The sequence below is a fragment of the Streptomyces sp. SAJ15 genome (assembly GCF_007595705.1).
In the GTDB taxonomy this organism is placed as follows: Bacteria; Actinomycetota; Actinomycetes; order Streptomycetales; family Streptomycetaceae; genus Streptomyces.
This window is the reverse complement of record NZ_NISY01000002.1, coordinates 971,290-1,028,960: the sequence shown is the minus strand read 5'-3', so window position 1 is coordinate 1,028,960 and position 57,671 is coordinate 971,290. Positions and strand designations below refer to the sequence as shown.

Sequence of the window (57,671 nt, the reverse complement as noted above, 5' to 3'; positions counted from 1 at the left end):
AGCCGGGCCGGCTCGCGGAGCAGGGCGCGCCGCTCGGCCGGGTCGGCAGCGCCGAGTGGAACTTCCTCACCGACGAGGTGGCCTGGTCCGAGGAGCTGTGCCGGATGTTCGGCCGCTCCCCCGAGGAGGGCGGGCTCACCCTCGACGAGCTCCCCGGCTCGCTGCACCCCGACGACCAGCCCCTCCTCACCGACCTGGTCACCGGCTGCCTGGTGGACGGCAAGCCCATCGACGGCGAGTTCCGGATCGTGCGCCCCGACGGGCTGGTGCGCATGGTGCACATGGTGGGCGAGCCCGTGCTCGACGCCGACGACAGCACCGCCTCCATGTGGGCCGTGCTGCGGGACGTCAGCGAACTGCGCCGGAGCCAGCGGGCGTTGCGCGAGACCCGTGACTCGCTGCAGCGCCAGCGGCACCTCGTGCGCACCGAGCACCGGCTTGCGGTCGAGCCGCGGGAGGCCGTGCTCCCGCCGTGGCGCGGCTCCCTGCGGTTCCCGCACGACGACGCCCCCGCGCTGGACCTCGCCGCCCACTACCTCCCGTCCGCCACCGGCGCCCTGATCAGCGGCGACTGGTATGACGCGCTGCACCTGCCCGACGGGCGGACCCTGCTCTCCGTCGGCGACCTCACCGGCCACGGCGCGGCCGAGACGACCGGCATGGCGATGCTGCTGGGGGCGCTGCGCGGGATGGCGATGGCCGGCGTCGAGCCGGGCGCCCTGATGGGCCACCTCAACCGGCTGCTGGACTCCTCCCAGACCGCCCTCGGCAGCGCCCTCTGCGGGGCCTACGAGGCGACGACGCGCACCTTCACCTGGGCTCAGGCGGGACGCCCCGCCCCGCTGCTCTTCCGCGGCGGGACGGGACGTGCCCTACGGCCACCGGAGGGCGTGCTGCTCAGTGCCGCCTCCGGTGCCGTCTACGCCCAGACCAGCGAGCAGCTGGAACCGGGCGACCTGCTGGTGCTGCGCACCGACGGGCTCACGCCCCGCGGTGCGGATCGGAACGCGGACGCGGGCGCCGAGCGGCTGCTGGAGCTCGCGCCACGGCTCACCGCGGCACGGAGTGCCCAGGAGTGCGTCCGCGCGGTGGCGGAGGCGTTCGGCGACGAGGAGCGCGAGGACGACGCATGCGTGTTGATCGCCAGGGTGACCTCATAGCCGTCACCACGCAGCGGTCACCTCGCAGCCGCCACCTCATGACCGCCCACCGCGGACCGTGGTGACACCGTGCCGTCGTGACCCCGTGCCGGGGACACGGTGGCCGGGGACATCGTGACCCCGCGAACCATCTCCCAAGCCGTCACCCGAGCCGTCACCCGAGCCGGGACCGATCCCCTCACCGCGACGGATCCCGCCACCATGGCTGACGCCCTGAGGTGCCGGACTCCTACGGCGTGGTGGATCAACGGCGTGGTTGACCCCGCGTCGACGTGGTCGATGTGGTCGATGTGAGAGACCCGTTACCCGACGTCCCGGCGCCAGCGCCGGGACGTGGGCTACACGGACGCGCTACCGCCCTTGTTGACCCCCTTGGACGGCATGGCCTGCGAGATCTCCTCACGCAGCTCCCTGATCCGCTCGTTGCCGGCGTACTGGCCGGTGAGTCGGTACATCTCCCGTAGCCGGTCCCACGTCCGGTGCGAGGAGTTGTCCCGGATCGAGAGGAGGGCCATCCGCGCGTAGGTGTCGGCCTGCTCCGGGTCGTCGTCGATGAAGCACGCCGAGGCGATGGAGATGTGGTCGAAGATGGTGGACCGCTGACGGCCCTTCTCCCGCATGTCCAGGGCCTCCTTGGCGTGCCGCTGGGCGATGACCGCGGAGCCGGGCTCGTGCTCCGCCAGGGTGCGGTAGACCAGCCCCTGCATGCCGTGCAGATCGGCCTCGTTGAACAGCTGCATCCAGCTCGGCGGGGGCACGTCGCCGCGGTCGGACACGAACAGCTCCTCCGCCTCGCCCAGGGTGCGACGCACCGCCTGGCCGTGGCCCATGGACGCCTGCGCCCACGCCTCGATGGTGCAGAACATGGCGCGGGTGCGCGGCAGTGTCTCCTCGCCCGCGCCGGACTTCGCCAGCTGCATCAGGTCCAGGGCCTCCTGGGGACGGCCCAGATGGACCATCTGCCGGGCGCAGCGGGACAGCGCCTCGCTGGCCCGCGGCCGGTCGCCGCCCTCGCGGGCCGCGTGCGCGGCGATGATGAAGTACTTCTGGGCGGTCGGCTCCAGGCCCACGTCGTGGGACATCCAGCCCGCCAGCACGGCGAGGTTGGCCGCCACCCCCCACAGCCTGCGCTGCAGGTGCTCGGGGTGGCGGTAGGAGAGCATGCCGCCCACCTCGTTGAGCTGGCCCACGACGGCCTTGCGCTGGAGTCCGCCGCCGCGCTGGGCGTCCCAGGCGCGGAAGATCTCGACGGAGTTCTCCAGCGCGACGACCTCGTCGGAGCCGACGGGCGCCGCCTCGTAGCGGTCGTAGCCGGCCTGGTCGAGGGAGAGGGGGTCGGTGGTCCGTGGGGCGTCGGTGGCGAGGTTGGGGTCGGTGCGCAGCCAGTCCTGCATGGCGTTGCTGATGGCGGATCCTGCGGCGAGCGCGGCGCCCGCGCCCACCAAGCCGCGTCGGTTGAACATAAGGTCCATTCCCGTGAATTCGGTGAGGACCGCGGCGATACGATCCGACGCGTAGGGCAGCCCGTCGCCGGACTTACCCCGCCCCACGCGCCCATGTCGCCCGAAGCCGAGATCCTCGATGGTCACGACACGACCGAGACGCTCGGTGAACAGGGCTGCCAAGACCTTCGGCACGGGGTCGCGCGGCGTCTCGCCGGTGTCGATCCAGCGCCGGACCCGAGAGGTGTCGGTCGCCAGCTGCGGATGGCCCATGGCCGCCGCCTTCCGGTTCACGAGCCTCGCGAGTTCACCCTTGGACCATCCGGCGAGGCCGAACAGGTCCGCAAGTCGGGTGTTGGGTTCCCTCGTCACGTCAAGCCCCCAGGTTCCTCGGCTGTCTTGACACTAACGGGGTCCCGGCAGCCACCGCGAGCATTCGCCAGGGTTCGCCAGGGTTCGCCAGATGGTGTGCCACCCGCCGGTGGGTGTGGTGTAGGAACGCGCCATCCCGGCCCGGCGGACGGACCGCATTCCCCAGGGTGCGGCCGCGCCCACCGGGGCCGGGACGGCGCAGGCGATTCGTCGGAACACGAAGGGATCTGTATTGCCCATGTACGCAGCATCGTCCTCCGTGTCCGCCCCATCCCGGCCGTACCGCCAGCACCCCGGCGGCGGGCCGTATCTCGACCCCACCCACGGCGGACGGGCGCGGCGGGCCCAGGGCCTCATCCCTCAACCGCTCAGCGGGAGACTCGACTTGTCCGGCCCTCAAGGCGCGCAACTGCGCACAGCGATCGCGGCCGTGCATCGGATCTGCCCCGAGTTCAACCCCGTTCAGGTGCTGCGACGCACCGGACGGTCCGTACTGTTGATCGGCACGACCGGACGGATCACCGCGGTCGCCAAGTGCCTGCTGGACCACTCGCCCGCCTGGGCGGTCAGGTTCCAGCAGGAAATAGCGACATACCGCACGTTCGTCCGGCACCGCCCGCCGGTGCGGGTGCCACGACTGATCGCTGCGGATCCGGACAACTGCACGCTGGTCATCGAGCGGATGCCGGGCCGGGTCGCGGCGCTCCAGCGGCATCCGGTGGAGACGCCACCGCGGACGGACGTCCGCGCGGCACTCGGCGCGATCCGCCGGGTCAACCTCTGGCGGCCGCCGGCCGGCCGCTTCGAGGCTCCGCTCGACTACGCCGCCCGGCTGGCCCGCTACCACGAACTGGGGCTGCTGACCGACCGGGACATGGGGGACCTGCAGAAGCTGCTGCACGGGCTGGCGCACGCGCCCGGGCGGCAGAGCCCCTGGGAGTTCTGTCACGGCGACGCCCTGTTAAACAACATCCTGCTCTCCCCCGCGGGAGCGGCACTGGTCGACTGGGACCACGCGGGCTGGTACCTCCCGGGGTACGACCTGGCGACCCTGTGGACGGTGCTCGGGGACGCTCCGGGGGCGCGGCGGGAGATCAGCAGCCTGGCGCAGGCCGGGGGCCCGGCGTCGCGGGACGCCTTCCTGGTCAACCTGATGCTGGTGTTGACCCGGGAGATCCGCACCTATGAGAGCGCGGTGCACCGCACGATGACCGACCCGGCCCCCGCGGCCGGCGTCGGGGCCGGCGAGGAGCAGCGGCTGTTGCTGCGCCGGCTGCACGACGACTGCGCGATGGCGCGCCGCGCCGTGCGGGCGGCGGTCGGCACCCGCTGAGCCTGCCCGGCCCGTCCGCTTCCCCAGGGGCGCGTCACCGGTTCGCGCCGGCCGAGGGCCGGGGCCGGACCACCGCTCCCGACGGGTTCACCGGTCTGGACCGGTGACGCGCCGCAGGCCCGAGGGCTCGCACCGGAAGGAACCCGGTGCGAGCCCTCGACGCGTTCTCACCGGGCGTACGCATGTCGTTGACGGAACGTTCGGCAGCGGCTACCTCTAAGGTCGTTCGGCCCCGCACGCCCCGCCCCCACGCTCGGCCTGTCCTGAAGGAGGCTGCATTGCGAGGATCCGTTCCGGCCCGAACATCCACCTCGGGCGGCCGTCGCCGTGGCTCCCGGCCGCGCGCCATGGGGGCCGTCGCCTCCGTCGCGCTGCTGACGGGCCTGATCTCCGCGCCGTCCGCCACTCCGGCCGCGTCCGCCACCCCCCGCGCCACCCCCGACACGCTCCAGGAGGCGTTCGCCGCGGCCGCGGAGGAGTACCGCGTCCCGCAGAGCGTGCTGCTGGGCGTGGCGTATCTGGAGTCCCGCTGGGACGGCCACCGGGGGGCGCCCAGCGTCACCGGCGGATACGGCCCGATGCACCTCACGGACGCGCGCACCGCCCTCGCCGACACCCCGCACCACAGCCATGGCACCGAGGACCCGCGCGGGGACGCGGCCCGCCCGGCGAGACCGCCCGCGGCCGACGTGCCGCCGCCCGGGGAACTCCCGCCCCGGCTGCGCACCCTGGACCGCGCGGCGCGGCTGACCGGGCTGCCCGCCGAGGCGCTGCGCCGGGACGAGACGGCCAATGTGCGCGGCGGCGCGGCGCTGCTCGCCGACACCCAGCGCGAGTTGGGGCTGCCGCTGAGCCGGGACCCGGCCGACTGGTACGGGGCGGTGGCGGGCTACTCCGGCGCCGACGACGCCGCCACCGCGGCGGTCTTCGCGGACGACGTGTTCGCGGTGATCCGCGCGGGCGAGCGGCGCACCACCGAGGCGGGCGAGCGGATGGTGCTGGAGGCCGTGCCCGCGGTGGACCCGCGGCGGGATCAGCTGTCCGCGCTCGACCTGCGGGTGCCGCGCCGGGACCCGCACACCGAGTGTCCGCTCAGCGTGGCGTGCGAGTGGATCCCGGCGCCGTACCAGGAGTTCGGCGACGGCGACTACGGCAACCACGACAAGGGCGACCGCCCGGTCTCCCAGCAGGTGGACTACATCATCGTCCATGACACCGAGGGCTCCTGGGACACCGCCATCCGCCTGGTCCAGGACCCCACCTACGTGTCCTGGCACTACACGCTGCGCTCGGCGGATGGGCATGTGGCCCAGCACGTGCCGACCAGGGACGTCCCCTGGCACGCGGGCAACTGGTATGTGAACGCCAAGTCGGTGGGGCTGGAGCACGAGGGCTTCCTGGCCGCGCCGGACGCCTGGTACACGGAGGCGATGTACCGCTCGTCGGCCCGGCTGGTGCGCTATCTGGCCCGGAAGTACGACATCCCGCTGGACCGTCAGCACATCCTGGGCCACGACAACGTCCCCGGCACGCTGGCCACGACCATCCGCGGCATGCACACCGACCCCGGCCCCTACTGGGACTGGCAGCACTACTTCACCCTGCTGGGCACCCCGTTCCAGCGCACCGCGGGCCGCTGGGGCGGGCTGGTCACCATCCGTCCCGACTACGCGAGTCACCAGCCGGTCTACACGGGGTGCCAGAAGCCGGGGGTGCCGTGCACGGCGCACGGGTCGGGGGCGGTGCGGCTGCACACCGCGCCCAGCGCGGACGCCCCGCTGGTGAAGGACGTCGGACTGCGCCCCGACGGTGGCGCCTCGACGACCGGGGTCAACGACACCGGCGCCCGCGCCTCCACCGGGCAGCGGTACGCGGTCGCGGACCGCTCGGGCGAGTGGACGGCGGTGTGGTACCTGGGGCAGAAGGCGTGGTTCCACAACCCGCCGCGGCGGCCGACGGCGGTGGACGCCCGCGGGCTGGTGGTGACGCCCACGGAGGGCCGGGCCGAGGTGCCCGTCTACGGGCGGGCCTACCCGGAGCCGGCCGCCTATCCGAAGGGGGTGCCCGTGCAGCCGGTCTCGCCGCTGCCGTACAAGCTGCTGGCGGGCCAGTCCTACGCGTTGGGGCTGCGCACCCAGGGTGAGTACCTCTGGGCGACCACCTTCGACCCGGCCGGGCACGCGGTGGTCCGCGGCCAGGAGACGTACTACCAGATCCAGTTCGGGCACCGGGTGGCGTTCGTCAAGGCGGCCGATGTGGACGTGCGCCGCTCGGACCGCTAGCGCTCCTCCCCGGGCCGGGTCCGCGCGCTCGGCGGACCCGGGCCGGGGTCCGGTCGGGCTCAGCCCTGCTGGAACATCTCCGCGGGCAGCGGCTTGAGCAGCCGGTAGAGGTCGTCGGTGATCGGCCGGTCCCAGCTGGCGATGGTGACGAGCACGCCGTCGCTGCGGTCGAACTGGGCGCAGGAGATGCGGCTCTCGGAGAGCTTGACGCGGCGCACGATGAGCAGGTTGTCCTCGTGCATCACCGGGGTGTCCTCGACGTCCAGCACCTGGACCGGTTCGTCGTTGCCGAGCGCCGCCAGCAGCTGGGTGACCTCGAACGGCACCTGTCCCTCGGCCAGCTCGCGGACCGGCGAGCCCTCCGGCAGATTGCCGATGATCATCGCGGGGCCGCGCCCGCCGAACAGGTCGTAGCGCAGGAACACGCCCTGGCAGCTGCCGTCCGGGGCGGGCAGCAGGCCGGCGCCCAGATCGCCGGGCCAGTCGCCCGGGTCCATGGCCAGGACGTCGAAGTCCGGGCCGGTGGGTGTGGCGGCGCTGCGGCGGCGGAGGAACGACATGCGGACCATGGTACGTGGCCGAGGCCGCCCTCCGCGCCCGAGGGAGGCCGGGATGACGCCCCCGTGACGACCGGGGCGCGCGGTGCGGCCGGCCCGGCGACGGACGGCCGCGCGCCGGCCGGTACTCGCGGGGCTCCGGGACGTCGGAGCCTCCTCCGGAGGCGGGTGGGCCGGCCGGGCCGCCCGGGTGCGCGGGCGCCGGGCGAGGCCCGCCGGGACTCCCGGAGGGCGGCCGGCTCTCTCGCACGCGCGCGGCCGCTGTGCGCGGCGGAGACCGAGGGCTTCTCCCGTCTGCTCGGACCCCATGTGCGGGGGCAGCCTCCCGCCGTCCCGCCGGGCCGGGCGGCGGGACCCGTCGCCGTGGCGCCCCGAGGCGACCGAGCGGCCCTGGTGACGTCCGCGCCACGGTCGATGCGGGGCTGCGGAGGATGTGCGACCGCCACCGCGCGGGCGCGGCCGGCCACGACGGGCCGTGGGCGTTCGGCGGCCCGTCGCGGCACGTCCCGCGGGGCGCTCAGCGCCCTCCGGGTGCGTCGTCGGGCGGTTGGGGGCCGGTGCCGATGGCCCTGGCGAGGCCGGGGCGGTCGGTGCCGACCTTGCGGAAGACGGTGGACAGCAGCCGGGCGACCTCGCGCTCGGCCAGGCCGAGCTCGTCCGCGATCCGGGCGTCGGTGCAGCCCGCGGCGGCCCGCTCGGCGACGGCCTGCTCCTGCCGGGTCAGGGTGCCGGTGGCGTCGACCCGCAGCCGCAGCGAGCGCAGCCCGATCGCCGAGAGCTCGTCGCGGGCCCGCGCGGCGAGGGTGTCGGCGCCGCACTGGAGGGCGCCGCGCAGCCCGCGGTGCAGCCGGTCGCCGGCCTCCTGGGGCAGGCCGATGCGGCGGAGCGCGGCGCCGTGGTCGACGAGGGCGTGTGCCAGGTCGTAGGCGGCGGGCGACCGCTCCAGATGGCTGACGGCCTCGGCGAGGAGCGTGATCCGCTCGCTCCCGGTGGCCACGGAGGCGGCGGCGTGCAGCGCCTGTCCGGTCGCGGAGGGCGTGCCGAACTGGCGGGCCCGGCGGACGGCGTCGGCCGCGGTCTCCACGGCCCCGGCCGGGTCGGTGAGCGCCAGGGCGCGGGCGAGCTGCGGCTGCCAGGGGCAGAAGGCGGGGTTGCGCCAGCCTCGCGCGTCGAGACGGCGGCCGGCCGCGGTGAGCTGCTGCCGGGCCTCCCGGTGCAGTCCGGTGGCGAGCAGCAGTTCGCCGTGGGCGGCCTGGACGTCGGGGTACACGACGGCCTTGGGCACGCTCCGCCCGTAGTCGTACTCGAGGGCCACCCGTTGGGCGTCCTCGGTGCGTCCCTGGCCGATGAGGGTGAGCACCAGGGTCCCGACGGCGGCCCACTCGGCGGGCGTGGAGGCTCCGACGCGCGCGGAGATCCGCAGACCCTCGCGGACCAGCTCCTCGGCCTCGCCCAGGCGGCCGCGCCGGTAGCGGACGTAGCCGAGCAGGGTGAGTCCGAAGGACAGGTGGGAGCCGCGCCAGCCCTTGCGCTCGCACTCGGCGATGCCCTGGTGGAACAGCTCCTCGGCGCGGCCGGGCTGGTCGCAGTACATGAAGGTGAGGGCGACGAGGACGGGCACCTCGAAGCCCCAGTTGTCGTCGGTCCAGTCGAGTCCGTCGCCGAGGGCGGCCTCCGCGTACCGCAGTGCGGAGTCGGCGCTCTCGCCGCGCACGACCGCGTCCCAGGCGCGGAGTCCCAGCAGGTACCGCTCGGCCAGGCCGCGGCCGCTGAGGTGTTCGACCAGTCGGGCGAGCCGCCGGGAGCGGGCCGGGGAGTCCGCCTCGTCGGCCCGGAAGGCGTTCCACATGAACTGTTCGGCCTGCATGCGCAGTCGGGTGCGGGCGCTGGTGGCGGCCCGGGCCTCGTCGGCGACGATGCGCGCGGCCTCCTCCATGTGGCCGCTGTGCCCGTACGCCTGCGCGAGGCGGACGGTGATGGCCTCGCGCAGGGCGGGGTCGAGGACCGGCTCCTCCAGCGCGGCCTTCAGGTAGTTGACGGTGATGGCCGGCTCGGTGAGCAGCGCCGAGCAGCCCAGTTCGAAGAGGACGGCGGCGCGATCCTCCATGGCCGGCGGTTCGCGCAGGGCGCGGGCGAGGCAGCGGCGGGCCGCGTCCGGGGCGCCGGCCCGGAGGTACTCGCGGGCCGCCTCGCGCAGCTGCTGGACGACCCACGGATCGGCCTCGGGGTGCATCTCCAGCACGTGCCGTCCGGCGGCCGCGGCACCCAGTCCCGCGCCGATGGCGGCCGTGGCGGCCTGACCGTGCATCGCGACGCGCAGGCTGCCGGGGATGGCGCGGTAGACCGCGGTGGCGACCAGGGGATGGAAGAACTCCAGCCGCTCTTCGAAGGGCTTGCCGGTTCCGGGCGCGGCGGGCGCGAGGATGCGCGCGTCGCGCAGCCGGGCGACGAGGTCCGGGGTGTCCCCGCCGCTGATCGCGGCGACGGCGGTGGCCAGGGTCGGCGTGGCCTCCGCGCCGAGGACGGCGACGGCCCAGGCCAGGCGTACCGCGGAGGTGCCGAGCCGCTCCAGCCGCTCGATGAGGCCGCTGTCCTTGGCCATGGAGACCATCTGGCGCAGCTCCGCGGCGCTCGCCGAGCCGGGCTTCAGCTCGCGGTCGTAGACCTTGGCGGCGAGCTCGACGACTTCGAAGGGGTTGCCGCCGGTGACCGCCCAGCACTCGCGGCAGAACGCCTCGTCGGCCTCGTCGCCGATGGCGTCGCGGACGATGCGGCCGACGGCGCCGGGCGTCAGCGGGGCGAGCAGGTGGGGTCGGGAGCCCTGGCGTTCGGCGAGCCTGCGGAAGGCGGCGGCGTCGGCGGAGAGGTCCTCCGGGCGGTAGCCGACGACCAGCAGCATGGGCAGGTCCTCGGCGCGGGGTGCGAAGCCGGTGAGCCAGTCCAGGGACTCGGTGTCGGCCCAGTGGGCGTCGTCGAGGATCATCACGACCGGGGCGCGCTGCACCGCGAAGCGGGTCACGAGCCAGTCCAGGCCGTCGCGCACGCCCTGCGGGTCCGGCGCGCCACCGTCCTTGGGCACCACCAGCCCCACGGCGGGGGCGACGATGTCGTACCAGCTGCCGAGGATGGCGCGGTGCTGCTCCTCGGTGGCGGCGGCGAGCACGGGCTGGACGAGCTGGCGCACGACGTGGAAGGCCAGCCCCTGCTCCTGCTCTCCGCCGCGGGCGGTCAGCACCGTGCAGCCGCGTGCGACGGCGCTGCGGCGGACCTCGGCGAGCAGCGCGGTCTTGCCGACGCCGGCCGGTCCGGCGAAGGCGATCACTCCGCCCGCGCGCCGTCCCGAGGCGTCGTCGGAGGCGCCGCACAGACTGGTCAACGCGCGTTCCATCGCGTCGATCTCCGCTTCGCGCTCCACTAAGCTCCGGCCCGGCCGGATCCTGTTCCCCATGCCCTCGGTCACCTCTCAGCCCCTTCCACAGGTAACGCTGAGCGTAGTGGCACTGGACTCTCCGTAGCAGCCGAAGGGGGAACTTCGCCAGGCATGGGCCAATGGCACGCGCCACTTCGACATTCGCCCTATCGGCCACTTCACTGATCACGGAGGATTGCTGAAACGAGTCCGGAGGGGGCGTCAGCTCGCCGGTCTCGTACGGCAGATGGTGCGGGTGGGGACGGTGGAACATGACGGAAACCAGTACGGTGCGGCCTCGCGCCCGGCGGCGAACGCTCGCCGAGCGCGCCGCGCTCTTCGACATACCGGTCTCCACGGCGGTCAGCCCCGATGCCGAGGCCGCCAGGCGGCACACGATCCGGTGGCTGCGGCGGTACGGGGTGTTCGACAAGGCCGCGGCGGCGGAGTACGACGCGCTGCGCCTGGACCGGCTGTCGGCGCTGTTCTACCCGCGGGCCAGGGGTGCCGCGCTGGATCTGGCCAACGACCTCAACGGCTGGTTCTTCGTCTTCGACGACCAGTTCGACGGCGAGCTGGGGTGCTGCCCGGACGCCGTCTCCCGGCTGGTGGACAGCGTGGTGCGGGTGACCGGGGAGCCGCCCGGCCGGGGCCTTGACGGCGGCGCCAACCCGCTCGTGGACAGCTTCCGCGACCTGTGGCGGCGCATCAACTCCGGGATGTCGCAGGGGTGGCGGGACCGCTTCCGGAGCCACTGGCTCGGCTACCTACTCGCCCACAAGCGGGAGGCGCGGGACCGCCGCGCCCAGTCGCCGCGCTCCCTGCGCTCGCTGCTGGCCGTCAAGCGGCACTCCGTGGGCGTCCAGCCCTGTCTCGATCTGCATGAACGGTTCGCCGGCTACACGCTGCCGTCCGCGCTGCACACCGGCTGGCCGCTCGCCGAGATGCGGGAGGCCACCGACGACGTGGTGATCTTCATCAACGACATCGTCTCACTGGACAAGGAGTTGGCCGCCGGGGACGTGCACAACAGCGTGATCCTGCTGCACGAGCGGGACGGCGGTCCCCTGGAGGAGTCCGTGCGGCGGGTGGCCGATCTCGCCAACGCCCGCTACCACCGCTTCCAGCACCTGTCCGAGCGGCTCCCGGCCACGCTGGCGGCGTCCGGCGCCTCGACGCGACTGCTGCGCCACACCGCCGCCTACACGGACGGGATGCGGCAGCTGATGAGCGGCAGCCTGGCCTGGTCGCTGGAGACCTCGCGGTACGACGAGCGGGGTGTCGCGGCCGTCGGCGGCGGACGACAGCGTCCCTGGAGCGACCTGACGGGACATCAGGCGACGCACCGTCCCTAGGCGGTCTCGTCTGGATCAGCAGCACAGCCGTCGGCCACGCACAGCCGTCGGCCACGGACGCGGAGACGGCCCGGCGCCATCCCGAAGGGGCGGCGCCGGGCCGTCTCGCACCTGTGCGTCCGCGGGGCGGGAAGGCTCAGGTGAGGTCGAACTCGCCGTCACGGGCGCCGAGCACGAAGGCGCGCCACTCGGCGGGGGTGAAGATCAGCGCCGGGCCCTCCGGCTCGCGTCGGTCGCGCATGGCGATATAGCCCTCGACGAAGGCGATCTGGACGTCGCCGACCCCCTGGCTGCTGGACCGCCACTCGGCTTCCCTGAGGTCGAGTTGGGGCTTCTGCTCGCTGTTCAGCCGGTCTTCCGTGGTGGTGTCGGCCACGTCCGTGCTCCTCCCGGTCGTTCGTCCGGCGCCCACCCTAGCGAGGGCGGGCGGTGGGGCACAGGCCACGGAAGAGGGACATGGGAGAGGGACGGAAGGCGCGGTTGTCGTCCCGCGCGGGTCAGGTGGCGGGTGGTTCGGCCCCGACCAGCCACATCGCGAAGAACTGGGAGCCGCCGCCGTACGCGTGCCCGAGCGCTCGCCGCGCGCCCTCGATCTGGTGTTCCCCCGCCTGGCCGCGCACCTGGAGCGCCGCCTCCGCGAAGCGGAGCATCCCCGAGGCGCCGATGGGGTTGCTGGACAGCACCCCGCCGGAGGGGTTGACGGGGAGGTCGCCGTCGAGCGCGGTGGCACCGGACTCGACCAGCTTCCAGCCCGCACCCTCCGCCGCGAAACCCAGGTTCTCCAGCCACATCGGCTCGTACCAGCTGAACGGCACGTAGAGCTCCGCCACGTCGATCTCGCGGCGCGGGTCGGTGACGCCCGCCTGCCGGTAGACGTCGGCCGCGCAGTCCCGCCCGGCGCGCGGCGAGACGAAGTCCTTGCCCGCGAACAGGGTGGGCTCGCTGCGCATCGCGCCGCCGTGCAGCCAGGCGGGCGGGTGCGGCGCGCGGGCCGCGCCCGCGCGGTCGGTGAGCACCATGGCGCAGGCGCCGTCGGACGACGGGCAGGTCTCGGAGTAGCGGATCGGGTCCCACAGCATCGGCGAGGACCGCACCCGCTCCAGGGTGAGGCCGTCCTCGTGCAGGTGCGCGTACGGGTTCCTCAGGGCGTTGCGGCGGTCCTTGTAGGCGACGAGCGCACCGATGCCCGGGGGCGCCCCGGTGCGCCGGATGTAGGCCCGTACGTGGGGGGCGAAGAAGCCTCCGGCGCCGGCGAGCAGGGGCTGTTGGAAGGGGACGGGCAGCGACAGCGCCCACATCGCGTTGGACTCGGACTGCTTCTCGAAGGCCGCGGTCAGCACGGTGCGGTGGACACGGGCGGCGACCAGGTCGGCCGCCACCAGCGCGGTGGAACCGCCGACCGAGCCGGCGGTGTGCACCCGGAGCATCGGCTTGCCGACCGCGCCGAGGGCGTCGGCGAGGTAGAGCTCGGGCATCATCACGCCCTCGAAGAAGTCGGGGGCCTTGCCGATGACGACGGCGTCGACGTCGGCCCAGGCGAGCTGGGCGTCCTCCAGCGCCCGCGCGGCCGCCTCGCGGACCAGCCCGGCCAGGGAGACGTCGCGGCGCGCGGCGGCGTGCCTGGTCTGTCCGATCCCGACGACGGCCACCGGTTCCTCAGACATCCGGCTCCCCTTCCAGGACCGCCACCAGGTTCTGTTGCAGACAGGGGCCGGAGGTCGCGTGGGCCAACGCCCGACGGGAACGGCCGCGATGGATGCGCGCGGCCGCCTCCCCCAGCCGGATCAGGCCCGCCGCCATCGGCGGATCGGCCGCCGCCGGGCCCGACGGGTTGACCGCGACGGCACCGTCCAGCCGCAGCGCGCGGCGCAGGATCGGCTCCTGCGCCGGATGGGGCGCGTGCAGCTCGGCGGTGTCGACGGGCGGCGCGTCGAAGACCCCCGCCCGCGCGGCCGCCAGCCGGGTGGACGGGGAGTCGGCGAGGTCCCGTACGCCGAGACCGTGTGGCTCGATGCGGTGGTCGATGCCGCGGATCCAGGCGGGCCGCGCGCACAGCCGGCGCGCGGTGTCCTCGACGGCGAGCACCACGGCGGCGGCGCCGTCGACGGGCCCCGGGCCGCGGGGGCCGCTCCCGCCCGCGGGGACGGGCGCCACAGGGGCGCCGGAGTCGAGCAGCGCGCGTTCCTGGAGCGCGGCGAGGGAGGCCGGGTCGGGCCAGAGCGGGGCGAGGTGGTAGGGGTCGAGCTGGCGGGTGAGGACCGCGTCCAGGTCCCCGGCGGAGGGCTTGCCCCAGGCGTAGACCAGGGCCGTGTCGGCGCGGCCGGTGCGGATCTTGACCCACGCCTCGTACAGCGCCCAGGCCCCGTCCGTCTCCACATGGGACTCGGCGATCGGCGGCCAGGCGCCGACCCCGTCCAGCGCCAGTGTGAAGGAGAAGGCCCGGCCGGCGAGGTAGTCGCTCGACCCGGAGCAGGTGAAGCCGATCTCGCCGGCCCTGAGCCCGGTGCGCTCCAGGACCTCGCGCAACACCGGCAGCAGCAGCTCCACCTCGGTCAGCCCGGCCGTGGGGCGGGCCGGGTCGCTCCGCGCGAAGGCCACGACCGCCACCCGCCGGGTCACAGCAGCTCCCGGTAGGTGTCGTAGGGGGCGTCGGGCTCGCCGGTGGGCCGGTAGTGGTCCGGGTGGCGGCCGTCGCCGATCCACACCGGCTCCACCCGCAGCCCCATCCGGACCCGGTCGTACGGGATGCCGGCGACACGCCCGTGCAGGGCCAGGTCCGCCCCGTCGAGGGCGATGTGCGCGTACACGTACGGCACCTCGATGGCGAGCCCTCGGGCCTTGATGTTGACGACGCAGAAGGTGGTGACCGTGCCGCGCGGGCCCACCTCCACCGGCTCGTCGGTGGCCACTCCGCAGGTGGGGCAGGCGCCGCGCGGGGGGACGTAGACCTTCCGGCAGGCCGGGCAGCGCTCGCCCACCGTCCGGCGGTCGGCCAGCGCGGCGAGATGGCGGCCGTGCGCGCGGCCCGGCGTGTAGGTGTAGTCGAGGCGGGCCGGGGCGGCGAGGCTGGTGACGGGGTCGGCGAACACCCCGTCGTGCGGACGGGCCCGGGGCACGGTGCCCGTGGGGTCCGTCGCGTCCGCCGGCTCCGTCGCATCCGTTCGGTCCGCCGCGCCTTCCCCGGCCTCCTCCCCGTCGTACGTCTCGAAGCAGGCGATGTCCGTGATCGCGCCGGTGCGCTCGGCGGCCCAGCGGACGCGGACCCGCAGCCCGGTGCGCACGGCGGCGACGCCGGGCACGTCGAGGGCGTGCAGCAACGCGCTGTCCGCGCCGTCGAGGCGCACCAGCACCCAGGCGAAGGGGGTGCCGAGCGGCTGGCCCCGGCGCGGGGTGGGGTTCCAGGCCCAGCAGGTGACGGTGCCGGTGGTGCCGACCTCGACCAGTTCGTGGAGGTCCACGGCGGTGTCCGGGTCGTACTCCAGCGGCGGCACCAGCACCCGCCCGTCGGGCCTGCGGACGCCCAGGACGACGCGCTCGCGCAGCCCCGTGAGGAAGGCGCCCTGCACCGGGCCCAGGGAGCGGGTGAAGGGGAACTCCACGGTCAGGGGGGCGCTGAGGAGCTCGGACACGGTCCCTCCTTGGGGCATCGTCCTGGCGTCGTCAGGCGCGCCGGTAGACGGGCGGACGCTTCTCGGCGAAGGCCCGGGCGCCTTCCTTCGCGTCGTCGGTGGCGAAGACCGGCCGACCGCGTTCCAGTTCGAACCGCAGGCCCTCGGTCTCGGTCAGCTCCGCGGTCTCGTAGACGGAGTCCTTGACCGCCTCGACGGCGAGCGGGCCGTTGGCGTTGACCAGTTCGGCGAGGCCCAGGGCCATCTCCAGGGCGGTGCCGTCGGGGACGACGCGGCCGATGAGCCCGATCCGCTCGGCCTCGGCGGCGGTGTAGGGCCGTCCGGTCAGCAGCATCTCCAGGGCGTGCGTGCGCGGGATCTGACGGGGCAGCCGGACCGTGGAGCCGCCGATGGGGAACAGCCCGCGGCGGACCTCGTAGAGCCCGAAGGTGGCGCCTCGACCGGCCACCCGGATGTCGGTGCCCTGGAGGAGCTCGGTGCCGCCGGCGACGCAGGGCCCCTCGACGGCGGCGATCACCGGCTTGCGCGGGCGGTGGTGCCGCAGCAGCGCCTTCCAGTGCAGGTCGGGGTCGGCGCGCAGGCGCTCCCGGTAGGGGTCGGCGGCGGCCGAGCCGCCGCCCGCGAGCGCCTTGAGGTCCATACCGGAGCAGAACGCCCCGCCGGCGCCGGTGAGCACCACCGACCGTACGGAGTCGTCGGCGTCGGCGGCGAGCCAGCCGTCGTAGAGCCCGACCAGCATCGGCAGCGAGAGCGCGTTCCTGGCCTCGGGGCGGTCGAGGGTGAGCACCAGGGTGGCGCCGACGCGCCGCACGGTCAGGTGTTCGGTGGGTGCCATCGCCGCCTCCGTCCCTCGGACCAGAACAGGGTGCAGGAGGCGTGGGGGGAGTTCAAGAGTCTTCTGACGGTCAGTCAGATTTCTTGGCCGACGGCCTTCCCAGCCGCACGCCCCGGCGCTCTAATGGCCGCGAGCCCCTGCCCGCCCGCCATCACACCCGGGACCGCCCGGCCAGGAGGGAGCGGACCGTGGAGTACAACCTCGCCGACCTGTTCGAGTCCGTCGTGGACACGGTGCCGGACCGGGAGGCCCTGGTCTACGCCGACCACCCGGGCACCGGAGCCGAGCGTCGACTGAGCTACGCGGCGCTGGACGCGGCCGCCGCCCGGCTCGCCCACCACCTCCAAGGCTCCGGCATCGGCCCCGGCGACCACGTCGGACTGCACCTGTACAACGGCGTGGAGTACCTCCAGACCCTGTGGGCCTGCCTCAAGCTCCGCGCGGTGCCGGTGAACGTCAACTACCGCTATGTGGCCGACGAACTGGCCTACCTCTACCGGGACGCGGAGCTGGTCGCCCTCGTCTACGACGCAGAGTTCAGCGCCCGGGTCGCCGCCGCAGCGCCGCGCACCGACACCCTGCGCCACCTCGTCCGGGTCGGCGTCCCCGACCCCTCCGCCCCGGAGCCGGATCCGGCCCCGGTCCCGTTCGCCGAGGCGGAGGCGTCCGGCGCGGCCGAGCGCGACTTCGCGCCGCGCTCCGCCGACGACCGCTTCATCATCTACACCGGCGGCACCACCGGGCTGCCCAAGGGCGTGCTGTGGCGCCAGGAGGACCTCTTCTTCGCCGCGCTCGGCGGCGGCGCCCCCACCGGGGAGCCGGTGAAGCGGCCCGAGGAGCTGGCCGAGCGGGTGGCGGCGGGCGGCGCGGGGCTGGTCTTCTTCCCCACTCCCCCGCTGATGCACGGCACCTCCACCCTCACCGCGCTGATCGCCTTCAACGCCGGCCAGAAGGTGGTGCTGCACCGCGGGTTCGCGCCCGAGGAGGTGCTGCGCACCATCGGGCGGGAACGGGTCACCAGCGTCTCGCTGGTCGGCGACGCGATGCTGCGGCCGCTGACGGACGCCCTTCGCGGGCCGTGTCAGGGCGTCGACTGCTCCTCGCTGCTCGCCGTCAGCAGCTCCGGCGCGGTGCTGTCGGACACCGTCCGCGCGCAGTTCGGCGCCCTGCTGCCGCACGTGCCGCTGCTCAACAACTTCGGCTCCTCGGAGTCCGGCTTCAACGGCACCGCCACCGAGGACTCCGGCCCGCTGCGGGGCTTCCGACTGCGGGTCAACGCGCACACGACGGTGGTCGACCCGGTGACACGGCGGGCGGCGGCGGTGGGCGAGCCCGGGCGCATCGCGCTGCGCGGCCATGTGCCGCTGGGCTACTACAACGACCCGCGGAAGACCGCCGAGACCTTCTTCACCACCCCGGACGGCGAGCGCTGGGTGCTGCTCGGCGACATGGCCACCATCGACGCGGACGGCGTCGTCACGGTCCTGGGGCGAGGCTCGCAGTGCATCAACACCGGCGGCGAGAAGGTCTACCCGGAGGAGGTGGAGCAGGCCCTCAAGGCGCACCCCGACGTCTACGACGCGCTGGTCGCCGGCGTCCCCGACGAGCGCTGGGGCAGCCGGGTGGCGGCGGTGGTGCAGCCCCGCGCGGGCGCCGATCCGCTGACCGCCGAGGCCCTGCGCGCCCACTGCCGGGCCCGGCTGGCCGGGTACAAGATCCCGCGCACCGTGGTCTTCACCGACCACGTGCAGCGCTCCCCCAGCGGCAAGGCCGACTACCGCTGGGCCCGCGAGGTCGCCTCCGGCGCGGCCGAACCGTGACGGGCACGACCGCGCCGGGCGGCCACCCATACCGACCCGCGAGCCGTATGGCCCCGGCCCGGCCGCCGTCCGGGCGGGGGCCGAGGCGGATCGGTCCACGGGCCGGGCTCCGTGCGGGCCGGCCCGGCCGACGGCGGGGCCGCGGGTACGCCCCCTGGTCACGGCGGCGGCCGGCCACCGTGCGGGCCTGTGGGGCGCGCCGCCGCCGACGGTCGTCGCGACGGGGAGGGCGGCGGCGCCGTCACCGCCGCGACGACGCCCGGCGCCGTCACACCGGCCGTTCGCGCCCCGACCCGTACGGCTCGCGCAGCCGCCGCTTGTAGAGCTTGCCGTTGGGGTCGCGCGGCATGTGCGCCACGAACTCCACGGTCCTGGGCCGTTTGTAGCGGGCCAGCGTCCGTGCGCCGTGCGTGAGGATCGCCTCGGCCAGTTCGGGGCCCGGGGCGTGGCCGGGAGCGGGCTCGACCACCGCCTTGACCTGTTCGCCCCAGTCCTCGTCGGGGACGCCGAAGACCGCGACGTCCGCGACGGCGGGGTGGGTGAGCAGCGCGGCCTCGATCTCGGCGGGGTAGATGTTGACACCCCCCGAGATGATCATGTCGATCTTGCGGTCGCGGAGGTAGAGGTAGCCGTCGGCGTCGAGGTAGCCGAGGTCGCCCACGGTGAAGAAGTCGCCGATGCGGTTGCTCCGGGTCTTCTCCGCGTCCCTGTGGTACGCGAACCCGGCGGTCCTCATCCGCAGGTAGACGGTGCCGACCTCGCCGGGCGGCAGCCGGTCGCCGGCGTCGTCGAAGACGGCGAGCTCGCTGATGGGCCACGCCCGGCCCACCGTGCCCGGCCGCTTCAGCCACTCCTCGGCCGTGGCGATCGTCCCGCCGCCCTCGCTGGCCGCGTAGTACTCGGTCACACACGTCCCCCACCAGTCGATCATCGCCCGCTTGACGTGCTGGGGGCAGGGGGCCGCGCCGTGCACGGCGTGCCGCATGGACGAGACGTCGTAGCGCCGCCGCACCTCCTCGGGGAGGGCCAGCAGGCGGTGGAACTGGGTGGGGACCATATGGGTGTGGGTGCAGCGGTGGGCCTCGATCAGGCGCAGCATCTCCTCCGGCGCCCAACCGTCCAGCAGCACGAGGGGATGCCCCAGATGCAGCGACGCGCCCGCGAACTGGAGCACGGCCGTGTGGTAGAGCGGTGAACAGACCAGGTGCACATGGTCGTCGAACGGCCCGATGCCGAAGAAGCGGAGGAAGCCGCCCAGGTCGCTCTCCTCCGGGGGCCGCCCGGTGAGCGGGCGGCGGATCCCGCGCGGCCGTCCGGTGGTGCCGGAGGTGTAGTTCATGATCCACCCCAGCTCGCGGTCGGCGGGCGGGGCCTCCGGCTGTCCGGCCGAGAGCGCCTCGTACGGGCGGTAGCCGGCGGCCCGGCCGACCGCGTAGCGGTGCCCGGCGGGCAGTCCGGCCGCGTCGGCCGCCTCCCGCGCCACCTCCGCGAACCGCTCGTGCGCGATCAGCGCCTTGGCGCCCGAGTCCGCCACGATCCAGCCGACCTCGGGGCCGGTCAGGTGGTGGTTGACCGGCACCATGTAGAAGCCCGCCTGGGCGCCGGCGAGCGCGCAGGCGATGAGCTCGGGCCCGTTGGGCAGCACGACGGCGAACGCGTCCCCGGGCCCCAGCCCGGCGGCGCGCAACCCGCCGACCAGTCGGTTGCACGCCGCGTGCAGCCGCCCGGCCGTCCACTCCTCGCCCCCTGGGGCGATCAGGGCCGTGCGCGAGGGATCGGCGGCGGCCAGCGCCCAGAAGCCGACCGGGTCCCCGGAGTCCCCCGGGGACCCGAAGGGGGACGGGGCGGCGGGACCCTGAGCGGTCCGGGACGTGGGGCCGCCGGCCGTGCGGGGGCGGGGTTCGCGGTCGGGCACCGTGGTCAGCTCCTTCCCTCGCCCCGGGCCGCGATGCGGTCGAGGCGCTCGATGGCGTGGGCGAAGCCGCGGGTCAGCTCGTCGAAGACGGCTCGCACGCTGCGACGTTCGGTCATCTGGCCGACGATCTGACCCACGGGGGTGCCGAGCAGGGGCTCGACCTCGTACCGCTGGATACGGGAGAGTGCCTCGGCGACCAGCAGCCCCTGGAGGGGCATGGGCAGCGGGTCGGGGCCGTCGGCGGCCTCCCAGGCGTCGGTCCAGGCGGTCCGCAGTTGACGGGCCGGCTTGCCGGTGAGCGCCCGGGAGCGGACGGTGTCGCCGGAGCCGGCGGCGAGGAGCTTCCGGGTGAGCGCGGGTGAGCGCAGTTCGGCCTCCTCGGTGGTCAGCCAGAGGGAGCCCAGCCAGACGCCCTGGGCGCCCAGCGCGAGCCCGGCGGCGATCTGCGCGCCGCTGCCGATGCCGCCGGCGGCGAGGACCGGCAGCGGGTCGACCGCCCGGACGACCTCGGGGGTGAGGACCATGGTGGCGATCTCGCCGGTGTGGCCGCCGGCCTCGTAGCCCTGGGCGACGACGATGTCGATGCCCGCGTCCCGGTGCCGGCGGGCGTGCCGGGCGCTGCCGGCGAGCGCGGCGACCTGGACGCCGTGTTCGCGGGCGCGACGCACGACGTCGGGCGGCGGCGAGCCGAGGGCGTTGGCCAGCAGGGTGATGGGGTAGTCGAAGGCGACGTCCAGCTGCGCGCGGGCGACCTGTTCCAACCAGCCGGTGACGCGCCAGCCGGAGGGGTCGTCGGGGGCGAGTTCGGGCACCCCGTGCCGGGCGAGGGTGTCCCGGACGAAGCGGCGGTGCCGCTGCGGGATCATCGCCTCCACATCGGCCTCGGTGACCCCGTCCGCGATCCTCGCGGGCATGACGACGTCGAGGCCGTAGGGCTTGTCGTCGGTGTGCGCCTGCATCCACTCCAGATCGCGGGCGAGGTCCTCGGGGGCGCGGTAGCGGACCGCGCCGAGCACCCCCAGCCCACCGGCCCGGGTGATCGCGGCGGCCACGGCGGGGAACGGGGTGAAGCCGAAGATGGCGTGCTCGATGCCCAGCCGGGCGCTCAGCTCCGTCTCCATGGGCGGCAGGATGCCGTAGGGAACCGCACGACGGAAGAGCGAATCTGACAGCTCATCAGATTCTTTGTTCCGGGCGCGGCGCCTCGGAGGCCCGGCCCGCCTCCAGCACCGCCATCGCCGCGTTGTGCCCGGGGACGCCGCTGACTCCGCCGCCGCGCACCGCGCCCGCGCCGCACAGCAGCACGTTGGCGTGGCTCGTGGCCACGCCCCAGCGGCCGGCACCCTCCTGGGCGTAGGGGAAGGCCAGTTCGCGGTGGAAGATGTTGCCGCCCGGCAACCGCAGCTCGCGCTCCAGGTCGAGCGGGGACTTCACCTCGATGCAGGGCCTGCCCTCGGCGTCCAGCGCCAGACAGTCCGCCAGCGGCTCGGCGAGATGGGCGTCGAGCTGGGCGAGGGCCGAGGTCAGCAGCGCGGCGCGGGTCGCGTCGTGGTCGGCGGTGAAGAGCCGGGCGGGGCTGTGCAGGCCGAACAGGGTCAGCGTCTGGTAGCCGGCTCGGGCCAGCTCCGGGGCGAGGATCGTGGGGTCGGTGAGCGAGTGGCAGTAGATCTCCGAGGGCGGCGCGGCGGGCGGCTCCCCGGCCGCCGCCTGACGGTAGGCCGCCTCCAACTGCCGGTACCCCTCGGCGATGTGGAAGGTGCCGGCGAACGCCTCGCGCGGATCGGTCCCGGTGTCGCGCAGCCGCGGCAGCCGGCGCAGCAGCATGTTCACCTTCAGCTGCGCGCCCTCGGGCGGGTCCGCGGGCGGCGCGCCGGAGCCGGCCCCCGCGACGGCCCCCGCCACGGCCGCCCGGGGCGGCTCGCCGAGCAGGTCGGCGAGCACCGTCGGGGACGCGCCCACCAGGACGTGCCGCGCGGCCACCACGCCCTCCCCGTCGGCCTCCCGGTACGTCACCTCCGCCACCGTGCCGTCCGTCGCGACGGCCGTCACCTCGCGGCCGGTCTCGAGACGCGCGCCGGCGGCTCGGGCGGCGTCGGCCAGCGCGTCGGTGAACGCGCCCATCCCGCCCACCGGCACGTTCCAGTCTCCGGTGCCGCCGCCGATCACGTGGTAGAGGAAGCAGCGGTTCTGCCGCAGCGAGGGGTCGTGGGCGTGGGTGAAGGTGCCGATGAGCGCGTCCGTGAGCACCACTCCCCGGACCAGGTCGTCGGCGAACGCCGCCTCGATCGCCTCACCGAGCGGCCGCTCGAACAGCGCCTCCCAGGCCGCGTCGTCGGCCACCCGGGCCCGCAGCTCCGCGCGGCAGGGCAGCGGCTCGGTGAGCGTGGGGAAGACGCGTTCGGCGACCCGGCGCGTCATCGCGTGGAACTCCCGCCACGCCGCGTACTCCCGGTCCGAGCCGGTCAGCCGCGCGAACGCCTCGCGCGTCCGCCGCTCGCCGCCGCCCACCAGCAGTCCGGTGGGGCGGCCGGCCCGGACGGCGGGCGTGTACGAGGAGATGGACCGCCCGCGCACCTCGAAGCGCAGCCCGAGGTCTCGTACCACCTTCCCGGGCAGCAGGCTGACGAGGTACGCGTAGCGGGACAGCCGCGCGTCCAGCCCGGGGAACGGGCGACTGGACACGGCCGCGCCCCCGATGTGGTCCAGACGCTCCAGCACCAGCACGGCGCGGCCGGCCCGCGCCAGATAGGCGGCGGCGACCAGGCCGTTGTGACCTCCGCCGACGATGACGACGTCGTACGCGCGCACTCCACGTGGGGCCATGCCCCCTGCGTAACACGGCGGGGGTGGCCGGGGCCAGGGGGCCCGTGTCCCGTACGCCGCCGCGCGGAACCGCCCGGCCCGGGGGCGCCGGGTCCGGGGGCGCCGGGTCCGGGGGCGCCGGGTCCGGAGCGTCAGCGCCCGGTGCGCCGGGACCGGGGCGTCAGCGCCCGGTGTGCCGGGACCGGGGCGCGTCTAGCCCAGGTGGGGCGCGCCGCGTCGCTGCCGCAGGGCGGCCGTCTGACGGTAGAGCTCCACGGCCTCGTCACGGCGGCCCAACTGCTCCAGGCAGTGGGCCTCGTCGTTACGGCTGGCGATGGTGTCCGGGTGGTCGGCGCCGAGGACCCGCTCGCGGGCGCGGGCGACATGGCGGTAGACGGCGAGGGCGTCCGTCCAGCGGCCGAGCCAGCCCAGGCCCACGGCGATCTCGCGACGGCTGACGAGGGTGTCGGGGTGGCCGGGGCCCAGTGTCCTCTCCCGGACGGCGCAGACGTCGCGGGCCTCGGCGAGCGCCTCCTCCCAGCGGCCGAGGCGGCCGAGGTTGACGCCGAGCCCGTGCCGGGCGCGGAGCGTCTCGGGGTCCGTGGGTCCCTGGGCTCGGGTGCGGTCGTCGACGAGGTCCCGATAGACGACGAGCGCTTCGGCGCTGTGGCCGAGCCGGCCCAGGCTGATGCCCACCTCGTAGCGGGCGGCCAGGGTGTCGGGGTGGTCCGGGCCGAGCACCTGCGCACGGGCGGCGGCCACCTCCCGGTAGGTCCGCAGCGCCTCCTGCCAACGACCCAGCTGGCCCAGCGCGTAGGCCACCTCGTAGCGGGTGACGAGGGTGTCGGGGTGGTCCGGGCCGAGCACCCGGGCCCGGGCGGCGGCCACCTCGTACGCCATCCGGTAGGAGTCCTCCAGACGGCCCAGCCGGCCGAGGTTGAAGGCCAGGTTGTGGCGGCAGCGCAGGGTGTCGGGGTGGTCGGCGCCCATGGTGCGCACGCGGGCGGTGAGCACCGCGGTGTAGATCTGGTGGGCGACGAAGTGGCGACCGAGCTGGCCGAGGACGAACGCCGTCTCCTGACGGGCGGCCAGGGTGTCGGGGTGGTCCGGGCCCAGCGCCCGCTCCCGGCCCTCGGCGACCTTCCCGTACTCCCGGAGCGCGTCGCCGGGGCGGCCGAGCCGGCCGAGGGTGAAGGCCACCTCGTAGCGGCTGGCGAGGGTGTCCGGGTGGTCCGGGCCCAGCGCGTGCTCCCGTTCGGCGGCCACCGCGCGGTGCACCTCCCCCGCCTCCTCCCAGCGGCCCCGCCGGGCCAGGGCGAGCCCGGTGTCGTGCCGCTCGGCGAGTCGGGCCAGCAGCTCGGGGGCGGGGGTGGGCCGCTCGGGGGCGACCGGCGGCTGGAGCAGCGGGCCGGGGGCGAAGTTGCCGGTCCAGGTGCCGGTGAGCCCCTCCACCGAGGACGGGTCGGGGGCGGCCGGCGGCGGAGCGCACGCGGCGCTCGCCTTGGAGCCGGTGGTCATGTCGCGGGCCCAGCCGGGCAGCCGCGCCTGTCGCGGCGACGGCGCCGGGTCGGCGAGCCGGCCGGGGTCGGTCAGGGTGGGGTGGAGCCCGGGCAGCGTCCTGGCCCGCACCGCGGCGATCCGCTGGACGAGCCCGGCGGCGTCGCCGGGCCGGTGGTCGGGGTCCTTGGCCAGCAGGTCGAGCACGATGCGCTCGAAGGCGGCGGGCAGGTCGGGGCGCTGCCGCCGGGGCGGCACGGGCGCGGAGTCGCGGTGGCCGACCAGCACCGCCCAGGCGTCGTCCATGTCGAACGGCGGGGCTCCGGTGGCCAGTTCGTACAGCACGCAGCCCAGCGAGTAGAGGTCGCTGCGGTGGTCGACGGCGGTGCCGGCGATCTGCTCCGGCGACATGTAGTGCGGGGTGCCCATGGCGATGCCGGTGCCGGTGAGACGGGCGGTGAAGCCGATGTCGTGTCCGAGCCTGGCGATGCCGAAGTCGCAGATCTTCACGGCCCCGTCGGCGAGCCGCATCACGTTGGCGGGCTTGAGGTCGCGGTGCACGATGCCCTGCGCATGGGTGTAGGCGAGGGCGCCGGCGACCTGGTCGGCGATGTCGACGACGTCGGCGACGGGCAGCGGGTGGTGCTTGTTGTCCTCCAGCAGCTGGCTGAGGTTGCGCCCGTCCAGCAGTTCCATGACGAGGTAGAGCACCCCGTCGTCCTCGCCGAAGTCGTGCACGACGGTCACGCCCCGGTGCTGGAGCGCGGCCGCCACCTGCGCCTCGCGGCGGAACCGCTCCCGCAGCACCCGGATGAAGGACGGATCGTGCTGGGGGCCGATCGGCTTGAGGCACTTGACGGCGACGCGGCGGCCGAGCGACTCGTCGCGGGCGCGCCACACCTCTCCCATCCCCCCGCGCCCGATGAGGTCGAGCAGCCGGTACCGGCTCTGGATCAGCCTGGTGTCCGCCATACTCCCCCTGCCTTCGACGGAAGGTGCCCCTCCCGCCGCCGCCCCCGCAGCCCGCCGTGTCCCCGCGCCCGGCCCGGTGTCCAGTATGGCCGCCGGAGTGCGCCGCTTGTAGGTCGCTCGACGGGTCTCGCCGACCCCCAGGCCGCCCTCGGCGTGCCCCGGAGCCTCGGCGGAGCGGCGGGGGCTCAGCGGCGGACCCGCGGCATCCCCAGCCCGAGCCAGGAGATGATCTCCCGCTGGACCTCGTTGTTGCCGCCGCCGAAGGTGAAGACGACGCTGCTGCGGTAGCCGCGCTCCAGCTCGCCGTGGAGGACCGCGCCGGCCGAGCCCTCCTTGAGCGGGCCGGCCGCGGCGAGCACCTCCAGCAGCCAGGCGTACGCCTCCCGGCGCGCCTCCGAGCCGTAGACCTTGACGGCGGAGGAGTCGTGCGGGGTGAGGGCCTCCCGCTGGAGGGCCTCCACCATCTGCCAGTTGAGCAGCTTCATCGCCTCGAGCCGGGTGTGGGTGCGGGCCAGCAGGCCGCGCACCCAGCCGAGGTCGATGACGCGCCGACCGTCGGCGAGCTTGGTGTCGGCGGCCCAGCGCCGGACGCCGTGCAGGGCGCGGATCGCCATGGTGCCGTGCGCGGCCAGGGTGACCCGCTCGTAGTTGAGCTGGGTGGTGATGAGCCGCCAGCCCTCGTTCTCCGCGCCGACCCGGCGGGAGAAGGGGACGCGGATGTTCTCGTAGTAGCTGGCGGTGGTGTCGTGGGAGGCCAGGGTGTGGATGGGGGTGCAGGAGTAGCCGGGGTCGGTGGTGGGCACCAGCAGCAGGCTGATGCCCTTGTGGGGCGGCAGCTCCGCGGTGGCGGGGGCGGTGCGGACCGCGAGCCAGACCCAGTCCGCCGTGTCGCCGTTGGTGGTCCAGATCTTCTGCCCGTTGACCAGGTAGCCGTCCCCGTCGCGGACCGCGCGGGTCTTCAGGGAGGCCAGGTCGGTGCCGGCCTCGGGCTCGCTGTAGCCGATGGCGAAGTCGAGCTCACCGGAGAGGATCCTCGGCAGGAAGTACGCCTTCTGCTCCTCGGTGCCGAAGCGCATCAGGGTCGGCCCGACGGTGTTCAGCGCCATCAGCGGCAGCGGCACGCCCGCCTGCGCGGCCTCGTCAAAGAAGACGAACTGCTCCAGCGGGCTCAGCCCGCGGCCGCCGTACTCCTTCGGCCAGCCGACGCCCAGCCAGCGGTCCGCGCCCAGGCGGGCGATGGTGGCGCGGTAGAAGGTCTTCTGAGCGGCGGGGTCGGCGTGCCGGGCGTAGGCGTCGTCCGGGACGAGCCCCGCGAAGTACGCGCGCAGCTCGGCGCGTAACCGCTGTTGCTCGGGGGTGTATTCGAGGTGCACGGCCCCTCCTGCGGCTCTCTCGGCGTCTCGCGGGCACGGAACGAGGGGCACGGTAGAACGCGTTTCAGAAATACGGAAGAGCCGTGGCCCCCGCGACGGGGCCACGGCTCCCGGGGTTCCGCGGTCAGCGCTCCTCGCGCGGCGGGGCCGCGTCGCTGCCGCGCCGAAGGGTGCGCAGCCCCCGGCCGTCCGGGCACCAGACCCGCACCACCAGGTCGGGGTCGTCGACGGTGATCCGGACCACCTCGGTGAGCTCGACCCGGAAGAGGTGGAACGGCTGCGGGGGCTCGACCTCCGCGACGTAGCGGGCGATCACCTCCGGGTCGGTCACCTCGATCGCACGGCCGCTGACGCGCGCGTCGCCGCCCGCCATCGACGCGTCCGCGCCGGGGTTGGCGTGCAGCGCGAAGCGCGGATCGCGGCGCAGGTCCAGCGCCTTGCGGGAGTTGGCCATCATGCCCAACCACAGCTCCCCGTTACGGAAGTCCGCCTCCAGGCCGGTGACGCGCGGCGCGCCGTCCTTCCGAACGGTGGCCAACACATGGTGCTTGAACTGCTCGAAGCGCTCCCGCACGGCGCGGGCGAAGGCGGGTTCGGCCGCCTCCACGTCGCTCCAGCGGGCGGTCGTCTTACGGCCTTCCTCGGTTGTCATGGTGCCAGTGTGCCAGCGATACCCGACAACCACTGTCTGGATTGATCGGGTTCATTGGGCTGTCCCGGCTGGTCGGGCGGCAGATAGGCGATCCAGTCGGTACCGCGCAGCGGATAGGGGACCCAGTCGCGGGCGTAGCTCGGCGGCTGGGGCCGTTCGGGCCCTGCGAGGACCGCGGCGGACCGGCTCTCGATCCGGCGCAGCAGGGTGGAGACGGTGACCGAGCGGTTGTTCCCGGCGGTCTGGGCGGAGGCGCAGCCCGCGTGGTACGCCACCGGCAGCGCGCGGTCCCCGGTGATCAGGCAGGGCGGCGCCACGCCGAGCCGGTGCAGCTCGCGCGCCCCCGCCAGATAGCGCCCGGTCACGGCCTGGGTCTGGCCGGTGGCGTGCCACAGCACCACGTGCTGGCCCGCCATGTGCAGCGCGATCACGGCCGCCAGGATCACCACCGCCCGCGACGGCCGGTCGTCGGCCCGGACCAGCCGCACGGCGAGCGCGGCGACGGGCAGCGCGAGCAGCGCGTAGACGGGGAGCAGGAAGCGGGGGGCGGAGAAGGAGATGAGGAAGAGGTACGGCACGGCGACGGCGGCGGCGCAGGCGACGGGCAGCAGGATGACGGCGGGGCGGTCGGCGTAGGTGCGCGGCCCGTCGCCGCCGCGCGGCGCCTCGGCCCCCTCGCGCGCCGGCTCGGCGCCGGCGGCCCGACCGCGCCGGCGGTCGCCCAGGGCGAGCGCCACCGCCGCGGCCGCCAGCAGCGGCAGGGCCAGCCACCAGAGCGTCAGCTCGGGGTGGCGCAGCGCGGCGTCACAGGGGCGGCACAGTTGGGGCCCGTTGAGGCTGCGCAGCACGTTGCCGATGTTGAAGGAGAGGCCCATGCCGCCCTCGACCTCGCCGGAGACGTCGAGCCGCCCGCTGACGCTGCCGAAGCGCGCGTACGCCTCGACGATCCACTGCAGGGCGCCGGCCACCAGGCCGACGAGCAGCGCCGGTCGGGCGGTGCGCCAGGCGGGGGCCGCGAACGCCCAGGCGAGCAGGGGGAGGGCCAGCCAGCCGGCGTCCGGGGTGCGCACGAGGGTGACGAGGCCCAGGAAGCCGGCGCACCACCACCGGGCGTGCGGCTCGTCCGGCACCCGGAGGAACCAGCCGACGGCGGCCACCGCACCGAGCGCGACCCACAGGTTCGGCATCGCGGCGGAGCCGCTGACCTGGGTGATCCACAACCCCGCGAACAGCAGCGCCGCGAGCGCGGTCACCGTGCGGCCCAGCAGCGGGCGCCAGACCCGGAAGGCGGCGTAGAGCGCGAGGGTCGAGAGCAGCATGAGGAACAGCCGCAGCGCCAGCGGCGAGGAGGTCACCGCGAGCACGGGGGCGACCAGGAAGCTGATGCCGCGCGACCGGGGGGCGCTGAAGAAGGCGGCGGGGGTGCGCGGGTCCACCTGGGAGACGTACACCGACTCGTCCCAGCCCAGCGCGTGCCCGGTGCGCGGAACGACGAGGGCCAGCTGGACGAGGGCGTAACCGACGGCGACGACGGCGAGCCAGGGCACGGGGCGGCGCTCCGGCCGCGCGGCGGAGGCACGCCGCGGGCCGGGGGGCGCGAGCGGGGCCGCGCCGGCCGACGGGCCGGACTGCGGCGCGGGCGCACCGGGGTGGCGGTGCGGATGCGGGGGCGGAGGCGGGTCCGGGGTGGTGTGCGGATGCACCGCGAGGGCCGCCGTTACGTCCTTTTTCTCCATATCAGTAAAGATATGATGACTATTCAGTTATTTTGCGAATATACCTGCTCGGTGTCAGCAGATCCGCGGCAGCTGCTCCCCCAGCGGCAGGTCCACCACCCGCGTGCCGCCGAGCCCGGTGCGGGCCACCACCATGCCGGGGTGCTCGGCCACGCACTCGCCGATGATCGCGGCCCCGGCGCCCTGGGGATGCGCCCGCATGGCGGCCAGCACCGCGTCCGCGTGGGCCGGCGGCACGAAGGCCACCAGTCGGCCCTCGTTGGCGACGTAGAGCGGGTCGAGACCGAGGAAGCCGCAGGCGGCGGCCACCGCCTCGGGCACCGGCAGGGCGCGTTCGGTGAGGGCGACACCGGTGCCGGACGCGGCGGCGATCTCGTTGAGCGCGGCGGCGAGGCCACCGCGCGTCGGGTCGCGCAGCACATGCAGATCCGGGGTGACGGCGAGCATCGCGGCGACCAGGTCGCCCAGCGGCGCGGTGTCGCTGACCACCTCCGCCCCGAACTCCAGCCCTTCACGGACGCTCATGATGGCGATGCCGTGCATGCCGATCGGCCCGCTGACGATCACCACATCGCCCGGGGTGGCGCGCCGCGGCCCGATGTCGACCCCCTCGGGGATCAGCCCGATGCCGGAGGTGTTGACGTAGACCCCGTCGCCGTGGCCGGCCTCCACCACCTTGGTGTCCCCGGTGGCGACGGCGACCCCGGCGGCCATGGCGGCGGCCCCGATGGACCGGGCCACCGCGCCCACCACCGACAGCTCGACCCCCTCCTCCAGGATGAACGCGCAGGACAGCTGGGCCGGTCGGGCGCCGCTCATGGCCAGGTCGTTGACGGTGCCGTTGACCGCCAGGTCGCCGATGTCGCCGCCGGGGAAGAACAGCGGCCGCACCACGTAGGAGTCGGTGGAGAACGCCAGCCGGGCGCCGCCCAGTTCGAGTCGCGCCGAGTCGCCGAGCTGGGCCAGCGTCTCGTTGCCGTAGGCGGGGGCGAACAGATGGCGCACCAGTTCCGCGGAGAGCGCCCCGCCGCCACCGTGGCCCATGACCACCACCGGCTGGTCGCGCAGCGGGGCGGGGCAGGTCCAGGCGGTGGGGTCGAGGACGATCGGCGGCGCGGCCACGGCCCCCGCCTCCCCCACCGCGGTCTCCAGGGTCGTCGTCTCAGCCAACGGGGCTCGTCTCCTTCCGCGGCGCCGCCTCGGCGGATCCGCCGCCCAGGCGCCGGTACAGGTGGTACGCCGCACAGGCCCCCTCGCTGGAGACCATCGTGGCGCCCAGCGGGGTGCGCGGCGTGCAGGTCGTGCCGAAGGCGGCGCACTCGTTCGGCTTGATCAGCCCCTGGAGCACCTCGCCGCTGCGACACTCGGCGGACTCGCGGGTCCGCACGTCGCCGACCTCGAAGCGGCGCTCCGCGTCGTAGTCGGCGAAGGCGTCGGACAGCCGCCAGCCGCTGTCGGGGATCAGCCCGATGCCGCGCCAGGCCCGGTCGGTGACCTCGAAGACCTCCTCGATCATGCGCAGCGCCGCCGGGTTGCCCTCGTCCCGCACGGCGCGCGGGTACGCGTTCTCCACCCGGTGCTCACCGCGCTCCAGTTGGTGGACGGTGCGACGGACGCCCTCCAGGATGTCCAGCGGTTCGAAGCCCGTGACGACGATGGGCACCCGGTGGCGCGCGGCGAGCCGCGGGTACTCGCCGGTGCCCATCACGCTGCACACGTGGCCGGCGGCCAGGAACGCCTGGACACGGCAGGCCGGCGACTCCATGACGGCCTCGATCGCGGGCGGCACCCGCACATGCGACACCAGCAGGCTGAAGTTGGGGATGCCCAGGCGGCGGGCGGTGTGCACGGCCATCGCGTTGGCCGGGGCGGTGGTCTCGAAGCCGATGCCGAAGAACACCACCTGGCGGTCGGGTTCGCGGCGCGCGATGTCCACCGCGTCCAGCGGTGAGTAGACCACGCGCACATCGCCGCCCGCGCTCCTGACCCGGAACAGGTCGCGCCCCGTGCCGGGGACGCGCAGCATGTCCCCGAAGGAGCAGAAGACCACCCCCGGCCGGGAGGCGATCTCCAGGGCCTTGTCGATCATCTCCAGCGGCGTCACACAGACCGGGCAGCCCGGGCCGTGGATGAGCTCGATCTCCCGCGGCAGCAGTTGGTCGATGCCGTGGCGGATGATCGAGTGGGTCTGGCCGCCGCAGACCTCCATCAGCGCCCACGGTCGGGTGGTGGTCGCGTGGATCTCGGCCAGCAGCCGCCGTGCCAGCTCGGGGTCGTGGAACTCGTCGATGTACCTCACCGCGCGCCCTCCCGCGCCGTCGCCGCCCCGGCGGCTCCGCCGCCCGCGGGAGCCGCCGGGGCGGTGCGGGGGCGCACGGACCCGGCGCCGCCGGTGTCCGGGTCCTCGAGCCCGGCGTCGCCGACGGCCGCCCGGGGCCCGCCGGCCCCCGGGCGGCCGGCCCCGGTGCCGGCCGCGCCCACGCTCCCGGCCCCTCCCGGGCCGGCGGCCCCGGCCCCGATCCCGACCGGGGCCGGGGCCGTGCCGGGGCGGGAGTCAGGGGCCGCGTCGGGGCGGGGGTCACGGGCCGCGTCGGCCGCGGGCCGGAATCCGGCCTCTTCGGCCACCGGGCCGTCGGGCACCGTCGCGTCCAGGGGGGCCTCGGGCGTGTCGGGGCGGGCGGCGCCCGCCTCGGCCGCGGCCCGGCCCCAGGCGTCGCCGAATTCCTCGTCCATCAGCCCGAGCTGCTCGAACAACTCCAGCGAGGCGCGGGCGGACGCCTCGTCGAGCCGTTGGAGCGCGAAGCCGACGTGGACGATGACGTACTCGCCCACCTCAGCCTCGGGCACGTAGTCCAGGCAGACGCGTTTGCGCACCCCGCCGAAGTCGACCCGCGCCATGCGCGAGCCGTCGCGTTCCTCGATGCCGACCACCCGGCCGGGCACTGCCAGACACATGGCGCCTCTCCGTTCGTCTCGTCGCTCATCACCGCTCCGCACCGCCCGCGGCTACCGCCGGTCCCCCGTGTGCCCGGCCACCACGAGCTGACCCAGCGCCAGTCCGCCGTCGCCGGGCGGCACCCGGCCGTGTCGCAGCACCGTGAAGCCGCAGGCGCGCAGCCGCGCGGCGCACTCCTCGTCCAGCAGCGCGTTGCCGAACACACCGCCGGTCAACGCGACCGTCCCGGCCCCGGTCTCGCGGCGGACCAGCCGACACACCTCCGCCACGGCCGCCGCCACGGCGTGGTGGAACCGGGCGGCGATCACCGCGGGCGGGGTGGCCCGGCGCAGGTCGGCGACGACGGAGCACAGCACGGGGGCGGGGTCCAGCAGCGTCGGCGGGCCACCGTCGCGCAGGGCGAAGCGGTAGCGCCCCCGCTCGTCGGGCCGGGTGTCGACCCAGGCGGCGGTCGCGGCCGCCTCCAGCTCGATGGCGGCCTGGGCCTCGTAACCGGCCCGATGGCACACGCCCGCCAGCGAGGACACGGCGTCGAACAGCCGCCCCATGCTGGAGGTCGCCACGCAGGCGAGCCCGCGCTCCAGCTGACGGTCCAGCAGCCGCAGCTCGGCCTCCGAGCAGGCCGCGACGCAGGGGAGGTCCGGATCCCAGGCGAGACCGGCGGCGCGCAGCCGGGCGAGGGCCATCCGGCACGGATTGGCGACCCCGGCGTCCCCGCCGGGCAGCGGGGCGTAGGCCAGGTGGGCCAGCCGTCGGTAGCCGTCGTAGTCGGCCAGCAGCACCTCGCCGCCCCAGATCGCGGCGTCGTCGCCGTATCCGGTGCCGTCGAAGGCGACGCCGATGACCGGCGCCGCGCCGTCGAGCCCGTGCTCGGCCATCGCGGAGGCGATGTGCGCGTGGTGGTGCCGCACCAGTCGCACCGGGCGGCCGGCGGCGGTGTGCCGAGCCCAGCGGGCCGAGTGGTAGCCGGGGTGCCGGTCGGCGGCGAGCAGCTTGGGGTCGATGGCCGTGAGCGTCCGCAGGTGACGCTCGGCGCGGTCCAGGGCCCGCTCGCCCGCCAGGTCGCCCATGTCCCCCAGGTGCGGGGAGAACCAGGCGCCGTGCTCCGCGCCCAGGCACAGGGCGTTCTTGAGGTCGCCGCCCACCGCCAGCGTCGGGTGCAGCGGCACCGGAACCGTCAGCGGCATGGGCACGTAGCCGCGGGAGCGGCGCAGCACCACCTCGGTGCCGTCGGCCCGGACCCGCACCACCGAGTCGTCACACGGCACCTCGATGGCCCGGTCGTGCGACAGCCAGGCGTCGGCGATCCCCGCCAGCCGGGTCCTGGCCTCCCGGTCGTCCGTCACGATGGGCTCGCCCGAACGGTTGCCGCTGGTCATGACGAGGATCAAAGGCCCGGGCGGGTCGCCCGGGAGCCCGAACAGCAGCTGGTGCAGCGGCGTGTACGGGAGCAGCACCCCCACGTCCGGGCTGCCGTCGCAGACGCCCGCGGCCAGCTCCGGGAGCGCCTGGTCCGGGCAGCGGCGGCGCAGCAGCACGATGGGGCGGCGGGGGCCGCTCAGGACGGCGCGCTCGGCCGGGGTGGGGTGGGCGAGGGTCTCGACGGTGGCCAGGTCGGCGCACATCACGGCGAACGGCCGCCGCCCGCGCGCCTTGCGGCCGCGCAGCGCCGCCACCGCGTGCGCGTCGCCCGCGTCACAGGCGAGGTGGTAGCCGCCGATGCCCTTGACGGCGAGCACGGCGCCCCGCGCGAGCATCCGCCGGGCCTCCACCAGCGCCTCCGCCCCCTGGACGGCCGCGCCGGAGGCCGGGGTGAGGGTGAGCTTCGGCCCGCAGTCGGGGCACGCCACCGGCTGGGCGTGGAAGCGGCGGTCCGCGGGGTCGGCGTACTCGGCGGCGCAGCGTGGACACAGCGGGAAGTCCGCCATGCTCGTGGTCGCGCGGTCGTAGGGCAGCGCGCGGGCGATGGTGAGGCGGGGGCCGCAGTAGGTGCAGGTGATGAACGGGTGCCGGTGGCGGCGGTCGCCCGGGTCGGCCAGCTCGCGGAGGCAGTCGGCACAGGTGGCGCTGTCGGGCGGCAGCAACGGCGCCTCGCCGGCGGACGCCTCGTCCCGCGGCGAGGCCCGGATGGTGAACCCGTGGGCTCCGGTGACGGCCAGGTCCTGGTAGGCCACCTCGGTGACGTCCGCCCCCGGCGGGGCCTCGTCGCGGACCCGGCGGCAGAACGCCACGACCGCCGCCCGGTCGCCCTCGACCTCGGCGAGCACCCCGGCGGAGCTGTTGCTGACGAACCCGGTCAGCCCGAGCCGATGGGCCAGCCGGTGCACGAAGGGGCGGAAGCCGACGCCCTGGACGACGCCCCGCACCGTCACCCGGCGGCGCAGCGCGGCCGCGCGGTCGGGGCCGCCGGTCAGTGTGGCGCGCATGCGAGGACCGGCTGGTGCGGCCGGGCGCCGTCGCACACGGCCAGCACCCGACGCAGCAGCTCGGCGACGCCCTCCCCGGTGCGGGCGGACGAACGCAGCACCTCCACGCCGGGGTTGACCTGGTCGACGTGGGCGGCGAACGCCGCCTCGTCGAAGTCCACGGCCTCGGCGAGGTCGGTCTTGGTGAGTACCACCAGGTGGGCCGAGCCGAAGGCGGTCGGGTACTTCACGGGCTTGTCCTCGCCCTCGGTGACGGACATCAGGACGACGCGCAGCGTCTCCCCGAGGTCGTACGAGGCCGGGCAGACCAGGTTGCCCACGTTCTCCACGAACACCACGCGGGTGTCCCGCGGCAGCCAGCCGTCCAGCTGTCCGCGCACTTGGTCCGCCTCCAGGTGACACAGCCCGCCGGTGAGCACCTGCTTGACCGGTGCGCCGGAGCGGGCCAGCCGCCGGGCGTCGTTCTCGGTGGCCAGGTCGGCGGTGAGGGCGGCGACGGGGACGCCCTCCTCGACGGCCCGCCGCAGCACCCACGTGAGCAGCTCGGTCTTGCCGCTGCCGGGGCTGGAGAGCAGGTTGACGGCGCTCACCCCCTGCCCGGTCAGCTCCTCGCGCAGCGCCTCGGCCAGCCCGGTGTTCTTCGCCAGCACGGCCTGTCGCAGATCGACGGTGCGGCACATCATGGGGTTCCTCCTCGGCGGACGGGTACGGGGGCCTGCGCGGTCGGCGGCGTCGGGGCCGGGCCCGGCCGGCGGCGCCCGCCTGGTCGGTCGCCGTGCTGCGCGATGCCGCCACCCAGTGGTGCCATGGCCTGCGCGCTCAGCGGCGTCGGTGCCGGTGGTGTCCCGACGATCGGTGGTGTCACGACCTGCGCGGTGCCGGTCCGCGCGGTGCCGGTCGCGGTCCGCGCGGTCTCGGCCTGCGCCGCCTCGGTCCGCGCGGTCTCGGTCAGCGCTGTTTCGCTCCCCGTGGTCTCGGGCTGCGCCGTCTGGGCATGCGCGGTTTCGTCCCCGGCGGTCTCGATCAGCGCGGTCCCTGCTGGCGCGGTCTCCGTCCCCACGGTCTCGGCATGCGCCGGCCCGGCCTGCCCGGTCTCGGCCCGCGCGGTCGCCGTCCGCTCCGTCTCCGTCCGCGCGGTCACCCCCGGCACGGTCTCCGTACCCGCGGCCTCGGCATGCGCCGGCCCGGCCTGCCCGGTCTCGGCCCGCGCGGTCGCCTTACCCGCAGTCTCCGCTGGCGGGGTCTCCGTACCCGCGGTCCCGGCAAGCGCCGTCTCGGCCTGCGCGGCGCCGGTCCGCGCGGTCTCCGCCGACACGGTCTCGGTCCGGACGGTCTCGGCCCGCGCCGTCTCCGTCCGCGCGGTCGCCGCCGGGGCGCTCTCGCTCGCGGAAACGGCCACGGCCTGCTGGGGGGCGGGCGGCGCTGGCGGCGACGCGGCCGGCTCGGCGAGCCGTACGGCGGCCAGTTCCAGCTCGCGGCCGGTGAGCAGCTCCGTAGTGGAGTGCGCGCACCGCGGGCAGGCCAGTCGAGGCGGGGAGCCGACGGCGAACTCCGCTTCGCAGCCGGTGCAGCGGGCGCGCGCGGGAACCTCCTCGATCAGCAGCTCGGCGCCGTCCAGCAGGGTGCCCCGGGTGGCCAGTTCGAACGAGAACCGCAGCGCGTCGGGGACCACTCCGGCGAGCTCGCCGACGCGCAGCCGCACCGACTCGACCGAGTCGGCGCCGTGTTCTCGGGCGGCCTCCTCGACGCCCTCGACGACGGCCATCGCGATCGACAGTTCATGCACGGTCCACCACGCTAGGGACCGGCGGCGGGCGCTCGCCCCGGACGATCGCCGAGGGCCGCCGTTTCCCCTCTCCCGGCCCAAACGGCACGCCCGGCCGGCCCAACCCCGGCCTCGCCTTCTCCGCCAGCTCTCTGCCCCGGCTCGCTCACCCCGGCGGTCCGGCGGCGGCGCCGACCCCGTGGACGGCGAGGCCCTACGGTCGGCTTCGCCCGCCCGGACCAAACCGGGGGCGGCACCGGGCGCGTCCCGGCCGGGATCCGGCGCCCGGCGGGAGGCCGGGGGGAGCATCGCCGGCATGGTGATCCTGCTTCTGGCGAGCGCGTTCAACAGCCTGACCCAGCGGGTGTTCGCGGAGCTCTCGGACCGGGGCCACCGGGTGGCGGTGGAGTTGGCGCTGGGTGAGGAGTCGGTGCGGGAGGCGCTGCGCCGGCATGTGCCGGACCTGGTGGTGGCGCCGATGCTGACCACGGCGATCCCGGACGACGTCTGCGCGGCGCGGCCGTGCCTGGTCGTGCATCCGGGGCCGCCGGGCGACCGGGGGCCCTCGGCCCTGGACCGGGCCCTACAGGAGGGCGTGGAGCGGTGGGGGGTGACGGTCCTTCAGGCCGAGGCGGCGTGGGACGCGGGGCCGGTGTGGGCGTCGGCGTCGTTCACGGTGCCGCCTGGCGTCGGCAAGAGCGACCTGTACCGGGGCGAGGTGGCCGACGCCGCGCTGGAGGCGGTGTCGACCGCCGTCGAGCGCTTCGCCGCCGGCGGCTTCCGCCCCACGCCGCAGCCGCCGGACGCGGACGGGGGCCATGCCGTCCGCCCGTATCTGCGCCAGGAGGAGCGGCGGATCGACTGGGAGCGGGAGCCGACCGAGGCGGTGCTGCGGAAGCTGCGCGCGGCCGACTCGCGGCCCGGGGTGCGGGACGCCTTCCTCGGCGGCGAGTGGTATCTGCACGGCGGACACCCGGAGGACCGGCTGCACGGCCGGCCGGGGTGGGTGCTCGCCACCCGGCACGGGGCGATCTGCCGGGCGACCGTCGACGGCGCGGTGTGGATCCCGGAGCTGCGCCCGGCGCGGCGGCCGGGCGGGCCGGGCACGTACCGGCTGCCGGCCGTGCACGCGCTGGGCGAACGGCTGCCGCCGGTGCCCGAGCTGCCGGCCGGGCTGTGGCCGTCGGGCGGGCGGCACACCCGGCGGACCTGGACGGACGTCTGGTACGCGGAGGAGGGCGCGGTCGGCTTTCTGCGCTTCTCCTTCCCCGGTGGGGCGATGAGCACCGACCAGTGCCGCCGGCTGCTGGCCGGCTACACCTTCGCCCGCACTCGACCGACCGAGGTGCTGGTGCTCGGCGGCGCGCGTGACTTCTTCTCCAACGGCATCCACCTGGGGGTCATCGAGGCGGCCCCGGACCCGGCCGCCGAGTCCTGGGCCAACATCCTGGCCATGGACGCCCTGGTGGAGGCGGTGCTCACCACCACGGACCGGCTGGTGGTGGCCGCGCTGGGCGGCAACGCGGCGGCGGGCGGGGCGATGCTGGCGCTGGCCGCGGACGAGGTGTGGTGTCGGTCCGGGGCGGTGCTCAATCCGCACTACCGGCTCATGGGGCTGTACGGGTCGGAGTACTGGACCTACACGCTGCCGCGGCGGGTGGGGGCGGCCCGGGCGGAGCGGCTGACGCGGGACGCGTTGCCGGTGAGCGCGGCGGCCGCGGAGCGGATGGGCTTGGTCGACCGGGTCCTGGAGAGCGGTCCCGGGTCGTTCACGGCGGACGTCACCCGACTGGCCGCACACCTCGCGCGGTCGGCCGGGCTGCGGGCGCGGATCGCCCAGAAGAAGGCCGCGCGGGAGCGCGACGAGGCCGAGCGGCCGCTGCGGGAGTACCGGAACGCGGAACTGGAGAGGATGCGGCGCACCTTCCAGGATCCGGGGGCGCCGTACCACGCGCTCCGACGGGCCTTCGTGACCAGGGAACGGCCGGTGCGGACCCCGGAGCATCTGACCGCGCGATTCACTCGTCACCGTGTGTCTGAGTTGTAGCGGATTATCCGACATGTAAGCCTTCGTTGGCAGATACCCCGAGACACCGGACACGCCCGCCCCGGCCCCCACCGGGCGCGCGGTCCGTCCGTCACCGCGCCGGCCCGTACGGAAAGGAGGGCGCCGTGAGCCCCGCCACGCAGGCGCCCAGCGCCCCCACTGACACCGCCGTCGAAGAGGTGCACATCCTGTGGACCTCGGAGGGCATGAGTTGTGACGGCGACACCGTCTCGGTGACCGCCGCCTCACTGCCCAGCCTGGAGGACGTGGTCCTGGGGGCGATCCCCGGGCTGCCCAAGGTGCACCTGCACAACAAGGTGCTGGCCTACGAGAGCGCCGACGACTTCACCCGCCCCTTCCACCAGGCCGCCGCCGACGAGCTGGGCGCACCCTTCGTGCTGGTCGTGGAGGGCTCGATCCCCAATGAGCGGATCAACGGCGACGGCTACTGGACCTCGATGGGCAACGACCCGGAGACCGGGGAGCCGATCACCCTCAACACCTGGATCGACCGGCTGGCGCCCAAGGCGTACGCCGTGGTGGCCATCGGCACCTGTGCCACCTACGGCGGCATCCACGCCATGGCCGGCAACCCGACCGGCTGCATGGGACTCGCCGACTACCTGGGCTGGGACTTCCGGTCGGCCGGCGGGCTGCCGATCGTCAACGTCCCCGGCTGCCCCGTCCAGCCCGACAACTTCATGGAGACGCTGACCTGGCTGCTGTACCAGGCGGCCGGGATGGCGCCGCCGATCCCGCTGGACGAGCAGTTGCGGCCGACGTGGCTGTTCGGCAAGACCGTGCACGAGGGCTGTGACCGCGCCGCGTACTACGAGCAGGGCGACTTCGCCAAGGACTACAACTCGCCCAAGTGCCAGGTGAAGGTCGGCTGCTGGGGTCCCGTGGTCAACTGCAACGTCACCAAGCGCGGCTGGATGGACGGCGTCGGCGGCTGCCCCAACGTGGGCGGCATCTGCATCGGCTGCACCATGCCCGGCTTCCCCGACAAGTTCATGCCCTTCATGGACGAACCCCCCGGCGGCTCCCTCTCCTCGGGGCTGCTGGGCACCACCTACGGCCCCCTGGTGCGTTCGCTGCGCGCCATCACCAACCGCGCCGCCAACCGCGAACCCAAGTGGCGCCACAACCGCGAGGAGTTGACCTCCGGGTTCGCCCCCCGCTGGCCCAAGCGCTGACCCGCCCTTGGACACCGCACCGGCCCCGGCCGGGCGGCCCGGCCCCCAGGTGCCGACACCCGACGCGCCCGGGGCGGCCGCAGCCCACGCCCCACCCAGCCCAGCCCCGACACGCCCGCCGACGACCTCCGACCAGGAGCTCAAGGAGCCGCTGTGACGACGTTCCAGACCGCCCCGCCCGAGCAGCGCACCCTCACCGAGGTCGCGTTCGACCCGATCACCAGGATCGTCGGCAACCTGGGCATCTATACGAAGATCGACTTTTCCAACCGCGAAGTCGTCGAGTGCCGCTCCACCTCGTCCATCTTCCGCGGCTACAGCGTCTTCATGAAGGGCAAGGACCCGCGCGACGCGCACTTCATCACCAGCCGCATCTGCGGCATCTGCGGCGACAACCACGCCACCTGCTCGGTGTACGCGCAGAACATGGCCTACGGCATCAAGCCGCCGCCGCTGGCGGACTGGATCATCAACCTCGGCGAGGCCGCCGAGTACATGTTCGACCACACGATCTTCCAGGACAACATGGTCTTCGTCGACTACTGCGAACGCATGGTCAAGGAGACCAACCCGGGCGTCCTGGACCGCGCCGAGCACACCGCCGCGCCGCGCGCCGCCGCCCACGGGATGATGACCATCGCCGACATCATGCGCTCCTACAACCCCTTCGAGGGGTCCACCTACAAGGAAGCGCTGGTGATGAGCCGGCTCACCCGCGAGATGATCTGCCTGATGGAGGGCCGCCATGTGCACCCCTCCACGCTCTACCCCGGCGGCGTCGGCACCGTCGCCACCCCGCAGGTCTTCACCGACTACCTGGTGCGGCTGACGCGCTGCCTGGACTTCGTCAAGCGCGCCGTGGCCATGAACGACGACGTCTTCGACTTCTTCTACGAGGCGCTGCCCGGCTACGAGGAGGTGGGCCGCCGGCGCACCCTGCTGGGCTGCTGGGGCGCCTTCCAGAACCCGGACGTCGTCGACTACGACTACCGGACGATGAGCGAGTGGGGCAACTCCATGTTCGTCACCCCCGGCATCGTCGTCGACAACGAGCTCGTCACCACCGATCTCGTCGACATCAACCTCGGCATGCGGATCCTGCTCGGCAGCTCGTACTACGAGGACTGGGAGGAAGAGGAGGTCTTCGTCGACAAGGACCCGCTGGGCAACCCGGTGGACCGGCGCCACCCGTGGAACCAGACCACCCTGCCCGCCCCGCAGAAGCGCGACCTCAACGGCGGCAAGTACAGCTGGGTGATGAGCCCCCGGTGGTACGACAAGCGCACCGGCGACCATCTGGCCCTGGACACCGGCGGCGGGCCGATCGCCCGCCTGTGGGCGACGGCGCTGGCCGGCAAGGTCCGCACCCCCTACGTCCGCTCCACCGGGCACAGCGTCGAGATCGACCTGCCCAGGACGCCCTCCTCCCCGGAGGTCACCCTGGAGTGGACGCCGCCGGCCTTCCCCAACACCATCGAGCGCAACCGGGCCCGGATGTACTTCGTCGCCTACGCCGCCGGCATGGCGCTGCACTTCGTCGAGCAGGCGCTGAACGAGGTCCGGGCCGGACGCACCAAGGTCTTCCAGGAGTTCTCGGTCCCCAAGGAGGCCATCGGCGTGGGCTTCCACGAGGCGGTGCGCGGGGTGCTCTCCCACCACCTGGTCATCCGCGACGGCAAGATCGCCAACTACCACCCCTACCCGCCGACCCCGTGGAACGCCAGCCCCCGTGACTCCTACGGCACCCCGGGGCCGTACGAGGACGCCGTCCAGGGCTGCCCGATCTTCGAGGAGAACAGCCGGGAGAACTTCAAGGGCATCGACATCATGCGCACCGTGCGCAGCTTCGACCCGTGTCTGCCGTGCGGTGTGCACATGTACCTCGGCGGCGGCCGTACCCTCCAACAGACCCACTCGCCGACCTTCGGCGCGATGGCCTGAGCGGGGCCGACATGCCGTGGGACGACGCGTACGCGCGCGATCGGGTGACGCGCGCCGAGGAGCGGTTGGCGGGCCTGGAGGCCCTGCCGGACGGCGTCTCGGCGGCGCGCGCCGGCGAGGCGGTGGAGGGCCTGGTCGCGCTCTACGGCGAGTGCCTGGCGAGGGTCATGGCCCAGGTGGCGGACGACGCCGAGCTGGTGCGGCGGCTGGCGGCCGACGAGCTCGTCGGCCATCTGCTGCTCGTCCACGACCTGCACCCGGACCCGGTCGCCGACCGGGTCCGGCAGGCGCTGGCCGGACTGCCCGGCGAGCCCGAGGTGCTGGAGCTCTCCGCCGGCCTGGTCCGGATCCGGCTGCGGGAGGCGCCGGGCGGCGGCTGCGGCTGCGGCTCCGGCCCGGCCGCCTCCCCGGAGCAGGCGGTACGGGACGCGATCGCGGCCCGCGCCCCCGAGATCGAGCGGGTGGAGGTCGAGACCGCCCCCGCCGCCCAGGCCCCGCAGGCCCTCATCCCGGTGGAGGCGCTCTTCCCGGGCCGAACCGGCGACCGTGCGCCCGTGGGTCGGGAGGCCGGGTGAGCCGGCTGCGGAGGATCGCCCGGCAGGCCGCCGCGCGCGCCGCGCCCGACCCCGTCACCGGGCCGGACGGGCGGGAGCGCTGCGACCTGTGCGCGGAACCGCTCCCGCCGGACCACCGCCATCTGCTGGACCTGTCCGCCGCGGCCGTGCGGTGCGCCTGCCGGGCCTGCGCCCTGCTGTTCGACCGCAGGGCGGCGGGCGGGGCCAGCTATCGACTGGTGCCGCGGGAGCGGCGGCGGCTGGACGGCTGCGCCATCGACGAGGTGCTGTGGGCCGGTCTCGGCATCCCGGTCGACCTGGCGTTCTTCGTCCGCAGCGGGGCGACCGGCGAGGTCACGGCCGGCTATCCCAGCCCCCTGGGCACGCTGCGCGCCACGGTGCACCCGGACAGTTGGCGGGAGCTCACCCGCGCCCACCCGGCGCTGCCGGAGCTGGCCGACGACGTCGAGGCGCTGCTGGTCCACCGGGCCGGCGGCGCCCGGGAGCACTGGCTGGTGCCGCTGGACGACTGCTACCGCCTGGTGGCGGTGGTGCGCGCACACTGGAAGGGACTGGGCGGGGGCCCCGAGGTGTGGCGGCATGTCGACACCTTCTTCAGCGAGCTGGCCGGCGAGCTCCCCGGCGAACCGGCCGGCGAACCGAGCACCGGACCGGCCACCGGGCCGGACCCCGGTCCACGACCCACCCCCCAGGAGGCGTCATGGGTATCTCCGTAGGCAAGCCCGACGTACGACCGGACAAGGCGGCGCACATCGTCGGGGTCCGGCAGGGCAACGAGCCGGGACACTGGCCGACCAGCCGCCACCCCGGCCACCGGCCCGACGACCGCTCCACGGCCCGCCGGTCCACCGGCATCAATGCCGGGAAGCACGACCCGATCCTGCCCGACATGCCGAACCTCTCGCCGGCGTGACGGCGAGCGTGCCGACGGCCGTGGCCCTCGCCGCGGCGCCCGACCTGACCTTCGCGGTCACCGGCGTCGCGGCGGAGCGCTTCGCCGCCCTGCCCACGCTGCGGTTCGGTGTGGAGATCGCCCGCGGTGGCGGCGGGCCGGTCAGCTCCATCACGCTGACCACGGCGATCCGCATCGACGTGGCCCGCCGCCGCTACGACGCCGCGGCGCGGCGCGCGCTCACCGAGTTGTTCGGCGTGCCCGAGCGGTGGGGCGGCTCGCTGCACCCGCTGGCCTGGACCCGCACCACCACCCAGGTGCCCGCCTTCGCCGACCGCACCACCACCGAGCTGACCGTGGAGTGCGGCTACGACACCGAACTGGCCGTCACCAAGTACCTGCGCGCCGTCCGCGACGGGGAGGTGCCACTCGACTTCCTCTTCAGCGGCACGGTCTTCTTCCGCTCCCCCGAGGGGCTGTTGCGCACGGCCCGGATCTCCTGGTCCAAGGACGCGTCCTTCCCGCTGCCCGCCGCGCTGTGGCACGAGCTGACGGACCGCTACTCCGCGGGCGGCACCTGGCTGCGGCTCTCCCGGGAGACCTTCGACCGGCTCGACGACCACCGCGCCCGCCAGGTGCTCGGCAGCCCCGACGCCGCCGTACGCCATCTGCTCGACCACTCCGGAGCCCCATGAACGCCGTCGACGACGCCATCGAGAAGATCACCACGGCCTGTCTGTACGAGGGCTATCTGCTGTGGCCGTACCGCAGGTCCGCGCTGAAGAACACCAAGCGGTGGATCTTCGGCGGCGTCTTCCCACGGGACCACGCCGAGGCGCTGGGCGAGCGCGGCCTGGCGCGCACCGAGGTGCTGGTCGACGCCCCCGACGGCGCGACGATCAGCGCTCGGGTCCGCTTTCTGCACGTCGTGGACCGCACCGTGATGCGCGACGGGCCCGACGGCCCCGAGCCGGTGGACGAGCTGACGGTGGCCGGGGAACGCCACGTCAGCTGGCAGGAGGCCACCGAACGCGAGGTCGTCGTCAGCGCGCGGCTGGCCGGCCCCCCGGTCGTCGCCGCCATCGACGTCCCCGAGGGCCGCGACACCGAACCCCTCCCGGGTGGCGCGGTGGTGCGCACCTGGCGCCGGCTGGCGGGGCTCGTGGAGGTGTCCACCGAACCGGTCGCCGAGGGCAGCCACCGGCTGACCGTACGGATCGAGAACCACACCCCCTGCCCCGCCCCCGACCCCGCCGACCGCGCGGCGCGCGACAAGGCGGCGGCGTACGCCTTCGTCTCCACCCACACCGTGTTGCACGGCGACACCGCGCTGTTCCGCTCCCTCGCCGACCCGCCCGACCGGCTGCGCGCGGCCGCCGCGTCCTGCGAGAACCTGGGCGGCTGGCCGGTGCTGGTGGGCCCGGACCGGGCGGGCGGAGCCTCGGCGGGCGAGGCGGCCGACGGTGCGCCCGCCGCGCACACCGTCCTCGCCTCCCCCGTGACGCTGTGCGACTTCCCCGCCGTGGCCCCGGAGAGCCCCGGCGACCTGTTCGACGGCGGGGAGATCGACCAGCTCCTCATCCTCAACGTGCTCAGCCTGACCGAGGAGGAGCAGGAGGAGGCCCGCGCCTGCGATCCCAGGGCCCGGGAGATCCTCGACCGCTGCGCCCGGCTCTCCCCCGAGGAACTGGGCGCGCTGCACGGCACCATCCGCGAGTTCCGGACCCTGGAGGACGCGTGACACAGCGAGGACCCGTGACGGAGACGGGAGCCGTGACCGATGCCGGGACCGTGACCGATGCCGGGACCGTGACCGATGCCGGAGCCGTGATCGACACCGGAGCCGTGCACGGAGCCGTGCTCGGAGCGGACGTCGTGTCCGGATCGGACGGGGTGACCGGATCGGGCGCCGTGACCGGGCTGCGTCGCGGCAGCCGGGTGCGGCTCCGCCCCTCGTGCGGCAGCGACCTGTTCGATCTGGCGCTGGACGGCCGGATCGGCGAAGTCGACCGGGTCGAGGAGGACCTCGAGGGCAACCCGCACGTGGTCGTGGTGCTGGAGGGCGACCCGGGACGGGACTTCGGCGCCAGCCGGGGTCAGGTCGCCCACCACTTCTACTTCTCCCCCGAGGAGGTGGAGCCCCTGCCGGGCGACCGGCCGGCGACACCGCCGGCCCGGATCCTGGTCGCCGGGATCGGCAACGTCTTCCTCGCCGACGACGGCTTCGGCTGCGAGGTCGCCCAGGCACTGGGCCGTCGGCCCCTCCCCGAGGGCGTGCGCGTCGCCGACTTCGGCATCCGGGGCATGGACCTCGCGTATCGGATGCTGGAGGGCTGGGACACCGTCGTCTTCGTCGACGCCGCCCCGCGCGGCGCCGCCCCCGGCACGCTCTTCGTCATCGAGCCGGACCTCCGGGAGATCGCCGACGCGGCGCCCGAGACCCACGCCATGGACCCGGTGCGGGTGCTCGCGCTGGCCCGGCATCTGAGCGAGGGACCGCTGCCGCGGGTCCTGGTCGTCGGCTGCGAGCCGGAGGTCCGGATGACCGGCGAGGAGCCGGACGTCCAGGTGGGGCTCAGCGAACCCGTCCGGCGCGCCGTCGACGAGGCCGTACCGCTCGTCGAGAAGCTCCTGGCCGACCTGCTCGACCGCACCGGAGAGGAGGTGAGGTCCCAATGAGGAACGGAATCTTCATCCCCGCGGGCGTCGTACGCGCCGCGACCTGTGTGCTGGCGGTCGCGACGATCGCGATCATCGTGGCGGAGGCACCGGAGGCATGGCGGTACTACAAGATGGAGACGATGTAGCCACATGCGCTCGCCCTGACGCGGAGGTGCCCGTGAAGATGCTCATCAACGTGGCCGAGACGGTCGTCGCCGACGCGCTGCGCGGGCTGGCCGCCGCACACCCCGAGCTGACCGTGGACGTCGGCAACCGGGTGGTGGTGCGCCGGGACGCGCCGGTGCCCGGGAAGGTCGCGCTGGTGTCGGGCGGCGGCTCGGGGCACGAGCCGCTGCACGCCGGGTTCGTGGGGCCCGGGATGCTGGACGCGGCCTGCCCCGGGGAGGTGTTCACCTCACCCGTTCCTGACCAGATGGTGCGGGCGGCGGCGGCCGTGGACAGCGGCAAGGGCGTGCTGTTCGTGGTGAAGAACTACACGGGTGACGTCCTCAACTTCGACATGGCCGCCGAACTCGCCGAGGACGAGGGGGTGCAGGTCGCCAAGGTGCTCGTCAACGACGACGTGGCGGTGACCGACAGCCTCTACACGGCCGGCCGGCGCGGCACCGGGGCGACGCTCTTCGTCGAGAAGATCGCGGGCGCGGCGGCGGAGGAGGGGGCGCCGCTGGAGCGGGTGGAGGCCGTCGCCCGGCAGGTCAACGCGTCCTCGCGCAGCTTCGGGGTGGCCCTCAGCGCCTGTTCCACCCCGGCCAAGGGCGGCCCCACCTTCGAGCTGCCGCCCGGTGAGCTGGAGCTCGGTGTGGGCATCCACGGCGAGCCGGGGCGGGAGCGACGCGGGACGATGACCTCCCGTGAGATCGCCGACCTCGCGATGGACGCCGTGCTCGACGATCTCCAGCCGGACAGTCCGGTGCTGCTGCTGGTCAACGGGATGGGCGGCACTCCGCTGCTGGAGCTGTACGGCTTCAACGCGGAGGTGCACCGGGTCCTGGGCGAGCGGGGCGTCCCGGTGGCCCGCACCCTCGTCGGTAACTACGTCACCTCGCTGGACATGGCCGGCGCCTCGGTGACGGTGTGCCAGCTGGACGAGGAACTGCTGCGCCTGTGGGACGCGCCGGTGTCCACCCCCGCCCTGCGCTGGGGCCGCTGAAGCCGACCGCGCGCCCCGCCCGGCCGCGTACCCCGGGCCCGGCCCGTACCGCAGGGCGCGACCTCGCACGCGCCCCGTCGCCCGTCGCCCGCCCGACCGACCGTCGGCCCGACCGCCCACCCGACCGAACGACCGCCCACCCGACCGACCGACCGACCGAGGAGGATGCCCGTGGCGCCGCCCGGCAGCGACCCCGTACTCGACGCCGCGTTCTTCCGCCGCTGGCTGACCGCGCTGGCGGCAGCCGTGGAGCGGGAGGCCGACCGGCTCACCGACCTGGACGCGGCGATCGGCGACGCGGACCACGGCAGCAACATGCTGCGTGGCTTCCGAGCCGTGTCCGCCGCGCTCGACACGGACGCGCCGGCCACCCCGGGCGCCGTGCTCGTGCTGGCCGGGCGTCAGTTGGTCTCCACGGTCGGTGGCGCGTCGGGCCCGCTGTACGGGACGCTGCTGCGGCGCGCGGGCAAGGCGCTCGGCGACGCGGAGGAGGTGGACCGCGAGCGGCTGCGGGAGGCCCTGCGGACGGGGGTGGACGCGGTGGCCCAACTGGGCGGTGCCGTGCCCGGCGACAAGACGATGCTGGACGTGCTGGTCCCGGCGGTCGACGCGCTCGACGACTCCTTCGCGGCCGGCGCGGACGCGGCCGGGAAGGGGGCCGTGGCCACCGTGCCGTTGCGGGCCCGCAAGGGCCGGGCCAGCTATCTGGGCGAGCGCAGCATCGGCCACCAGGACCCGGGCGCCACCTCCTCGGCGCTCATCTTCACGACCTTGGCGGAGGTGGCCGGATGAGCGACGAACGGCAGTCGGTCGGAGTGGTGTTGGTCTCGCACAGCGCCCAGGTCGCCGAGTCGGTGGCGCGCATGGCCACGGCCCTGGCCGGCGGTGGGGCCACGGCGCCCGTCGCGGCCGCCGGCGGCACCGCCGACGGCGAGGTGGGCACCAGTGCGGAGCTGATCGCCCGGGCGGCCCACGCCGTCGACCGGGGCGCGGGCGTCGCCCTCCTGGTCGACCTGGGCAGCGCGGTGCTGACCGTGAAGGCGCTCCTCGCCGAGGACGAGGAACTGCCCGAGGGGGCACGCCTGGTGGACGCTCCCTTCCTGGAGGGCACGGTCGCGGCGGTCGTCGCCGCCTCGGCCGGCGCGGACCTGGAGGCCGTCGTGGCGGCGGCCGAGGAGGCGTACGGCTACCGCAAGGTGTGACCGACCGCCACCGACGGGCCGCTCACCACCGGAGACGGACACCGCCGCTGCCGTCCTGTGGCGACCGTCACCGCCGGGGGCCGGCGCCGCCGGAACCTCACTGCCGGGGGCCGCCCCCCGGGGGGGCGGGCGCCGACGGGCGCGGGCACGGGCAGGGCGGGCGCCGTCGGGACATTTCCGCCGGGGGCCGTCACCGCCGGGTGGGAAACGGCGGGTACGCGCGGACGTTGTCGTTGTACTCCTGGACGCGCTCGGCGACCAGCCGCGGCAGCGTGCCCGCGGCCAGGTCGGCCAGTGTGGTGCCCTCCAGGACCTGCCGCAGGCTGGTGCGCACCGCGCGCCAGACGTCGGGGAGGGCGGCTGCCGCCCCGGGGTATTCCAGCCCGGTGAGCCGCAGGTCGCGCACGCTGGCGAGCGGGCCGTCGACGGCGCGGATGACGTCGGCGAGGGTGATCTCCTCCGAGGGCCGACTCAGCTCGTAGCCCCCGTCGGGGCCGCGCAGACTGCGGACCAGCCCGGCTCGGCGCAACTCGCTGAGCACCACGAACAGAAAGCGCAGCGGGATGTCCTGACGGGTCGCGATGTCCTCCGACTTCAGCGGCCGGTCGGGAGAGCCCGCGAGCTCCGCCATCGCCCGTACGGCGTAGTCCGTTCTTGCTGAGATCCTCACGGCCTCAACTGTCTCACGGCGACGGCGGAGCCGTCCCGTCCGGGCACCGGGCCTCCCGTCCGAGCGCCGGGCCCTCCCCTCCAGACGCGGGCCCTCCCGCCCGAGCGCCGGGGCCGCCCCTTCCCGTCACCGGAGCCGCCCGCCGACGTGGCGGCCGTTCAGCGTACGGGGCCGTCCCGCGACGGGACGCCATGTGGCCCACAGCGAGGGGGTGATGACGCACCGTCGCGTCGACGCCAGTATGGTGCCCATTGCAGGTTGTTCATCGAAATAGTGAAGTACATCGTGCACCCGTGTGCCGGAGCCGGAGGTTTGTCCGTGGTCCTCGCTCGCTCTCGATCTCGATCAACCGTGGCCGTCGTCGGCGCGGGTGCGGCCGGCGCGCTCGTCGCCCTCCAGCTCTGCGAGGCCGCGGCCCGGCGGCGCACCCCGCTCGAGCTGGTCCTGATCGACCCGGCCGGGGAGGCGGGGCGCGGCACCGCCTACGCCACCGAAGACCCGCGCCACCGGCTCAACGTTCCGGTCGGCGGGATGAGTTGTTACCCGGACGACCCCGGGCACTTCCTGCGGTGGCTCTGTCGCCACGGCGAACCGACCGTCACCGCCGGCGACTTCGCCACCCGCTACCGCTACGGCGCCTATCTCGCCGACACCCTCGGCCAGGCGATCATCAGGGCGCGGGGCGTCGTCGCCGTACGCCGGCTGCGGACGAAGGCGGTGGGGTGCGCCTGGCCGAGCGCCGGCGGGGCCGTGCTCGACCTCGCGGACGGCACCGGCGTCTCGGCCGACGCCGTGGTGCTGGCCACCGGGCCCGCCGCCGGAACCGCCGGCTGGGCGCCGGAGGGGCTGCGCGGCCAGGACCGCTTCATCGACCGCCCCTGGGCGCCGGGCGCGCTGGACGCGGTCCGCGAGGACGACGGGGATGTGTTGCTGGTCGGCGCCGGGCTCACCGCGGTCGACCTGGCACTGACCCTCGACCGCCCCGGGCGCACGGTGCACGCCCTGTCCCGCAGCGGGCTGCTGCCCCGGCCGCACGCCGTGGCCCCGCTGCCGCCGGTGCCGCCTCCGCCGGGGCTGTCCGGGCTGCCGCTGCCGCGGCTCCGCACCGCCGTCCGCCGCCATCTGCTCGCGGCGCTGCGCGAGCACGGCGACTGGCGGCCGGCGTTGGACGGGCTGCGCTCGGTCACCGTGGGCCTGTGGCAGGGGCTGAGCGACGACGAGCGGGCGGAGTTCCTGGGCCGGGACGCCACCGCGTGGAACGTGCATCGACACCGGATGGCCCCGACCACCGCGGAGGCCCTCGGCCGGGCCCGCGCCGCCCGCCGGCTGCGGGTCCACGCGGGCCGGGTGGCGTCCGTACGGCGCCTGGGCGCGGACGACACCGACGGCGGCGGACGGCTCGACGACGCGCGGCTCGACGTCGGCCTCGCCGACGGCCGTTCGCTGCGGGTGAGCTGGGTGGTGGACTGCACCGGACCCGGGCTGCGCGCCGACGGCTCGGGCGATCCCCTGTGGGGCGGGCTGCTCGCCGCGGGACTCGCGGTGCCCGGCCCGCTGGGCATCGGGGTGGCCACCGAGGACGGGCGGCTGCGCGACGCGGAAGGCCGCGCGGAGCGCCCGCTGTTCACGCTCGGCGCGCCCCGGCGCGGCGAGCTGTGGGAGACCACCGCCATCCCCGAGCTGCGGGTCCAGGCACGGGCGGTCACCGAGGCGCTGCTGGCGCCGCTGTCCGGGCCGGCGTCGACCGCCCGCCGTCGCCCGGCCGACCAGTTCGGGCTGCCGCTGTCCACCCACGCCGCGGCGGCGGCCGCCTACCGCAGCGGACTGGCGCGGGTCGTCACGGTCCGCGCGGGGGCGGCGGAGGCGTTCGCCCGGGCCGTCGAGCTCGACCCCGGCTTCGCCCTCGGACACGCCGCGCTGGCCCTGCTCGGCCACGAGTGCGGGGTGGAGGTCGACACCCAGCGGGCGCTCGCCGACGCGCGGCGCAGCGCGGCCGAGCGCGGCGACGACCGGGAGCGCTCCTTCGTCGACGTCGTGGCCCGCCGGGTCGGGGCGGGCGACGGCGACACCGCCCTGATGGACCATCTGGGCCGCCATCCGGGTGACGCCCTGGCGCTCAGCGCCGCCGTCCCCACCATCGCCTTCTCCGGGGTCAGCGACCTGGACGGCGAGTTGGCGCGCCGGCTGCTGGAGTCCACCGCGGCCGCCTACGACGGCCACTGGTTCCACACCTCGCTGCTCTCCTTCCTCCACCAGGAGGAGGGGCGTTTCGAGGAGGCGGGCGATCTGGCGCGGCAGGCGCTGGCCGCCGAGCCGGCCTCCGGTCACGCGGTGCACGCGCTGGCCCATGTCCACTACGAGTCCGGTGCGCACCGCGCGGGCCGCGACTGGCTCGACGAGTGGCTCACCGGTCAGGGCCGCGGCGCGGTGCACCGGGCGCACTTCTCCTGGCACGCGGCCCTGCACGAGCTGGCCCTCGACGATCCGGCGGCGGTGCGCCGGCGCTGGTTCGCCCAGCTGGCCCCGGCCCGGGTGCGCGGCGTACGGGCCCTGATCGACTCGGGTTCGCTGCTGTGGCGGGCCCGGATGACCCGCAACTGGACCGGCCGGGTCCCGGTGGACGACGTGCTGGGCGCGGTCGCCCGCGACATGGTGGAGCGGCCGGCGACCGCCTTCACCGCCCTGCACGGCGCCTTCGCCCTCACCGCCGCCGGCGACCTGCCCGCCCTGCGTCGGCTGCGCGCCCACACGGCGCAGGCCGACCCGGTCCAGCGCGAGGTGGTCGCGCCGCTGTGCGAGGCGCTGGAGGCGGTGTTGGAGGAGCGCTGGTCGGTCGCGGTGCGGCGGCTGCGCGGGGTGCTGCCCGCGCTGCCGCGGGTCGGCGGTAGTGCGGCCCAGCGCGAGGTCGTCGAGGAGACCCTGCTGTACGCCCTGGTCGCGGCCGGCCACTGCGACTCCGCCCGACGGGTCCTGGAGCGGCGGCTGGACCGGCGCTCCTCGCCGCTGGACCGCCGCCGTCTGGCGGACCTGCCGGCCTGAACGGCGCGGCCGGGCGGGGAGCGACCGCCTTCGCCCGGCCCGTGCGGAGACGGTCGTGCGGCCCGCGCGGAGACGGTCGTACGGCGTGTGGCGGGCGGCCGGGGCGTTTGCGGGCACCGGCCCCGCCGGCCCGGCGCCGGGTCTACGCTCGGGCGTCGGCGAGGAACGTACGGAGGTGGGCCGCGAGTCGGCGGGGCTGGTCCTCGGGGATGAGGGTGTAGCTGTCGGCGATCTCGACGTATGCGCCGCGGGGCAGCAGGGCGGCCAGCCGGCGGCCGTGCTCCGGCGGCATCACCCGGTCCTCGGCGGCCCACACGACCAGCGCCGGGCCCGTGAAGTCCGCCAACCGCTCCGCCCAGCCGAGCAGTTCGTCGCGCGCCGGCACACCGAGGACGTAACGGCGCAGGTCGCGGCGGATCGCGCGGGAGGTCCACAGCGGCCGGAACCACGCGTTCATCACCTCGCGCGGCACCGGCCGCCTGGTCATCCATCCCCAAGTCATGGGCAGTCGCCGCATCGGGGGGAAGCGCAGCAGCGCGAAGGCCACCCGGATGCCGCCGGGCAGCTTGGCCGAGGCGTACAGATTGCGCCCCGGCAGGCCGGGCGGGAAGTTGTCGAAGGCCTCGCAGGAGGTGATGACCAGGCGCCCGACACGGCCGGCCCGTCCGTCCGCGACCAGGGCCTGCGCCCCGCCCCAGTCGCTCATCACCAGGGTGACGTCCCGCAGTTCGAGCCGGTCCAGGAACTCGGCGACCAGCCGGGCCACTCCCAGCACCGACAGGTCCGCGTCGGGCCGCATGGGCCGCCGGTGTCCGCCCAGCGGCAACGTGGGCACCACGCACCGGAAGTCGGCGCGCAGTTCGGCGACCACATGACGCCACAGGGTGCCGTCCATGGCGACCCCGTGCAGCAGGACGACGACGGGCCCGTCTCCCCCGGTGTCCTCGTACTCGATCGTGCCCGCCGACAGTTCCACTTCGGCCATGTGCGCACACCTCCCGAAGACTTCGGTCACGCGCCGTGCCCCGCGCGTCGCTCGTGTCCCGGATACGAGGCTACGCCCGCCGTCGGCGCGGGCGCCGCGGGGACAGGGGCGTTGCGCCCACCCACCCGCCCGGTGGCAACAACGGCCAACGTTGCCGATCCGACCGTTGCCCAGCGCAACGGTCCGGTCACCCTCCATGCTGTGACTCACCCTTCGGCGAAAGGCCCGGAGGGCGGTGCGGCCCGCGCGCCGGAAGCCGGCCGGGGGCGAAGGAGAGAGTTGAGATGGACCGTTCACTGCTGTCGCTGAGAGCGACACTCGTGCTGCTGCTCGCCGCCCTCGCGGGCGTGGCAGCCGGCGTGTTGGCCACGCTCGCGGGTGACGGAGCGGCGCGCGGCGCGCTGTGCGGCCTGGCGGCCGCCGGCCTCGCGGTGCCGTTCTTCGACCGGCTCGTCGCGGCCGAGGACACCGAGGCGCGACAGCTCCCCCGGGCCGATGTGGAAGCCGGGGACGGCCGTGGGTGAACTGAGGCCGCTGGCGGAGGATCTGACCCAGGAGTCCCGGGCCCTGGCTCAGGCGCTGCGGGAGCTGTTCGACGGGCTGGGCGTCTCGGTCCGGCGGTACGCGGCACGCCGCAGTCGGGACCCCGGGACGTTCTCGCGATATCTGAGCGGCAGCCGCGTCCCTCCCTGGGAGGCGGTCATGGACCTGTTCACGGATCTCGCCGAGCACCGGGGCACCGCCGCCACCCCCGAGGCCATCGAGCTGGTACGGGCGCTGCATCGCGCCGCAGTGACGACGAGCACCTCACCCAAGCACGCCGTGGAGGTCCTGGAGCAGCAACTGGCCGACGCCGACCGGGTCTCGCGCCGCTCCACGGCCCGCGGCGACGTGCTGGGCGACGCGCTGCTGGACCGCAAGCACCGCATCGCGGACCTGGAGGTGCGGCTGAGCCAGCTCGAAGCCGCGTGGAACGCCGAGCGGGAACGCGCGGACCTGCTGGCGTCGGGCCGCCCCGACGTCTCGGAACTGCTGCGCGAACGGGACACGCTGCAGGACGAGGTGGCACGGCTGTCGGCGGAGCTGCTCGCGGCGCACAAGCAGCGCGACGAGGCCGAGGCACGCTGCGAGCTCCTCGAACGGCAGCTGGAGACGATCGAGAAGGTGCAGCAGACCGCCGTCCTGTCCGGCGGCGCGGCCCGTCCGCCGCAGCGCATGCCCAGGATCCTGATCGTGGACGACCAGGCCGACAACCTGCTGGCGATGACGGCCGTGCTGTCGACGCTCGACCAGGAGCTCGTCACCGTCTCGTCCGGCGGGGAGGCGCTCAAGGCGCTGCTGCACCACGACGACTTCGCGGTGATCATCATGGACGTCCAGATGCCCGACATGGACGGTTATGAGACCGCCGCGCACATCAAGCGTCGCCCCCGCACCCGGGACGTGCCGATCATCTTCCTCACCGCCATGGGCACCGATCCCGAGCACTCCGCGCGCGGCTACGCGGCCGGAGCCGTCGACTACATCGGCAAGCCCTTCGACCCCTGGGTGCTGCGGGCCAAGGTCGCGGTGTTCACCGGCATCTACCTGGAACGCCGCCTCCACGGCCACTGATCCGCCGACACCGCGGACGCCCGGGGCGTGGACCCGACCGTCGGGCGTGACCCGCCGGCCCGCACGTCGTCCGTGTGCGGGCCGGCGGGCCTCGTCAGCGCAGGCCCGCCTGCTTGCAGGCGGTCGCGTACGCGGCGGTGCAGATGTCGCTGACCTTCAGCATCCCGTCCTTGACGACGGTGTCCTTGATGTTGTCCTTGGTCAGCAGGATGGGCGTGATCAGCTGAGCCGGAATGTCCTTGTTCGTCGGGCTGTCGACGGTCGCGGAGACGGCCACCTCCTCGCCACGGCCCAGGGCGAGCGCCATCTCGGCGGCGGCCGTCGCCTCGGGGTCGAACGGCTTGTAGATGGTCATGGACTGCTCCCCGCTGAGCACGCGCTGAACGCCGGCGAGTTCGGCGTCCTGCCCGGTGACCGGGGGCAGCGTGGTGAAGCCGCTGTTCTTGAGCGCGGTGATCGCGCCGCCGGCCATGCCGTCGTTGGCCGAGTAGACGCCCACGATCCGGCTCTTGCCCAGCAGGCTGATCGCCTCGGCCATGTCCTTGCCGGCCTGCTGCGGGAGCCAGCGGTCCACGTCGTACGACTTGCCGATCTTGACCTTGCCCTCCAGGACGGAGAGCGCGCCCTTCTTGAACATGGCGGAGTTGGGGTCGGCGTCCCAGCCGTTGAGCATGACGATCTCGCCCTGGCTCGCCTTGCTGCCGATCTCCTTCAGCAGCGCCTTGGCCTGGATCTTGCCGACGTCCTCGTTGTCGAAGGAGGTGTAGCCGGAGAGCGGGCCGTGGGCGAGCCGGTCGTAGGCGACGACCGGGATGCCGGCGTCGTCGGCCTTCTTCACCGCGCCGGCGATCGACTCGGAGTCCACCGCGTCAAGGATGATCGCGTCGACCTCCTTCTCGATCATCGTGTCGACCTGCTGCTGCTGAAGCTTCGGGTCCGCCTTCGCGTTGGCGTACTCGACCGTGCACTCGGCACACAGGTCCTTGATGCGTTCGGTGATCAGAGGTCTGTCATAAGCCTCGAACCGCGCCGTATGGTCGTCGGGCAGAAGCAGGCCGATGCGCAGCGACCCGATCTTCTCCGCCGTGCTCTCGCCGCCTCCGTCGCCTCCCGATCCGCAGGCCGCGAGGGACGCGGTCATGGAAAGGGCGGCGACAGTGGCGATGACGACACGGCGCGGCATTGCATGCATGTTGGGGGTGACCTCCCTGACGAGGCCGCGATGTCACGGCCGAGGTGGCCGGAAGTCAACTCTGTGGCCCGCATGACGTCAAGGAAAGATTGCCATTCGTTATCAGCCTGAATTCCCCGAGAAACCCCTTGCCACCAGGTGAGATACCATTCAGCGACTGACCACGCGCCGAGGGTTCACGGCCGTGCGGCATGTCGTCCGAGCGCCCGGATCCAGCCATTCCGCGGAATACCCGATGCGCCGATTCGGCATGCCCGCCAGCGAGTTGGCCGTGCCGCGCGCCCACCATCCGACACCGCCACCACGCCAACAAATCCGGACATCAGCGACTCACGGTGCAATCAGTGGAATTCATCGGCGATATCGACTCAACCGCAGTATTTCCACCTTGGCGGACAGATGCCGTAACCGGTGCTTTGCGCCGCGGCGTTCGGGGTCCTCGGGGCAGCTGAGCGGTTCGCCTTCGCAATCACCGAAAGCTTCGCTCAGGCCGGGGCCCGCAACCCCTCCCGCAACCGGGCGAGGGTGTGCCGAAGAATGCGGCTCACCTGCATCTGCGAGACGCCCAGTCGGGCGCCGATCTCCTTCTGCGTCCGTTCCTCGAAGAAGCTCAGATACAGCACCCGGCGCTCGCGCTCGGGCAGCTCGGCCAGCAGCGGCCGGAGGGCCTCCCGTTCGAGCAGCCGGTCCAGTCCGGCGTCGGACGCGCCGAGCGTGTCGTCCAGCGGCACCCCCTCCGCTCCACCGGTGAGCGTGTCCAGCACGCAGGTGCGCTGGATCCCCTCGGCCCGCAGCCCCAGGTACACCTCCGACTCGCTGAGGTCCGTCGCCGCCGCCAGCTGGGCCACGGACGGGTCGGTCCACAGCTGCTGCTCCAGCTCGGCGCGGGCGCGTCCTATGGCGCCGCAGGCCCGCTGGAGCCGCCGGGGGACGCGCACGCCCCAGACGCAGTCCCGGAAGTGCCGCCGCAGACCCCCGGTGATGGTCGGCACGGCGTACGACTCGAAGGGGTGACCCAGCCCCGGGTCGTAGCCGTCCACCGCCCGTACCAGCGCCATCGCGGCCACCTGACGCAGATCCGCCGCGGCCTCACCCCGCCCCCCGAACCGTCGGCTGATCCGCTCGGCCATGGGCAGCCACGCCTCGATGATCTCTCGCCGCAGCCTCACCCACTCCGGCCCGCCGGGCTCCAGCCGCCTCAGCCGGACGAAGGCGGCGGTGGTGTCGGGAGCCTCATGATGCGAACGGCGAGCCCTGGTCATCAGCGGCCTCCTTGAAATCCAAGGCGCCTCCGGAATCCCTCACCACTATGGAGCCCGCCGAGCCCACCCGCCACTCCAGCCCCCGTCGGCCGCCCCGCTCTCCCCCGAGGCCGGCAACGGGAACGGGGCGGGCGACGCGCCTCCTCCGGGGTTCAGCGGGCTTCGACGGAAAGCCAAACGGCCACCGCGCGGGCGATCTGCTGACCGGTGTCGAGTTGGACGAAGCCGAACTGGCCGCCCTGGTTGCACTCCAGGAACCACCAGGTGCCGTCCTCCTCCGCGGCGAAGTCGAACGCTCCGTACGCGAGCCGCGCGGCCTCCATGTAGGAGCGCACCGAGCGGGCGATGCGATCGGGCACCCCCACCGGCTCCCAACCGGCCCCGGCGGCGAAGCGCCCGTCCACCTCGTGCGGGTCGGCCGCCTTGCGCGCCGCGAACAGGCGCTCACCCACGCAGGTCAGCCGGATGTCCGCGCACTTGTTCACATGCCGTTGCAACAGCGTGGGGCCGGCGGAGACCTCGGAGAAGTCGGCCTCCGGGGTGATGCGGGTCGTGGGCAGTACCCGCGGGGGATCGTCCGGATGCGTACCGGAGACCGTCTTGACCACCAGGTCCCGGTGGACCGTGGCGAACTGGCGCGCCGCCTCGGGGAAGGACGTGATGAGGGTGGGCGGCACGGCGAAGCCGCTGAGCTGCGCGAGGTGGAGCTGCCAGGGCTTGTAGCGGGCCTGCGCGGCCGCCATCGGGTGGTTCATCCAGCGGACCGGCAGACAGCCGAGCATGCCGTACAGCGCGTGTTCGGACTCGGTGGTGAGCCAGCCGGAGGGCTCCGCGGCGTGCGCCGCGGGGGTCCCGGGACGACGCATCCAGATCGACCGCAGGCCCGCCGCGCTCCCCATCCGCCCACCCGCCGACAGGTAGCCGTGCATGTCGCCC

45 protein-coding genes and 2 pseudogenes (2 of these 47 only partly in view) are annotated in these 57,671 nt (G+C 74.7%); 21 read left to right on the top strand and 26 right to left on the bottom strand.

Annotated elements, in window-relative coordinates:
* Positions 1 to 1,160: the 3' portion of a PP2C family protein-serine/threonine phosphatase gene (locus tag CD790_RS09925; RefSeq protein WP_144382658.1), read on the top strand. 325 nt of this gene lie to the left of the window's left edge; 1,160 of the gene's 1,485 nt are visible here — the last part of the coding sequence; its start codon lies off the left edge, out of view; its stop codon occupies positions 1,158 to 1,160.
* 338 nt (positions 1,161 to 1,498) lie between these two features.
* Here the strand turns inward: CD790_RS09925 and CD790_RS09920 are convergent, their stop codons facing one another.
* A complete protein-coding gene (locus CD790_RS09920) occupies positions 1,499 to 2,974 on the bottom strand; it encodes a hypothetical protein (RefSeq protein WP_144382657.1) in 1,476 nt (491 codons plus the stop codon).
* 238 nt (positions 2,975 to 3,212) lie between these two features.
* Here CD790_RS09920 and CD790_RS09915 point away from each other — a divergent pair, with 238 nt between their 5' ends.
* Both CD790_RS09915 and CD790_RS09910 read left to right on the top strand, forming a co-directional pair.
* Positions 3,213 to 4,307: an aminoglycoside phosphotransferase family protein gene (locus tag CD790_RS09915; protein ID WP_144382656.1), complete on the top strand. Its 1,095-nt coding sequence runs from the start codon at positions 3,213 to 3,215 to the stop codon at positions 4,305 to 4,307.
* Between the two features lie 278 nt (positions 4,308 to 4,585).
* The gene (locus tag CD790_RS09910; protein WP_399217217.1) at positions 4,586 to 6,589 is read left to right on the top strand and encodes an N-acetylmuramoyl-L-alanine amidase; all 2,004 of its coding nucleotides are present in this window, start codon (positions 4,586 to 4,588) and stop codon (positions 6,587 to 6,589) included.
* A gap of 59 nt (positions 6,590 to 6,648) precedes the next feature.
* On the opposite strand, the gene CD790_RS09905 is transcribed toward CD790_RS09910, so the two are convergent.
* On the bottom strand, positions 6,649 to 7,149 hold the full coding sequence (locus tag CD790_RS09905) for a hypothetical protein (protein ID WP_144382655.1): 501 nt from the start codon (positions 7,147 to 7,149) through the stop codon (positions 6,649 to 6,651).
* Between the two features lie 514 nt (positions 7,150 to 7,663).
* Entirely contained in the window at positions 7,664 to 10,534 is a 2,871-nt protein-coding gene (locus tag CD790_RS09900) for an AAA family ATPase (protein WP_260867448.1), read from the bottom strand.
* A gap of 293 nt (positions 10,535 to 10,827) precedes the next feature.
* Here CD790_RS09900 and CD790_RS09895 point away from each other — a divergent pair, with 293 nt between their 5' ends.
* Positions 10,828 to 11,910, top strand: a complete 1,083-nt coding sequence (locus CD790_RS09895; RefSeq protein ID WP_144382654.1) for an isoafricanol synthase — start codon at positions 10,828 to 10,830, stop codon at positions 11,908 to 11,910.
* A 136-nt stretch (positions 11,911 to 12,046) separates the two neighbouring features.
* On the opposite strand, the gene CD790_RS09890 is transcribed toward CD790_RS09895, so the two are convergent.
* From CD790_RS09890 to CD790_RS09870, 5 genes are all read right to left on the bottom strand, one after another.
* The gene (locus CD790_RS09890; protein ID WP_144382653.1) at positions 12,047 to 12,286 is read right to left on the bottom strand and encodes a DUF397 domain-containing protein; all 240 of its coding nucleotides are present in this window, start codon (positions 12,284 to 12,286) and stop codon (positions 12,047 to 12,049) included.
* A 121-nt stretch (positions 12,287 to 12,407) separates the two neighbouring features.
* Positions 12,408 to 13,574, bottom strand: coding sequence for a thiolase domain-containing protein (locus tag CD790_RS09885; protein WP_144382652.1), 1,167 nt, complete (start codon positions 13,572 to 13,574; stop codon positions 12,408 to 12,410).
* A complete protein-coding gene (locus CD790_RS09880) occupies positions 13,567 to 14,529 on the bottom strand; it encodes a lipid-transfer protein (RefSeq protein ID WP_144382651.1) in 963 nt (320 codons plus the stop codon). The genes CD790_RS09885 and CD790_RS09880 overlap by 8 nt, the downstream gene beginning before the upstream one ends.
* Positions 14,526 to 15,557 (bottom strand): Zn-ribbon domain-containing OB-fold protein, encoded by a 1,032-nt coding sequence (locus CD790_RS09875; RefSeq protein WP_144382650.1) that lies wholly within the window; start codon positions 15,555 to 15,557, stop codon positions 14,526 to 14,528. The genes CD790_RS09880 and CD790_RS09875 overlap by 4 nt, the downstream gene beginning before the upstream one ends.
* A gap of 13 nt (positions 15,558 to 15,570) precedes the next feature.
* Positions 15,571 to 16,374 carry a crotonase/enoyl-CoA hydratase family protein gene (locus CD790_RS09870; protein WP_144382649.1) on the bottom strand — a complete coding sequence of 268 codons (804 nt, stop codon included), beginning with the start codon at positions 16,372 to 16,374 and terminating at the stop codon, positions 15,571 to 15,573.
* Positions 16,375 to 16,562: 188 nt separating this feature from the next.
* Between CD790_RS09870 and CD790_RS09865 the strand changes: the two genes are divergently transcribed.
* Complete coding sequence (locus tag CD790_RS09865; protein WP_144382648.1) at positions 16,563 to 18,194, top strand: acyl-CoA synthetase; 1,632 nt, start codon at positions 16,563 to 16,565, stop codon at positions 18,192 to 18,194.
* A 268-nt stretch (positions 18,195 to 18,462) separates the two neighbouring features.
* Here CD790_RS09865 and CD790_RS09860 read toward each other — a convergent pair whose 3' ends face one another.
* The 13 genes and pseudogenes from CD790_RS09860 to hypA all read right to left on the bottom strand — a co-directional run.
* Complete coding sequence (locus CD790_RS09860; protein ID WP_260867481.1) at positions 18,463 to 19,983, bottom strand: acyl-CoA synthetase; 1,521 nt, start codon at positions 19,981 to 19,983, stop codon at positions 18,463 to 18,465.
* A gap of 131 nt (positions 19,984 to 20,114) precedes the next feature.
* Positions 20,115 to 21,230: a nitronate monooxygenase gene (locus CD790_RS09855; RefSeq protein ID WP_144382646.1), complete on the bottom strand. Its 1,116-nt coding sequence runs from the start codon at positions 21,228 to 21,230 to the stop codon at positions 20,115 to 20,117.
* A gap of 55 nt (positions 21,231 to 21,285) precedes the next feature.
* On the bottom strand, positions 21,286 to 22,932 hold the full coding sequence (locus CD790_RS09850) for an NAD(P)/FAD-dependent oxidoreductase (protein WP_144382645.1): 1,647 nt from the start codon (positions 22,930 to 22,932) through the stop codon (positions 21,286 to 21,288).
* Between the two features lie 192 nt (positions 22,933 to 23,124).
* Complete coding sequence (locus CD790_RS09845; protein WP_144382644.1) at positions 23,125 to 25,380, bottom strand: serine/threonine-protein kinase; 2,256 nt, start codon at positions 25,378 to 25,380, stop codon at positions 23,125 to 23,127.
* A 185-nt stretch (positions 25,381 to 25,565) separates the two neighbouring features.
* Positions 25,566 to 26,753, bottom strand: a complete 1,188-nt coding sequence (locus CD790_RS09840) for an acyl-CoA dehydrogenase family protein (RefSeq protein WP_144382643.1) — start codon at positions 26,751 to 26,753, stop codon at positions 25,566 to 25,568.
* A gap of 124 nt (positions 26,754 to 26,877) precedes the next feature.
* Positions 26,878 to 27,405, bottom strand: coding sequence for a pyridoxamine 5'-phosphate oxidase family protein (locus CD790_RS09835; protein ID WP_144382642.1), 528 nt, complete (start codon positions 27,403 to 27,405; stop codon positions 26,878 to 26,880).
* Complete coding sequence (locus CD790_RS09830) at positions 27,402 to 29,141, bottom strand: hypothetical protein (protein WP_186318945.1); 1,740 nt, start codon at positions 29,139 to 29,141, stop codon at positions 27,402 to 27,404. The genes CD790_RS09835 and CD790_RS09830 overlap by 4 nt, the downstream gene beginning before the upstream one ends.
* A 54-nt stretch (positions 29,142 to 29,195) precedes the next feature.
* Positions 29,196 to 30,185 (bottom strand): hydrogenase expression/formation protein HypE, encoded by a 990-nt coding sequence (gene hypE / locus CD790_RS09825; RefSeq protein ID WP_144382798.1) that lies wholly within the window; start codon positions 30,183 to 30,185, stop codon positions 29,196 to 29,198.
* Between the two features lie 118 nt (positions 30,186 to 30,303).
* Positions 30,304 to 31,440 carry a hydrogenase formation protein HypD gene (gene hypD / locus CD790_RS09820; RefSeq protein ID WP_144382641.1) on the bottom strand — a complete coding sequence of 379 codons (1,137 nt, stop codon included), beginning with the start codon at positions 31,438 to 31,440 and terminating at the stop codon, positions 30,304 to 30,306.
* A gap of 380 nt (positions 31,441 to 31,820) precedes the next feature.
* Positions 31,821 to 32,096: pseudogene (locus CD790_RS09815) on the bottom strand (HypC/HybG/HupF family hydrogenase formation chaperone); the annotation flags it as partial.
* Between the two features lie 51 nt (positions 32,097 to 32,147).
* Complete coding sequence (gene hypF / locus CD790_RS09810) at positions 32,148 to 34,523, bottom strand: carbamoyltransferase HypF (protein ID WP_144382640.1); 2,376 nt, start codon at positions 34,521 to 34,523, stop codon at positions 32,148 to 32,150.
* On the bottom strand, positions 34,508 to 35,203 hold the full coding sequence (gene hypB / locus CD790_RS09805; protein WP_144382796.1) for a hydrogenase nickel incorporation protein HypB: 696 nt from the start codon (positions 35,201 to 35,203) through the stop codon (positions 34,508 to 34,510). Before hypB ends, hypF begins: the two co-directional genes overlap by 16 nt.
* A gap of 743 nt (positions 35,204 to 35,946) precedes the next feature.
* Positions 35,947 to 36,309 (bottom strand): annotated as a pseudogene (hypA, locus tag CD790_RS35150) (hydrogenase maturation nickel metallochaperone HypA); the annotation flags it as partial.
* Positions 36,310 to 36,604: 295 nt separating this feature from the next.
* Between hypA and CD790_RS09795 the strand changes: the two are divergent.
* From CD790_RS09795 to CD790_RS09740, 13 genes are all read left to right on the top strand, one after another.
* Positions 36,605 to 38,335: an enoyl-CoA hydratase-related protein gene (locus tag CD790_RS09795; RefSeq protein WP_144382639.1), complete on the top strand. Its 1,731-nt coding sequence runs from the start codon at positions 36,605 to 36,607 to the stop codon at positions 38,333 to 38,335.
* A 206-nt stretch (positions 38,336 to 38,541) separates the two neighbouring features.
* Positions 38,542 to 39,531, top strand: coding sequence for a hydrogenase expression protein HypE (locus CD790_RS09790; protein ID WP_186318961.1), 990 nt, complete (start codon positions 38,542 to 38,544; stop codon positions 39,529 to 39,531).
* 153 nt (positions 39,532 to 39,684) lie between these two features.
* The gene (locus CD790_RS09785; protein WP_144382637.1) at positions 39,685 to 41,472 is read left to right on the top strand and encodes a nickel-dependent hydrogenase large subunit; all 1,788 of its coding nucleotides are present in this window, start codon (positions 39,685 to 39,687) and stop codon (positions 41,470 to 41,472) included.
* Positions 41,473 to 41,483: 11 nt separating this feature from the next.
* Entirely contained in the window at positions 41,484 to 42,047 is a 564-nt protein-coding gene (locus CD790_RS09780) for a nitrogen fixation protein NifU (RefSeq protein WP_144382636.1), read from the top strand.
* Entirely contained in the window at positions 42,044 to 42,763 is a 720-nt protein-coding gene (locus CD790_RS09775) for a DUF5947 family protein (RefSeq protein WP_186318943.1), read from the top strand. Before CD790_RS09780 ends, CD790_RS09775 begins: the two co-directional genes overlap by 4 nt.
* On the top strand, positions 42,748 to 42,960 hold the full coding sequence (locus CD790_RS09770; RefSeq protein WP_144382635.1) for a hypothetical protein: 213 nt from the start codon (positions 42,748 to 42,750) through the stop codon (positions 42,958 to 42,960). The genes CD790_RS09775 and CD790_RS09770 overlap by 16 nt, the downstream gene beginning before the upstream one ends.
* Positions 42,957 to 43,634 (top strand): DUF6084 family protein, encoded by a 678-nt coding sequence (locus tag CD790_RS09765; protein ID WP_222108229.1) that lies wholly within the window; start codon positions 42,957 to 42,959, stop codon positions 43,632 to 43,634. Before CD790_RS09770 ends, CD790_RS09765 begins: the two co-directional genes overlap by 4 nt.
* Entirely contained in the window at positions 43,631 to 44,680 is a 1,050-nt protein-coding gene (locus CD790_RS09760; protein WP_144382634.1) for a hypothetical protein, read from the top strand. The genes CD790_RS09765 and CD790_RS09760 overlap by 4 nt, the downstream gene beginning before the upstream one ends.
* Positions 44,681 to 44,712: 32 nt before the next feature.
* Complete coding sequence (locus CD790_RS35650) at positions 44,713 to 45,618, top strand: hydrogenase maturation protease (RefSeq protein ID WP_260867447.1); 906 nt, start codon at positions 44,713 to 44,715, stop codon at positions 45,616 to 45,618.
* Positions 45,615 to 45,746 (top strand): hypothetical protein, encoded by a 132-nt coding sequence (locus tag CD790_RS35645; protein WP_260867446.1) that lies wholly within the window; start codon positions 45,615 to 45,617, stop codon positions 45,744 to 45,746. Before CD790_RS35650 ends, CD790_RS35645 begins: the two co-directional genes overlap by 4 nt.
* 32 nt (positions 45,747 to 45,778) lie before the next feature.
* The gene (dhaK, locus tag CD790_RS09750) at positions 45,779 to 46,771 is read left to right on the top strand and encodes a dihydroxyacetone kinase subunit DhaK (protein ID WP_144382633.1); all 993 of its coding nucleotides are present in this window, start codon (positions 45,779 to 45,781) and stop codon (positions 46,769 to 46,771) included.
* Positions 46,772 to 46,936: 165 nt separating this feature from the next.
* A complete protein-coding gene (gene dhaL, locus CD790_RS09745; RefSeq protein WP_144382632.1) occupies positions 46,937 to 47,563 on the top strand; it encodes a dihydroxyacetone kinase subunit DhaL in 627 nt (208 codons plus the stop codon).
* Positions 47,560 to 47,973: a PTS-dependent dihydroxyacetone kinase phosphotransferase subunit DhaM gene (locus CD790_RS09740; RefSeq protein WP_144382631.1), complete on the top strand. Its 414-nt coding sequence runs from the start codon at positions 47,560 to 47,562 to the stop codon at positions 47,971 to 47,973. Before dhaL ends, CD790_RS09740 begins: the two co-directional genes overlap by 4 nt.
* Before the next feature lie 190 nt (positions 47,974 to 48,163).
* Here CD790_RS09740 and CD790_RS09735 read toward each other — a convergent pair whose 3' ends face one another.
* On the bottom strand, positions 48,164 to 48,643 hold the full coding sequence (locus tag CD790_RS09735) for an Rrf2 family transcriptional regulator (protein ID WP_144382630.1): 480 nt from the start codon (positions 48,641 to 48,643) through the stop codon (positions 48,164 to 48,166).
* 351 nt (positions 48,644 to 48,994) lie between these two features.
* On the opposite strand from CD790_RS09735, the gene CD790_RS09730 reads away from it, so the two are divergent.
* Complete coding sequence (locus tag CD790_RS09730) at positions 48,995 to 51,682, top strand: FAD/NAD(P)-binding protein (RefSeq protein WP_144382629.1); 2,688 nt, start codon at positions 48,995 to 48,997, stop codon at positions 51,680 to 51,682.
* 142 nt (positions 51,683 to 51,824) lie between these two features.
* Here the strand turns inward: CD790_RS09730 and CD790_RS09725 are convergent, their stop codons facing one another.
* Positions 51,825 to 52,667: an alpha/beta fold hydrolase gene (locus CD790_RS09725; protein ID WP_144382628.1), complete on the bottom strand. Its 843-nt coding sequence runs from the start codon at positions 52,665 to 52,667 to the stop codon at positions 51,825 to 51,827.
* A gap of 284 nt (positions 52,668 to 52,951) precedes the next feature.
* On the opposite strand from CD790_RS09725, the gene CD790_RS09720 reads away from it, so the two are divergent.
* Positions 52,952 to 53,191, top strand: coding sequence for a hypothetical protein (locus CD790_RS09720; RefSeq protein WP_144382627.1), 240 nt, complete (start codon positions 52,952 to 52,954; stop codon positions 53,189 to 53,191).
* On the top strand, positions 53,184 to 54,281 hold the full coding sequence (locus tag CD790_RS09715; RefSeq protein WP_144382626.1) for a PleD family two-component system response regulator: 1,098 nt from the start codon (positions 53,184 to 53,186) through the stop codon (positions 54,279 to 54,281). The genes CD790_RS09720 and CD790_RS09715 overlap by 8 nt, the downstream gene beginning before the upstream one ends.
* A 94-nt stretch (positions 54,282 to 54,375) precedes the next feature.
* Here CD790_RS09715 and CD790_RS09710 read toward each other — a convergent pair whose 3' ends face one another.
* From CD790_RS09710 to tgmB, 3 genes are all read right to left on the bottom strand, one after another.
* Positions 54,376 to 55,473, bottom strand: a complete 1,098-nt coding sequence (locus CD790_RS09710) for a sugar ABC transporter substrate-binding protein (protein ID WP_144382625.1) — start codon at positions 55,471 to 55,473, stop codon at positions 54,376 to 54,378.
* Between the two features lie 485 nt (positions 55,474 to 55,958).
* Positions 55,959 to 56,735: a sigma-70 family RNA polymerase sigma factor gene (locus tag CD790_RS09705; RefSeq protein ID WP_144382624.1), complete on the bottom strand. Its 777-nt coding sequence runs from the start codon at positions 56,733 to 56,735 to the stop codon at positions 55,959 to 55,961.
* 152 nt (positions 56,736 to 56,887) lie between these two features.
* Positions 56,888 to 57,671, bottom strand: the 3' portion of a protein-coding gene (gene tgmB, locus CD790_RS09700) for an ATP-grasp ribosomal peptide maturase (protein ID WP_144382623.1). It continues 143 nt past the right edge of the window; only the last 784 of its 927 coding nucleotides appear in the window; its start codon lies off the right edge, out of view; the stop codon is at positions 56,888 to 56,890.

Coding starts and splice junctions, on each gene's coding strand:
- CD790_RS09915 (WP_144382656.1), top strand. CDS start 3,213: ATGTACGCAGCATCGTCCTCCGTGTCCGCCCCATCCCGGCCGTACCGC.
- CD790_RS09905 (WP_144382655.1), bottom strand. CDS start 7,149: ATGTCGTTCCTCCGCCGCCGCAGCGCCGCCACACCCACCGGCCCGGAC.
- CD790_RS09900 (WP_260867448.1), bottom strand. CDS start 10,534: ATGGAACGCGCGTTGACCAGTCTGTGCGGCGCCTCCGACGACGCCTCG.
- CD790_RS09895 (WP_144382654.1), top strand. CDS start 10,828: ATGACGGAAACCAGTACGGTGCGGCCTCGCGCCCGGCGGCGAACGCTC.
- CD790_RS09885 (WP_144382652.1), bottom strand. CDS start 13,574: ATGTCTGAGGAACCGGTGGCCGTCGTCGGGATCGGACAGACCAGGCAC.
- CD790_RS09875 (WP_144382650.1), bottom strand. CDS start 15,557: ATGCCCCAAGGAGGGACCGTGTCCGAGCTCCTCAGCGCCCCCCTGACC.
- CD790_RS09870 (WP_144382649.1), bottom strand. CDS start 16,374: ATGGCACCCACCGAACACCTGACCGTGCGGCGCGTCGGCGCCACCCTG.
- CD790_RS09855 (WP_144382646.1), bottom strand. CDS start 21,230: ATGGAGACGGAGCTGAGCGCCCGGCTGGGCATCGAGCACGCCATCTTC.
- CD790_RS09850 (WP_144382645.1), bottom strand. CDS start 22,932: ATGGCCCCACGTGGAGTGCGCGCGTACGACGTCGTCATCGTCGGCGGA.
- CD790_RS09845 (WP_144382644.1), bottom strand. CDS start 25,380: ATGGCGGACACCAGGCTGATCCAGAGCCGGTACCGGCTGCTCGACCTC.
- CD790_RS09835 (WP_144382642.1), bottom strand. CDS start 27,405: ATGACAACCGAGGAAGGCCGTAAGACGACCGCCCGCTGGAGCGACGTG.
- CD790_RS09830 (WP_186318945.1), bottom strand. CDS start 29,141: ATGGAGAAAAAGGACGTAACGGCGGCCCTCGCGGTGCATCCGCACACC.
- hypE (WP_144382798.1), bottom strand. CDS start 30,185: ATGGGCCACGGTGGCGGCGGGGCGCTCTCCGCGGAACTGGTGCGCCAT.
- hypF (WP_144382640.1), bottom strand. CDS start 34,523: ATGCGCGCCACACTGACCGGCGGCCCCGACCGCGCGGCCGCGCTGCGC.
- hypB (WP_144382796.1), bottom strand. CDS start 35,203: ATGTGCCGCACCGTCGATCTGCGACAGGCCGTGCTGGCGAAGAACACC.
- CD790_RS09795 (WP_144382639.1), top strand. CDS start 36,605: ATGGTGATCCTGCTTCTGGCGAGCGCGTTCAACAGCCTGACCCAGCGG.
- CD790_RS09790 (WP_186318961.1), top strand. CDS start 38,542: ATGAGTTGTGACGGCGACACCGTCTCGGTGACCGCCGCCTCACTGCCC.
- CD790_RS09780 (WP_144382636.1), top strand. CDS start 41,484: ATGCCGTGGGACGACGCGTACGCGCGCGATCGGGTGACGCGCGCCGAG.
- CD790_RS09770 (WP_144382635.1), top strand. CDS start 42,748: ATGGGTATCTCCGTAGGCAAGCCCGACGTACGACCGGACAAGGCGGCG.
- CD790_RS09760 (WP_144382634.1), top strand. CDS start 43,631: ATGAACGCCGTCGACGACGCCATCGAGAAGATCACCACGGCCTGTCTG.
- CD790_RS35645 (WP_260867446.1), top strand. CDS start 45,615: ATGAGGAACGGAATCTTCATCCCCGCGGGCGTCGTACGCGCCGCGACC.
- dhaL (WP_144382632.1), top strand. CDS start 46,937: ATGCCCGTGGCGCCGCCCGGCAGCGACCCCGTACTCGACGCCGCGTTC.
- CD790_RS09740 (WP_144382631.1), top strand. CDS start 47,560: ATGAGCGACGAACGGCAGTCGGTCGGAGTGGTGTTGGTCTCGCACAGC.
- CD790_RS09725 (WP_144382628.1), bottom strand. CDS start 52,667: ATGGCCGAAGTGGAACTGTCGGCGGGCACGATCGAGTACGAGGACACC.
- CD790_RS09720 (WP_144382627.1), top strand. CDS start 52,952: ATGGACCGTTCACTGCTGTCGCTGAGAGCGACACTCGTGCTGCTGCTC.
- CD790_RS09710 (WP_144382625.1), bottom strand. CDS start 55,473: ATGCATGCAATGCCGCGCCGTGTCGTCATCGCCACTGTCGCCGCCCTT.
- CD790_RS09705 (WP_144382624.1), bottom strand. CDS start 56,735: ATGACCAGGGCTCGCCGTTCGCATCATGAGGCTCCCGACACCACCGCC.